Here is a 55,506-nt window from a genome sequence, read left to right as displayed (position 1 = left end):
CATCAGGTGCATCGAACGGCCCTTGTCGGGGCCCAGCTCGCGCCCCACCGCCTTGACCAGCGGCCGCATGGCCGGCGCCATCTCGTATTTGGCATGGAAGGCGCGCAGCACCTCGAGCACCTCCCAGTGCTCGGCGTCCAGCGCGATGCCCTCCTCTTCGGCCAGCGCCTCGGCCACCGCCGGCGACCACTGATCGAGATCGACCAGATAGCCTTCGGGATCGAGGCCGATGCTGTCATTGGAGACGGTAAGATAACGGTATACTTCTGTGCTTGCCATGCTCAGTACCAGCTCAGAGTGTGTTCGGCTTCCTCGGTCAGCTGGACGAAGCCGTCGACGTCGACCACCTGCACCGAGGCGTCACAGCGGCCCAGCAGCCCGCGCGCCTCGAGATCCTCACGCAGCGCATAGAGGCGCCCCGGAATCGCCTCGAAGTGGCGTACCAGCTGCGGCAGTCCGCCCTGCACGCCGTCCTCGATCAGCAGCAGGCGATCCTCGGGACCCATGGCGGCCAGCGCCTGCTCGTGCACGCGGTAGCTGGCCGGCGAGCGGTTCACGATATGGAGTTTCATGGTATCGGGCTCCCGACCAGGCTAGAAAGTGAGCACGCGCGGGTGCTTTCGGACCGCCTCGGCGATCGCCCCGGCCTCCAGCGCACGGGGCGCGAGCATCAGCTCGTCGGCATCGAGACCGAAGCGCGAAAGCGCCTCGGCCTCGACCCACAGCGTCTCGATATCATACATCTCCAGCATCTCGAGCGTGGGCGCGGTGCCCTTCTGACCCAGCGCCCCGGCCGTCTGGTCCTCGACCAGGGCCGTGACGCCCTCGCCCATGAACAGCAGCGAGACCTCGGTGCCGAAGGCGGCGGCCACCAGGGCGACGTCCAGGCCCTCGCGCAGCCAGCTGCTGCCGTGGGGCGCATGACGCAGGATCACCAGCAGATCGCCGGCGAGCGGTTCGTGTTCGTCACTCATGTCGCTATCTTCCTCAGGGCCCGAAGGTCACCAGCCGGTCGCAGCGCTGGCTCAGGTCGACCAGCTGGCCGACGCCGGTCAGCTCGAAGGGCGCCTCGACGCTGTGCCCCGCCTTGCCATGGCGGGCCGCCTCGCGCTCGTCCATCAGGCCGCGACGCAGCGCCGCGGCGATGCACACCTGGAGCGCCACGCCCTGTTCTTCATGCAACGCCACCCAGCCGTCGGCCAGATGCGGCTCGTCCTGGGGCGGCGCCGACAGGCGCGCGGCGTTGTAGACCCCGTCGTGGTAGAAGAACACCGCCTCCAGGCGGTGTCCTCGCGCCAGCAGCGCCCGGGCGAATCGCAGCGCCGAGTGGCTGGCCTGATCGCTGTAGGGAGACCCCATCAGCAGGATCGCGTAGCGCATATCATCCTCTCAGAAACAGGCTGGCCCCGCCGAAGCGGGGCCAGCAATTCTCGCATCGCCGCGGCTGGCGTCAATCCTGGCTCATGATGCCGAGCAGGGACAGCAGGCTGATGAAGAGATTGTAGATCGACACGTAGAGGGTGATGGTGGCGAGAATGTAGTTGGTCTCGCCGGCCCGGTGCACGATCTCGCTGGTCTGGTAGAGGATGGTCGCGGAGGCGAACAGCACGAAGCCGGCGGACACCATCAGCGACAGCGCCGGAATCTGGAAGAACAGCCCGGCCAGCATGGCCAGCACCAGCACGATGGCGCCAGCCATCAGGAAGTTGGCCAGGAAGCTGAAGTCCTTGCGCGTGACCAGCGCCACGGCCGAGAGGCCGAAGAAGGTCAGGCCGGTCAGGCCCAGCGCGGTCATGATCAGCTGGGCACCGTTGGGCAGTGTCAGGTAGGCACTGAGGATCGGCCCCAGGGTGAAGCCCATGAAGCCGGTAAAGGCGAAGGTCGCCAGCAGGCCCATGGCGGAGTTGGCGGTCTTGTGGACCAGGAACATCAGGCCATAGGCGCCGATGAAGAAGACCAGAATGTTCATCTGCTGAATGCCGAGGGCCATGGCGGCCCCGGCCGTGACGGCGGAGAACAGCAGGGTCATCGCCAGCAGGCCATAGGTGTTGCGCAGGACCTTGTTGGCGCTGACGGCACTCGTCTGTTGCGTCGTCGTTCGCATGTCTTGGTAAGCCATCGATCCAAAGCTCCGTGTGGTTGATCTTGGCGATATCCAACAGGATGCCGCCTGCACGGCAGTGACGCAAGTTTCGACCCGACACGCTTGTCACCCTGTGGAGACACGAACGAGGCTTTCGCGACCCACCACAAAACGAAAAAGGGGACCAGCCTAAGCTGGTCCCCTTTAAGAAGAAGGTGGCGGAGGGACAGGGATTCGAACCCTGGGTAGGCTCTCACCTACGCCGGTTTTCAAGACCGGTGCATTCAACCGCTCTGCCATCCCTCCGGCTCACGGCGCATATACTACCAATCTTTCTGTTTTGGTCAAGAGTTTCATGCGATCAATGTGTTATCGCATTCCCCGGAGACGCCAAGCGGCATGATCGGCGCGGCCCCGGGGTTCAGCTCTCGCTCGTCGTTCGCCTGTTCCAGTGGCGCTTGATCGTGGCGATGCTCAGCCCGGAGCGCGCCGCTGCGGCCGACTGACTGAGCCCATCCGCCTTGAGCGCCTGCACCTTCTCGGTAGTCGCGACGGCCACGGGGCGCCCGAGCGCCTTGCCCCGACGCCTGGCCCGCGCCAGCCCTTCTCGGGTGCGCTCGGCGATGCGCTGACGCTCGAAGTCGGCGAAGGCCTCGAACACCCGGAAGACCAGCCGCCCCTCATCGCTCGCCAGGTCGGGCACCGGCAGATCGAGCGACACCACCCGAACGCCGGCCTCGGAGAGGCGGGCCACGTTTCGCTGCAGGTCGATGCCGTCCCGCCCGAGCCGATCCAGCGCCAGCACCACCAGGGTGTCGCCGGGCTCCAGCTTGTGTTCGACCAGGGTACGGAAGGCCGGTCGTTCCATCGCCGGAACGGCGCCGCTCACGGACTCGCTGATCGCGCGATAGGACGCGATTCGGTAGTTGGCGGCCTCCATGGTCGCGAGCTGATCGTCGAGTGTCGGCTCGGCGACACCGACCCGGCAATAGGCGAAGGTTCTTCCCATGTGATGGCTCTCTCGAAGACTGCTGGCATCCCAGCGCGATGCATCAGATCACGCCAATGATTCAAATATCCCTTATTTAGTGATACTAGCAATAAGCGGAAATATTGGCATCATCAAATCGACATTCACCTTTTTTGACACCATTTGGCAAGCATGCCCGATGAGCGCGCGGTCACGCCAATCAGGCCGCCAGAGGGCAGAACGCATGGATACGGAGAAGGGGCGGCCAATGCCGCCCCTTCTCTCGTCTTGCCTACCACTTTGCTCAGCGCGCCTCGACTAGCGCCTGGCGATGATCCAGACCGCGTGGACGATGCCGGGGATGTAGCCCAGCAGGGTCAGCAGGATATTGATCCAGAAATGCAGGCCGAAGCCGACCTGGAGAAAGACCCCCACCGGGGGAAGCAGAATCGCCAACAGAATGCGTATCAGGTCCATCAGAATGCTCCTTGTGTCGATCACCGTGCATCATCGCCGCGTCGCGACCACGCATGCCTCATGAAAAAACGTTCAATTTCCCGCGCGAGCGGTCGATAGGGACATCACCCCTGACAACTCACCAACGCATGGGAGACAGCTTGTCGTTCCTCACCGAGTATGGCATCTGGATCGCCAGCGCCGCATCACTGATCGGCGCTATCGTGATCTGGAGAATCGCCAAGGCCAAAGAATCATCAGATACCCCTTGACCCTCCTGCCGGCCGCCGACGGTTCACGTCCTCGGCGGCCGGCGCTCGATCCCGCCGTCAGTAAAGCCTCAGCCCCACCCGCGTCACCCGGTTGCCGTCCATCTCGTTGACGACCCAGTGGATGCCATGCCAATCGACGTCATCGCCCACCACCGGATGCCCGCCGACGCGCAGCGAGATGAAGTCGGCCAGCGTCATGTCGTGCTCACCGGGGCTCAGCGTCAGGCCATAGGCATCGGCGATATCGCCCAGCCGCGCGTCGCCGTTGAAGTTGAAGGCGCCGAAGAAGGCGCGTTCGCGCTTGAGCGTGGCGTCACCGTTGAACAGCCGATTGAGCGCCGGCAGATCGTCGCCGCGGCCGATCACGCACAGCACGTCGCCACGGCTCAGTCGCGTGCTGCCCTTGGGATGCAGCATGGTGCCGTCGCGAAACAGCGAGGCGATCATCGCGCCGGAGGGGAAGCGCAGCAGCCGAATCGGCACGTCCTCGAGATCGATGCTCTCCACGCGATAGACGAACATCTCGTAGTCGTTGGCGGGCTGGATCCCCAGCGGGCCGCGCCGCTTGGGCGTCACGCTGGGCGGCAGCTCGACCTTGAGGCGTTTCGCCATCCACGGCAGCGAACCGCCCTGGATCAACAGCGACAGCAGCACCACCGCGAAGGCGACGTTGAAGTAGAGCGAGGCATTCTCGACCCCGCCGATGACCGGAAAGATCGCCAGCACGATCGGCACCGCCCCGCGCAGCCCGACCCAGGCGATGAAGCCCACCTCACGCCAGCGAAAGCGGAAGAACGGCTTGATGGCGATCAGCACCGCCAGCGGGCGAGCGACGAAGATCAAGGCCAGGGCCACGCCCGCGGCGGGCAGCGCGTAGGTCATCATCTCGCTGGGATTGACCAGCAGGCCCAGCACCAGGAACAGGCCGATCTGGCTGAGCCAGGCCAGGCCGTCGTGCACCGGCAGGATGAAGTTGAGGTGGCGCCCGGGGCGATTGCCGATCATCAGGCCGGTCAGATAGATGGCCAGGAAGCCGCTGCCGCCCAGCGCGCTGGTCGCCCCGAACACGCAGAAGCCGAGCGCCAGCGCCAGCAATGAATAGAGCCCGGGGGCCAGATCCACCCAGCTGATCAGCCGCGCGATCAGCCAGCCGGCCCCCAGGCCCAGCGCGATGCCGACGCCGAACTGCTGCAGGAAGAACAGGGTCGTGTCGAGCCAGCCGCCGATGTCGCCGACCAGCACTTCCACCAGCATCAGGGTGAGGAAGATCGCCATCGGATCGTTGGTGCCCGACTCGATCTCCAGCGTCGCCCCGACCCGCTCGTTGAGGTTGATGCCGCGCCCGCCCAGCATCGAGAACACCGCCGCGGCGTCGGTGGAACCCACGATGGCGCCCACCAGCAGCCCCTGCACCAGGCTGAGCCCGAACACCCACATGGCGATCAGGCCGACCAGCGCGCTGGTCACGAACACCCCGATGGTCGCCAGCGACAGCGCCGGCTTGAAGCCGACGCGGAAGGTCTTCAGCCGGGTACGCAGGCCGCCGTCGAGCAGGATCATCGCCAGCGCCAGATGGCCGATCAGGAAGGCCAGCGGGTAGTCGTCGAAGGCGATGCCGAGCACGCCCTCCTCGCCCGCCAGCATGCCGAGCCCCAGGAACAGCAGCAGCAGGGGCACGCCCACCAGCGTGGACAGCCGGCTGGCCAGCACGCTCAGCGCGATCAGAAAACCGCTGAGCAGAAAGAGGGTGTTGATCGTGTCCATGGCGTCCTGCCTCAGAAAGTTATCCCAGTATCTCACGGCCCACGAGGCGCCGCGACGCCCGGCGCCACGTTGACGGCCAAGCTGGTCAGGCGGGACCCGACGCCGATAGACTAGGCGCGTCTTTCCCCTTGCCCGGGGCTCTCATCGCCCTTTCCCGGGCATCGCTGGAGCCGTTGACATGCTGTCATTCATTCGCCGCCCGGCCCGATCGCACGCCTGGGGCATGCTGGTCCTGGCGCTCGGCCTGCCCGCGCTGCCCCCGCTCGGCCACGCCGCCCCGGAGGCGCCAGAAGGCGGCTATCCGCCGCTCGGCACCGAGGTCATGGTCCCCGACCTGGGGCTGACCGGGCCGCCGGCCACCGCCGAGGATCCGCTGGCCGCCTTCGAGGACGGCCCAAGCGGGCCGACCGTGGACACGCCCACGCGCCCCACCGCCCCGGCCGTGGCCGTAGGCCCCGCCGAGCCCATCGCCCCGCCGCCGGTGACGCATCTCTCGCTGATGCTCGACTGGTACCCGAGCCCGCGGCACGCCGCGCTGTTCGTGGCCCGCCGGCTCGACCTGTTCGCCGAGCGCGGCCTGGACGTCGACATCCAGACCCCAGCCGACCCCGACGTGCCGATCAAGCTGCTGGTGACCTCGCGGGTCGACCTGGCGCTGACGCGCCAGCCGCTGCTGCACCTGATGGTCGATCAGGGCAAGCCGCTGATCCGGGTGGCCACCCTGGTCGGCCTGCCGCTCGCCTCGCTGGTGCTCGACGACAGCATCGACATCGCCTCGCTGTCCGGCAAGCGCATCGGCCACGCCGATCAGGACGCCGATACCGTGCTGCTGGCCAGCCTGCTGCATCAGCAGGAGCTGTCACGCGATGACCTGGACAGCCCCGCCCTGCACTTCCGCCTGGAGCAGGCCATGCGCGAGGAGCGCGTGGATGGCGTGATCGGCGCCGTGCGTTATCTGCTGCCGCGCGCGCTGGCCGACGACGGCATCTCGACCGCGACCTACACCAGCGAAGACATGGGCGTGCCGCGCTACGACGGCCTGATCCTGGTCGCCAACCGAGACCACCTGGCCCAGCAGCGGGACGCCATCGTCCGGCTGGTGGGCGCGCTGGAAGAAGCCACCGCCTGGATCGTCGAGCATCCGGACGAGAGCTGGGCGCTGCTGGCCCAGGCCGAGCCCGCGCTGGACACGCCGACCAACCGCGCCGCCTGGCCCGAGGCCATGGCGCGCCTGAGCCTGACACCCTCGGCCCTGCACGACGGCCGCTACGCCGGCTTCGAGCGCTTCCTGGCCGACCGTCACCTGGTCTCGAGCGTGACCCCGGTCGATCGCCTGGCGGTCGACCTCGAGCGCTGACGCGACGCCGGCCCGGCCCGGCGTCGGCGTCAGCGTCGGCGTCAGTCGGGCTGGCGGGCCAGGAAGTCGTTGACCGTCGCCTGAAACTCCTCGGGCCGCTCGGCGTGCAGCCAGTGACCCGCGTCCAGGGTCTCGAGCTCGGCGTTCGGCAGCACCTCGCGCAGTGCCGGCAGCATGGCATCGGTCACGTAGGGTGAGCGGCTGCCGCGCACCACCAGGGTCGGCCCTTCGAAGGCGCCCTCACCGTCCGGTTCGCCGCTGATCGAGGCATAGTCCTCGGCGATCTGGTCCAGTCCGACTCGCACCGTCATGCCGTCCTCGCCACGCACCAGGTTGGTGGCCAGGAACAGCCGCGTGGTGCGTTCGTCGATGAAATCCGCCATCAGCGCATCGGCCTCGCGACGGCCGGCAGGCCGCTCGTCGCGCACGCGCCGCAGCGCACCGAGCTCGCTGTCGTGGCCGTGGCCGTAGGCCTGGGGGGCGACATCGGCGACGATCAGCGACGCCAGCCGCTCGGGCGCCAGCCGCGCCAGGGTGATCGCCACCTTGCCGCCCATGGAGTGCCCCAGCACGTGCGCCTTCGGCACCTCCAGGCGATCCAGCAGCGCCAGCACGTCGCGCGCCATGTCGGCGTAGCCCATGCCGGGGGCGTGCGGCGAGCGGCCGTGGTTGCGCAGGTCCACCGCAATCACCCGATGCAGCTCCTGCCATTTCTTGATGTGCGAGCGCCAGTTGTCGGCGCTGCCCAGCAGGCCGTGGATGACCACCAGCGGCGTGCCGTCGCCGCCGGTATCGACATGATGGAGGGCGAGGGTCATGGGAAACTCCTTGAGGATTTAGCGGGCCTGCTCCGGGGCCAGGTCGCGCTCACCGGTGAAGGCCACCAGCCGGCGCGTCAGCCAGCCCAGCAGCACGCCGTAGAGCGGCAGGAAGAAGGCCAGGCTGATGCCCAGCTTGATGCCGTAGTCCACCCAGGCGATCTCCGGCCAGTGGGCGGCCATGAAGGCATCGGGGCCATGATGGAAGGCGATCGAGAAGAAGGCGAAGGTGTCGGCCAGGTTGCCGAACAGCGTCGACAGCGCCGGCGCCACCCACCAGGCCTTGAGCCGGCGCAGGCGGTCGAAGACGGTGACGTCGAGCAGCTGGCCGATCACATAGGCCATGAAACTGGCCAGCGCGATGCGCGCCACGAACAGGTTCCACTCGCCCAGCGCCTCGAACCCGGCGAAGCCGCCGCGGGGAAACACCACCGAGACGACGTAGGAAATCACCAGCGCCGGAAACATCACCCGCAGGATGATGGCCCGGGCCGGCTCCTTGCCGAACAGCCGCACGGTCAGGTCGGTGGCCAGAAAGATGAAGGGAAAGCTGAACGCCCCCCAGGTGGTATGCAGCCCGAACAGGCTGAAGGGCAGCTGCACCAGGTAGTTGCTGGCGGTGATGACGAGGATATGGAAGGCGACCAGCCACATCAGGCAGCGGCGGGTCTGGGCGGCGGTAAGCGCGAACATCGGACACCTTTTTGGCGGGAGGGGTGAGGGAACCCTCATCGAATGACAGCCGGCACCCCGGCGAACGGTCGCGAATTATACGCGCCCGCCTGCCGGGGGCCAAACCCGCCGCCGTGCCCGCCGCCCTACTGCTGGTGCGCCTTGTCGGCACTGCCCAGCGAGCGTGCCACCATCGCCTCGTGCACATCATCGAGGCTGGCCGGGTCGTCGATGGTCGAGGGCACCCCGTAGGCCTCGCCGTCGGCGATATGGCGCAGCAGCTTGCGCAGGATCTTGCCGGAGCGGGTCTTGGGCAGACGCTCCACCACCAGCACCTGCTTGAGGCAGGCCACCGGGCCGATCATCTCGCGCACCCGCTCGACCAGCTCGCGCTCCAGGGTCGCCTCATCGCCGTCGAAACCGTCCTTGGGAATCACCAGCCCCACCGGCACCTGACCCTTGAGCGCATCGTGAATGCCTATCACCGTGCACTCGGCCACCGCCGGATGGCCGCCCACCACCTCCTCCATCTCGCCGGTGGAGAGCCGGTGGCCGGCCACGTTGATGACGTCGTCGGTGCGACCCATGATGAACAGGTAGCCGTCCTCGTCCAGATAGCCCGCATCGCCGGTCAGGTAATAGCCGGGAAAGGCCGCCATGTAGGCGGCGTGGAAGCGCGCCGGATCGCGCCAGATGCCGGTCAGGCAGCCCGGCGGCAGCGGCTGCCTGATCATCACGCTGCCCTGCTCCAGGGCCGGCGCGTCGTGGCCGCCACGATCGAGGATGCGCACGTCGAAGCCCGGCACCGGCACCGTGGCCGACCCTGCCTTGGCCGGCATCGGTTCGAGCCCCAGCAGGTTGGCGGCGATCGGCCAGCCGGTCTCGGTCTGCCACCAGTGGTCGACCACCGGCACGTCCAGCATTCCCTTCAGCCAGTGGAAGGTCGGCGGGTCCAGCCGCTCCCCGGCCAGGAACAGCGCCTTGAGGCACGAGATATCGTATTCCCTCAGGAGACGTCCCTCCGGGTCCTCCTTCTTGATCGCCCGGAAGGCGGTCGGTGCGGTGAAGAAGGCCTTGACCCGATACTCGTCGATCAGCCGCCAGAAGGCTCCGGCATCCGGCGTGCGCACCGGCTTGCCTTCATAGACGACCGTGGTGCAGCCTCGCAGCAGCGGCGCGTAGACGATATAGGAATGCCCCACGACCCAGCCCACGTCAGAGGCCGAGAAGAACACCTCGCCCGGCGCCATGTCGTAGATCGCTTCCATCGAATAGTGCAGCGCCACGCCATAGCCGCCGGTGTCGCGCACCACGCCCTTGGGCTTGCCGGTGGTGCCGGAGGTGTAGAGCACGTAGAGCGGATCGGTGGCCGTGACCGGCACGCACTCGGCCGGCGCCGCCGCGGCCTCCAGCGTCGCCCAGTCATGCACGCCCTCGCCGAGCTCGGCCGGACACTGCTCGCGCTGCAGGATCACGCAGGCCTCGGGCCGGTGGGCACTCTGCGCCAGGGCGGCCTGGACGATCGGCTGATAGGGCAGTACCCGGTCGACCTCGATGCCGCAGGAGGCCGCGATCACCACCCTGGGTTCGGCGTCCTCGATGCGCACGGCCAGCTCGTGGGGCGCGAAGCCGCCGAACACCACCGAGTGCACGGCCCCCAGCCGGGCACAGGCCAGCATGGCGATCGCCGCCTCCGGCACCATCGGCAGATAGATGACCACGCGGTCGCCCTTCCCGACCCCGAGCTCGCGCAGCGCCCCGGCGAAGCGCGCCACCCGGTCGCGCAGCTCGGCATAGGTGTAGCGCCGTTTGCCGCCGCTGACCGGCGAGTCCCACAGCAGCGCGGCCTGCTCGCCGCGTCCCTGCTCGATGTGGTGGTCGAGGGCCGCATGGCAGAGGTTGAGCTCGCCGTCGCCGTACCAGCGGGCGTGACCCTGATCGTCGTACTCGAGGATGCACGTGGGCGGGGTGACCCAGGGCAGGCGCTCGGCCTGCTCGGCCCAGAAGGCCTCGGGGTGTTCGATGGAACGCTGATATTCGCTGCGGTAGGTGGACATGGGACGCCTGCCTGTTCAATGGATATCGCCACAATTGTTGACACCCTAGAACAGGGAAACGCCAAAAACCTCATACGAAGGGTGAATCTTCGACAAATGGACCACGCACCGCGCCACGTTGTCGACAAAAACCACAGAAAGTGGCCGCCATGCCCGTGGGGATCGCCACACTGAACTATTATTGAGTAATGACTGAATCAGAAAAGGCGGGCAGTGCCGTACACGATGGCACGGCGCCCCACGACGAACCCCGGGGGCTTGCCAGCGGCAAGGAAGGGGCACCGACTGCCCCCTGACAGACAGCACGAGGGGTGACACACCATGAGCACTACCGAAGGCCAGGCGGCGAGCCTGCTAGAGGGCGGAGATGGCGTCATCGACCGCGCCAGCGCCCTGCTCAAGGCGATGGCCAACGACAACCGACTGCGCATCCTGTGCCTGCTGGACGGCCAGGAGCTGTCGGTCACCGAGCTCAACCAGCAGCTGGCACTGAGCCAGTCCGCCCTGTCGCAGCACCTCGCCATCCTGCGGCGCGAGCACCTCGTCAGCACCCGCCGCGCCTCGCAGACCATCTACTATTCGCTCAACGGCGACAGAGCGAGGACCCTGCTCGCGGCCCTCGCCCGGATGGCGCTCTAACCGAGCCGCGCGGCTCAGCGCTTCTGCCAGCCGCGCGCCTCCAGACTCTCGACGACGCGTTCGACACCGCGTTCCACGCCGTGCGAGACCGACATCCCCAGGCGCTCCGGCAAAGACTGGCGTCGCTCCAGGCGCAACGACACCACCCGGGCCTCGCCCATACGCTCGACGAGATAGGCCTCGCTGGTGCCGATCTCGTCGGCCAGCCCGCGGGACAGCGCCTGCTGACCGTACCAGCTCTCGCCGGTGGCCACCGCCTCGATGTCCAGGCCCGGGCGACGCTCGGCCACGTAATGCTTGAACAGCCCGTGTACGTTTTCGAGATCTTCCAGGAATTTCTCGCGCCCTTCCTCGGTGTTCTCGCCGAACACCGTCAGGGTGCGCTTGTAGCGACCCGCGGTCAGCACCTCCACGTCGACGTCGTGCCGCTTGAGCAGCCGATGCAGGTTGGGCACCTGGGCGACCACGCCGATCGAGCCCAGCACCGCGAAGGGCGCGACCCGCAGCCGGTCGGCGCAGCAGGCCATCAGATAGCCACCGCTGGCCGCCACCTTGTCGACGCACACCGTGGTGGATAGCCCCGCCTGGCGCAGGCGGTCGAGTTCGGCGGCGGCGTGGCCGTAGGCGTGCACCAGCCCGCCCGGCGACTCCAGGCGCACCACCACCTCGTCCTTCTCGCCGGCCACGTCCAGCACCGCCGAGACCTCCTCGGCGAAGCGCCCGGTGGCGCTGGCTTTCAGGTCGCCGTGGAAGTCCAGCACCCAGACCGTGCCGGCGGCTTCGGCCTCCTCATCGTCCTTGCGCTTGCCGCGCGCCTTGTCGTCGCGCCGAAACGCCTTCTGCAGCCGCTTGCGCGTCCCGGGCTCGCTGGCGGCCAGCTGCAGCCGGCGCCTGCGCCGACGACGGTGGCCGTTGAGCTCCTCGATCCGCAGCCGGACCTTTTCGCCCTCGCCGCCGCGTGCGCGCATCACCATCACCACGCCCAGGGTCACGATGACCACCACCGCCACCAGCTGGGCCAAGAACATGCCGAAATCCGTCAGCCACTCGTTCACCGCGTCTCTCCTTCCACCGTGTCTCTCCTTCGAGGTGTCAAACCGTCGTGGCGTCGATCGTCGCCGGGCAGGCCTTCATCCTGCCCAGCGGCGAAGGCCACGACAAGCCGGCCGACTTGATGGCACCGGCGCTTTTCCCTAATCTCGCGGGTCGATCTTTCACGTCTCCGGAGACCCCCGATGCCCGACAGCACCCTCGACAAGCTCCACGCCCGCTTCGACCCCGAGGCCGCCCGCGGCATGGACGAGGTGTTCCAGTTCCACTTCAGCGACAAGGGGGACTATCACCTGATCGTCCGCGACGGCGAGCTGGACGTGCGGGAAGGCGTTCACGAGGAGCCGTCGGTCAGCCTCAGCCTCAGCAGCGAGACCCTCAGGGGCGTGATGAGCGGCGAGATCAGCGGCATGAGCGCCGTGATGAGCGGCCGGCTCAAGGCCACCGGCAACGTCATGCTGGCCACCAAGCTCGGCAGCCTGTTTCCCCGCCGCGGCTGATTCGCCCTGACGATCGGTATTCCAACCGACATCCCAAGTGACTTCCCAAGCAGCTCCCCAAGTGCCCCAAGTGACCTATCTGGCGCCGACCTCGGCCAGGTGCGTCTCGATCAGCGCCCGCGAGATCGAATACGGCGGCGGCAGCTGGGGCAGCCGGCGCGGCGAGAACCAGGCGGCATCGCTGATCTCGTGACCGTCGATGCGAATGCGCCGGCTGGCCGCCTCGGCGAAGTAGCCGAGCATCAGCGAGTGCGGGAAGGGCCAGGCCTGGCTCTGGAAGTAGCGCAGCCGCCCCACGGTCAGCCCCACCTCCTCGAACACCTCGCGGCGCACCGCCTCCTCGGCGGATTCGCCCGGCTCGATGAAGCCCGCCAGCGTCGAGTAGCGCCCCGGCGGGAAGCGCGGGCTGCGCGCCAGCAGCAGCGACTCGCCGTGGGTCACCAGGGTGATGATGCACGGCGAGATGCGCGGATAGTTGCGATGGCCGCAGCGCTCGCAGTGCATGGCGAACTCGTGGTCGAGCCGCGAGGCCGGCGCGCCGCAGCTGCCGCAGAAACGGTGGTGACGCAGCCAGGCGCCGACCTGCAGCGCGGTGGAGAGCAGCGCGAACCAGGACTCCGGCAGCCGCGCCAGCCACTCGCGCCCCTCGATCCAGTCGTCGCCGGGCGCGTCTTCCACCGACAGCGCCACCGGTGCGTCGTGCCACCAGCACATCGGCTGCATGGCCGGCGTCCAGGGCTGCCAGGGCTGCAGCGGCCTCCCGTCCGGGCCCGGCGCGATGCGCCCGCGGGCCAGGCGAATCACCTGCCCGGCGGTTTCCTCATGGGGCAGCTCACGACGCAGCATCAGTTCGCCTCACGCCCGGGCCAGCCCTCCAGGGTGTCCCAGCGGCACTCGCCGCCGGCCTGACGCACGGTCGCCAGCTTGTCGCGATGGGCCTGCCATTCGGCCTCGTCCGGCGCCTGGACCGTCAGGCTGCCCGGCGTGAGCGACACGCGACGGATATTCAGCCCGCCGCCGGCCGCGGACTCGTCGCCGTCACCGGCATTGGCGTCCAGCGACAGCGCAGTCTGGCCGCCGGTCATCGCCAGGTAGACGTCGGCCAGGATCTCGGCGTCCAGCAGGGCGCCGTGCAGTACCCGGTGGCCGTTCTCGATGTCGTAGCGCTTGCACAGCGCATCGAGGTTGTTGCGCTGGCCGGGGTGCTTTTCCCGCGCCATCTGCAGGGTGTCGAGGATGCGGCAGTGATCGGCCACCGGCCCCAGGCGCGGCTCGCCGCGGGCCTGGTTCAGCATGCCGATTTCGTGGTCGATGAAGCCCACGTCGAAGGGCGCGTTGTGGATCACCAGCTCCGCGCCCTCGATGAAGGCCCAGAAGTCGTCGGCGATCTCGGCGAACAGCGGCTCGTCGGCGACCCGCTCGTCGGTGATGCCGTGTACCGCCACCGCCTCGGCGTCGATGCTGCGCTGCGGGTTGATGAACTGGTGATAGGTATTGCCTGTCAGCCGGCGATTGACCATCTCCACGGCGCCGATCTCGATCAGGCGATGGCCGTCGCGGGGGTCGATGCCGGTGGTCTCGGTATCCAGGATGATCTGGCGCATGGGACGTTACCTGTGGGTGATCGACGTTATAGGGGCGAGCATCAGGCCTTGGCCTGCATCTCGTCGATGGCCTGGTTGGCCAGGCTGTCAGCGCGCTCGTTGCCGGGGTGGCCGCTGTGGCCCTTGACCCAGTGCCACTCGACGCGGTGTCGCTGCGCTTCCTCGTGGAGTGCGCGCCACAGCTCGGCGTTCTTGACCGGCTGTTTGGAAGCGGTCTTCCAGCCGCGCTTGATCCAGCCGTGGATCCACTCGGTGATGCCGCGACGCAGGTATTCGGAGTCGGTCCACAGCTCGACGCGACACGGCCGGGTCAGCGCCTTCAGCGCCATGATGGCGGCCATCAGCTCCATGCGGTTGTTGGTGGTCTTCGGCTCGGCGCCCTTGAGCGGCTTCTCGTGGGGGCCGCTGCACAGAAGCGCACCCCAGCCGCCGGGGCCGGGATTCCCGCGGCAGGCGCCGTCGGTATAGATCGTCACGTCGGGCAACGCCCCGGACGGTGGTTGGTCTGTCACCCTTGATTACCTTCGTCGGTGGCGGACCGGCCGGACACGTTGCCCAGCGCCGAGCCGGCCAGCGGCGTCGGAAAGACCACCCGGCCGCGCCCAGGCTGGACCAGCTGCGACCGGCGCCGCGCATGAATCATGTAGCTGTCGCCCAGCGGCAGGTTGTGCCGGCGCCCGAAGGTCTCCAGCCGGGCGTTGCGGGCCAGGCCGCCGGGCAGGCGAAAGCCGCAGTAGTCTACCCGCTGGGCCTCGAAGTCGACAAACGCCAGCCAGTCGGCAAGCCGCCCGGGGGTGCGCCAGCGACCGCAACCGGGCAGCTCGCGACGCCGCCCCGGCAAGCAGCGTCGCCAGCCGCTGGGGCCGAACGGGTGCCAGCCGAACAGGATCAGGTGGCCGTCATCGGCGGTCACCCGGGCCGCCTCCTGCAACAGGTGGTGCGGATCGGGGGCGATCTCGAGCAGGTGATGCACCACCACCAGGCTCAGGCAGCCGTCGGGCAGCGGCAGGGCATCCAGGGGACATACCAGGGTGGCGTCGTCGGAGGCCAGTTCCCGGGTCGGCGCCCAGCGCAGCGCGTGGCGCACCGGACACATGTCGGCCAGGCCCGATGCCAGACCCAGCTCCAGCCCGTGGGGACCGAACCAGCGCTCGCAGAGCGGCCCCAGGCAGGCGCGCTGGGCCTGCCACACGCCCTGCCCGGCGGCGCCCGCCCAGTAGCGGCGCCCTTCGCGCACCCGCCGCGCCATGTGCATCGCATCCTGCGAATTTGACATGATCCGTTGATCTCTCCAGAGTACTCGATTTTGCAAAGACTCGATTCAAGGCGCCCACGGCTCGGACGATCCCAGGCCAAGGCGCGAGGACCCCTGAGCCCATGTTGAGCGTGACACCGATCCCCGCCTTTCGCGACAACTATATCTGGATGCTGCGGCAGGACACGAGCCCCGAGGTCTGTGTGGTGGATCCCGGCGATGCGACTCCGGTGATCGAGACCCTGGAGCGCGAGGGCCTGACCCTCGGCAGCATTCTCGTCACCCACCATCATCCGGATCACGTCGGTGGCCTGCCCGAGCTGATCCAGCGCTATGCGCCGCGAGTGATCGGTCCGCACAATCCCGGCATCGACGGCATCGACGAGCGTGTCGGCGCCGGCGACGAGGTGCGTGTGATCGGGCGCCTGTTCGAAGTCATCGAGGTCCCAGGCCATACCCTGGATCACATCGCCTTCTTCACCGCCGGCATACCGCCGCTGCTGTTCTGCGGCGACACCCTGTTCAGTGCCGGCTGTGGACGTCTGTTCGAAGGAACCCCGGAACAGATGCACGCCTCGCTGGCACGCCTCACAGCGCTGCCCGAGGACACTCTGGTGTTCGCGGCCCATGAATACACCCTGGCGAACCTCGCCTTCGCCAAGGCCGCCGACCCCGACAACCCCGATATCGACGCCGCCGAGCAGGAGTGCCGGCGGGCCCGGGAGCTCGAGCGCCCCACCCTGCCCAGCACCCTCGGGCGGGAACGGCGCATCAACCCTTTCCTGCGCTGCGACGACGCCGGCGTGCGCCGCGCGGCCGCCTCGCATGGCGACACCACCGACACGGTGACGACCTTCGCCACCCTGCGCGCCTGGAAAGACGACTTCTGAGACCCACCCGGCAACTCGCGTTGCCTGCCATGTCACGGCCGGCAACGCCCGCCCCGGAGGCCCCTGCATGACCTATCACACATCGCGCCGACGACTCCTCGGATTCGCCAGCACGATCGCCATGACCGGCGCCCTGATCGCCGGCGCCTACTCCAAGGCCTCGACCCTGCCCGCCGGGCAGCTGGGCGCCGATACGCCGAGCTTCGCCCCGGTCCATCGCGGCGAGCCGGCCGGCCGCCGCACCTTCTGGAGCCATCTGCAGCTGCAGCCGGCCGATGCCTGGTCGCGCCTGCGCGAGTCCTTCCAGTGGCAGGGCCAATGGCAGCACGGCGCCGGCCAGGCCCGCGTCCAGCACTGGATCGACGAATACAGCGCCAAGCCGCACAACGTCGCCGAGATCGCCGAGCGCGCCCGGCCCTGGCTGGCCTGGATCCTCGAACGCGTCGAGGAACGCGGCCTGCCCGGCGAGCTGGCGCTGGTGCCCTTCGTCGAAAGCTCCTTCGACCCCACGGCCCGCAGCCACTTCGGCGCCGCCGGCCTGTGGCAGATCATGCCGCGTACCGGCGACGCCCTGGGGCTCAACCGCTCGCGCAGCTGGGACGGCCGCCTCGACGTGGTGCGCTCGACCGACGCTGCGCTGGACTACATCGAGTACCAGGCCAAGCAGTGGTACCAGGGTGACATCGAGCTGTCGCTGGCCGCCTACAATGCCGGCGCCGGCACCGTGAATCGCGCCAAGCGCCGCGCCCTGGCCAGGGGCCATCGCGGCAGCTACTGGGATCTCGACCTCCCCCGGGAGACCATGGACTACATCCCCAAGCTGCTGGCGATCTCCGCCATCATCGGCGATCCAGAGCGCTACGGCGTCACGCTGCCCGAGATCGAGGGCTCCCCAGCCTTCGAGCGCGTGCCGGTGACCCGCACCGTGCGCCTCGGCGAGGCGGCCAGGCTGGCCGGCGTGCCGACCGGCCAGCTGGCCGCCCTCAACCCGGGCCTGCGTGGCGACATCGCCCGCCCCGGGCAGGTCCGCGAGCTGCTGGTACCCGCCGAGGGCGCCGAGCCGCTGCTGGCGGCCCTGGATCGACCGACGCCGGCCGGCTCAGAGGTCCACGTCGTGCAGCGCGGCGACACCCTCTCGGCCATCGCCTCCGAGCACGCCGTGGCGGTCGCCGACCTGGCCCGCTGGAACGGTCTCGACAGCCCCAACGCTTTACAACCCGGCCAGCAGCTGACACTTTCCGGTAGATAATAGGGGGCCTCGCCCCCGCTCTGGTACAAGGATGCTGACCGATGCGATCGATCGTGCTGCTGACGGCGGCCCTGGGGGCGACGCCCGCCCTGGCCGCGGATCCGGCTGACGTGCCCACGCGCCACGCCCTGGCGCTCTACGGCGACCCGGCACTGCCGGCGAACTTCGACCACTTCCCTTACGTCAATCCCGATGCCCCCACGGGCGGCACCCTGACACGCGGCGCCAACGGCAGCTTCGACTCCACCAATCCGTTCATCGTCCAGGGCACCCCGGCTGCTGGCCTGAGCGCCATCTTCGACACCCTGATGGTGGCCAATCCCGACGAGCCCTTCACCATGTACGGCCTGCTGGCCGAGGGCGTGCGCCTCGACCCGGACCGCCAGTGGATCGAATTCGACCTCGATCCGGATGCCCGCTTCCACGACGGCGAACCGGTCACCGCGGAAGACGTGATCTTCAGCTTCGAGACCCTCACCGAGAAGGCCCAGCCGTTCTACGCCGCCTACTATGCCGACGTCAGCGACGTGCGGGCGGTCGACGAAGACACCGTGCACTTCGACCTCGCCGCCGGCGAGTCCCGCGAACTGCCGCTGATTCTCGGCCAGCTGCCGATCCTGCCGGCCCATTACTGGGAAGGCCGCGACTTCGAGCGCCCCACCCGTGACTCCCTGCTCGGCTCCGGCCCGTACCGCATCGCCGAGGTCGACCCCGGCCGACGCATCGTCTATCAGCGCGTCGACGACTACTGGGGCCGCAACCTGCCCGTGAATCGCGGCCGCCATAACATCGGCCGACTGGTCTATGACTACTACCGCGACCAGACCGTGGCGCTGGAGGCCTTCAAGGCCGGCAACCTCGACATGCGGATCGAGTCCAGCGCCCGCAACTGGGCCACCGCCTACGACTTCCCCGCCGCCGAAAACGGCTTCGTCACTCGCCTCGAGGTGCCCGACGGCCAGCCCGCCGGCATGCAGGCCTACGTCATGAACCTGCGCCGCGACAAGTTCCAGGACGTAAGGGTGCGCGAGGCGCTGAATCTGGCCTTCGACTTCGACTGGCTCAACCAGAACCTCTTCTACGGCGCCTATGAGCGCACCCACAGCTACTTCGAGAACTCCGAGATGGCCGCCGAGGGCCCGCCGAGTGACGCCGAGCTTTCCCTGCTTGAACCGTATCGCGACGCGCTTCCCGAGCGCGTGTTCGACGCCTCGCTGCCCATCGAGCAGCCGCGGGACATGCGCGCCCGCCTGCGCAAGGCGCTGAGCCTGCTGCACGACGCCGGCTATGAAAACACCGACGACGGCACCCTGGTCAACGCCGAGACCGGCCGGCCGTTGACGCTCGAGGTGCTGCTCTACGACACCCAGTTCGAGCGCGTGGTGCAGCCGCTGCTGCGCAACCTCTCGCGGCTCGGCGTGAAGGGCGACATCCGCATCGTCGACGTCAATCAGTATCTCAACCGGCTGCGCGACTTCGACTTCGACATGGTGGTGGGCGGCTTTCCGCAGTCCGCCAATCCGGGCAACGAGCAGCGCGAGTTCTGGGGCAGCGAGTACGCCGACGCGCCCCAGAGCCGCAACCTGATCGGGCTGGCCGACCCGGCGATCGACGCCCTGGTCGACGATCTGATCGCCGCCGACACCCGCGAGGCGCTGGATACCGCCGCCCGGGCCCTCGACCGCGTGCTGCGCTGGGGCTTCTACGTCATCCCGCAGTGGCACCTGGACAGCACCCGCATCGCGCTGTGGGACAAGTTCGGCTGGAAGGAGCCGTTCCCCGAGTACAATCTCGACCTCGACGCCTGGTGGGTCGACCCCGAGCGCGGCGCCGAGATCGAGGCACGCCAGCGGAATCGCTGAGTGGGTGTGAGGGGAGGATGGAGTGAGGGGTGAGGAGTGATGTGTGAGCCGCGCCAGCGATGGGGCATATTCCTCCTCACGCCTTACACCACTCCCCTCACCTTTTTCTCCCGTGCGACATCCGGACACTCATAGCTAAGGACACGCCGTGGCCGCCTATGTCTTGCGCCGCATCCTGCTGATGATCCCCACCCTGCTGGGGATCATGCTGCTCAACTTCCTGATCGTGCAGGCCGCTCCTGGCGGCCCCATCGACCAGATGCTGGCCCGCTTCGAGGGCCTGTCGACCCAGGCCAGCACCCGCCTCGAGGGCGGCGGCGGCGACAGCGCCGGCGGTGGTGGCGAATCCCGCGGCGCCCGCGGCGTGCCGCAGCAATACATCGACCGCCTCGAGACCCAGTTCGGCTTCGACGAGCCGGCCTACCAGCGCTTCCTCGACATGCTCGTCGACTACGCTACCTTCGACCTGGGCGAGAGCTTCTTCCGCGGCGAGCCGGTCACCAAGCTGATGCTCGAGCGGCTGCCGGTGTCGATCTCACTGGGCCTGTGGACCACGCTGCTGGTCTATCTGATCTCGATCCCGCTGGGCATCCGCAAGGCGCTGCGTCACGGATCGCGCTTCGACGTCTGGAGCTCGGGCCTGGTGATCGTCGGCTACGCCATCCCGGGCTTTTTGTTCGCGATACTCTTGATCGTGCTGTTCGCCGGCGGCAGCTACTGGGACGTGTTCCCGCTGCGCGGCCTGACCTCGCCGGACTTCGGCGAGCTCTCCGCCTGGGGCAAGGTCAAGGACTACTTCTGGCACATCAGCCTGCCGGTGCTGGCGTCGGCGATCGGCAGCTTCGCCACCCTGACCATGCTGACCAAGAACAGCTTCCTCGACGAGATCCACAAGCAGTACGTGCTGACCGCCCGCGCCAAGGGCGCCAGCGACCGCCGCGTGCTCTACGGCCACGTGTTCCGCAACGCCATGCTGATCATCATCGCCGGGCTGCCCTCGGCGCTGGTGGCGATCTTCTTCACCGGCTCGCTGCTGATCGAGGTGATCTTCTCGCTCAACGGTCTGGGCCTGCTGGGCTTCGAGGCGGTGATGCAGCGCGACTATCCGGTGATCTTCGGCACCCTGTATCTCTACACCCTGATCGGGCTGATCCTGAAGCTGGTCTCGGATCTGACCTACGTGTGGGTCGATCCCCGCATCGACTTCGAGACCCGGGAGTCCTGAGCATGGCACTGAGCGAGCGTTTCTCCCCCATCACCCGCCGCCGGCTGGCGGTGTTCCGCGGCAATCCCCGCGCGCGCCTGTCGCTGTGGCTGTTCATGGCGCTGTTCGTGGTCAGCCTCGGCGCCGAGCTGGTGGCCAACGACCGGCCGCTGCTGGTGAGCTACCAGGGCCAGTGGTACGCGCCGCTGATCGTCGACTACCCGGACAGCGAGTTCGGCGGCTTCCTGCCCACCCCGGCCGACTATCGCGACCCCTATACCCGCGAGGCGATCGAGGCCGACGGCTGGATGCTGTGGCCGCCGATCCCGTTCTCCTACGACACCCTCGATCAGGAACTCGACCATCCGGCGCCCTCGCCGCCCGATGCCCGCCACTGGCTGGGCACCGACGATCAGGGCCGCGACGTGCTGGCCCGGGTGATCTACGGCTTCCGCCTGTCGGTGGTGTTCGCCCTGGTGCTGACCGCCGGCTCGCTGGCCCTGGGCGTGATCATCGGCGGCGTGCAGGGCTACTTCGGCGGCAAGGTGGACCTGATCGGCCAGCGCCTGATCGAGATCTGGTCCGGCCTGCCGGTGCTGTTCCTGCTGATCATCCTGGCCAGCCTGGTCGAGCCCAACCTGTGGTGGCTGCTCGGCATCATGCTGCTGTTCTCCTGGCTGGGGCTGGTCGACGTGGTGCGCGCCGAGTTCCTGCGCGCCCGCAACCTGGAATACGTGCGCGCCGCCAAGGCCATGGGCCTACCGTCACGGATCATCATGCGCCGCCACGTGCTGCCCAACGCCATGGTCGCCACCCTGACCTTCATCCCGTTCCTGTTCACCGGCGCCATCACCACCCTCACCGCCCTGGACTTCCTCGGCTTCGGCCTGCCGCCTGGCTCGCCGTCGCTGGGCGAGCTGGTGGCCCAGGGCAAGAACAACCTGCAGGCGCCGTGGCTCGGCATCACCGCCTTCCTGACCCTGGCGGTGATGCTGTCGCTGCTGGTGTTCATCGGCGAGGGGCTGCGTGACGCCTTCGATCCGCGCCACATCCAGCACGCCCGCGGCCGGACCGAGCCGGCCGACAGCGAGCGCCAGACCGCCACCGGGAGCGCCAGATGAGCGACGAGCCCCTGCTTCGCCTCGAGAACCTGACCATCGCCTTCGACGACGCGCCGGTGGTCGAGGGGCTGTCGCTGGAGGTGCGCCGCGGCGAGACCCTGGCGCTGGTCGGCGAGTCCGGCTCCGGCAAGTCGGTGTCGGCGCTCGGCGCCCTGGGCCTGCTGCCGCCCGGGACCCACGTCAGCGGCGCGCGTCGGTTCGGCGACACCGACCTCACGCGGCTCTCGACCCGCGACTGGCGGGCGCTGCGTGGCGGCCGGGTCGGCTTCGTGTTCCAGGAGCCGATGACCTCGCTCAATCCGCTGCACACCGTGGCCCGCCAGATCGGCGAGACCCTGCGCCTGCACCAGGGCCTGCGGGGGGCGGCCGCACGCCGGCGTGCCCGCGAGCTGCTCGAGCAGGTCCGGCTGCCCCGCGCCGAGGAGCTGCTCGACGCCTGGCCCCACCAGCTCTCCGGCGGCCAGCGCCAGCGGGTGATGATCGCCATGGCCATCGCCAACAACCCCAGGCTGCTGATCGCCGACGAGCCGACCACCGCGCTGGACGTCACCGTGCAGCAGGAGATCCTGGCGCTGCTGGCCGAGCTGCGCGATGCCCACGGCATGGGCATGCTGTTCATCACCCACGACCTCAACCTGGTGCGCCGCCACGCCGACCGTGTCTGCGTCATGCGCCACGGCCGGATGCAGGAGACCGGCCCGGTGTCGCGGGTGTTCGAGGCCCCCGAGAGCGCCTATACCCGGGAGCTGCTGGCCGCCGATCCCACCGGGCGCCCCGAGCCGGTCGGCGATCGGACGCCGCTGCTTCAGGCGCGCGGGCTGGGCATCCGCTTCCAGCGGCCGAAGAAGCTGTTCAGCCGCCGCCCGCCGGCCTTCGAGGCGGTCAAGCCGCTGGACCTCGCGGTCGCGCCGGGCGAGACGCTGGGTATCGTCGGCGAATCCGGCTCCGGCAAGACCACCCTGGCGCTGGCGCTGCTGCGCCTGCAGCAGAGCCACGGCGAGATCGAATTCGACGGCGAGCGTCTCGACACCCTGCACGGCGAGGCCCTGCGCCGCCAGCGGCGGCGGCTGCAGGTGGTGTTCCAGGACCCCTACGGCTCGCTGTCGCCGCGCATGCCGGTGGCCGATATCGTCAGCGAGGGGCTGCGCTTCCACCATCCCGAGCTGGACGACGCCGAGGTCGACCGCCGCGTGCGCGACACCCTGCGCGAGGTCGGCCTGCCCGAGGAATGCGGCGCCCGCTACCCGCACGAGTTCTCCGGCGGCCAGCGCCAGCGCATCGCCGTGGCCCGGGCGGTCATTCTCGAACCGTCGCTGCTGGTGCTCGACGAGCCAACCTCGGCGCTCGACCGCACCGTGCAGAAGCAGCTGGTGACCCTGCTGCGCGAACTGCAGCGCAAGCGCGGGCTCAGCTACCTGTTCATCAGCCACGATCTGGCCGTGGTACGCGCCATGGCCCATCGCTTGCTGGTGCTGAAGGACGGCGAGGTCGTCGAACAGGGCGACTGTGAAGCCGTGCTGAGCCGGCCGACCACCGACTACACCCGCGCCCTGGTCGAGGCCGCCGGGCTGTCGTCAATACCGTCTTCAACGCCGCCGCCCTTCTCCGCCTGACGACTTTCGTGTTCCGGGCCGGACGACTGGCTGAGCGAGAAGAAAGATAACGGTATAAAATCGATGTGACAGGGGCCTTGAAACGCGCCCGGGCCACGATGCGTATCGTGGCCCGGGCGGTCGACAGGCGGCAGGGAGGCGCCGCTCAGAACAGCGCCACTTCCTCGGCGCTCAGCTCGCGCCATTCCCCCGGCGCCAGCTCGGGATCCAGCGTCAGCGCGCCGACCGATTCGCGGTGCAACGCCTCGACGTGGTTGCCGATGGCGGCGAACATGCGCCGCACCTGGTGGTAGCGGCCCTCGTGGACCGTCAGCCGCGCGTGCAGCGGGTCGAGGGGCTCCAGCTCGGCGGGCCGGGTCGGCGCCTCGTCGCCTTCGAGCTCGATGCCCTCGGCGAAGGCCGCCACCGCGCGCTCGGCCTCGGCGCCCTCCAGCGGCCGCGCCAGGGTCGCCAGATAGACCTTGGCACAGCCGCGCTTCGGCGAGGTCACCCGATGCGACCACTGGCCATCGTCGCTGAGCAGCAGCAGGCCGGTGGTCTCCACGTCGAGGCGCCCCACCGTCTGCAGCCGCTCTGCCTTGGGCAGGTCGATCAGATCCATCGCGCGCGGATAGAGGCCGCGTCGCGCCGTGCACTCCACGCCCTCGGGCTTGTGCAGCATCACGTAGCGCAGCCCGACCCGCTCGAGCCGCTGGCCGTTCCAGGTGACGCGGTCGTCGGCCGCGAGATGGCGCGCGGCCTTCTTCTCGCGCTCGCCGTTGACCTCGACCTCGCCGCGCAGCAGCGCGCGCTTGGCCAGGCTGCGAGTCATCTCGGTGCTCTCGGAGAGAAATCGATCCAGTCGCATCAGGCACCCACCCCGTCGGCCAGGCCGAAGTGGTCGGCGTCTCGCCAGGCCGGAAACTTCTCGCGGAAGGCCTGCAGCTCGTCCAGCGACAGGGTGCCGGTCTTGACGAAGGCCACATCGCGGGGCTCGTCGATCAGCGGCTCGCCCTTGGCATCCACCAGCATCGAATCGCCAGCGTAGGGCAGGCCCTTGGCGTCCTCGCCGACGCGGTTGACGCCGATCACCGGGCACAGGTTCTCGACCGCCCGGGCCTGCAGCAGCACCCGCCAGGGATGGCGACGCGGCGCCGGCCAGTTGGCCACGCACAGCAGGGCATCGTATTCGAAGTGCTCGCCCTCGGCGGGCTGCTGGCGCAGCCACACCGGGAAGCGCAGGTCGTAGCAGACGCTGAGCAGGATGCGGAAGCCCTTGAGCTCGACGATCACCCGCTCGTGCCCCATGGCATAGCGCTCGTGCTCGCCGGCCATGCGGAACAGGTGGCGCTTGTCGTAGTGCACCAGGCTGCCGTCGGGACGCGCCCAGATCAGGCGATTGTAGCAGTCCCCGTCTTCCACCACCGCCACGCTGCCGGTCACCACGCAGCCGCGCTTCACCGCCTGGTCGCGCAGCCAGGTCACGGTGGCGCTCTCGGCCATGGGCTCGGCCATCTCGCGGGAATTCATGGTGAAGCCGGTGGCGAACATCTCCGGCAGCACGATCAGGTCCGTGTCATCGCCGTCGAGCTCGCCCAGCGAGGCCCCCAGCATCCGGCAGTTCGCCTCGGGATCTTCCCAGCGCAGGTCGGCCTGCACCAGGGTCGTTCTGAGTTCGCTCATCGAGGACTCCCTTCGTGGATCGGACAGCCCCCATAGCCTAAACGAGAGCGCCCGACGACGCAGCCGTCACGCAACGGTCCGGCCCATGATAGGCTGTCGCTTTATTGATTAGGAAAGTAAAGATGTCAGCGACAGACCGCGATAACGGGGCCGCCCAGGGAGTGGGCTATGGCCTCGCCGCCTATCTGATGTGGGGCTGTTTCCCGCTGTTCTTCGCCCTCTTCGACGATGTGCCCGCCTACGAGATCCTGGTGCATCGGGTGCTGTGGTCGTGCGTGTTCCTGGCCGGGATGGCGACCGTGCTGCGCCGCTGGCAGCCGGTGCGCGCGGCGCTGTCCCGGCCGCGCCGCCTGGGCCGGGTACTGGCCTGTGCGGTGCTGATCGCCGCCAACTGGGGGCTGTACATCTACGCCGTGGAGACTCATCGGGTGCTGCAGGCGAGCCTCGGCTACTATCTCACGCCGCTGATCAACATCGCGCTGGGCATGCTGGTGCTGCGCGAACGCATGAGCCGGGTGCAGGGCCTGGCGGTGGGCCTGGCCGCCGCGGGCATCGCGCTGCAGGTGGTGCTGCTGGGCACCCTGCCCTGGATCAGCCTGGTGCTGGCGCTGAGCTTCGGCACCTACGGGCTGCTGCGCAAGCAGGTGCCCCTGGACGGCCTCTCGGGGCTGCTGGTCGAGACCCTGCTGCTGCTGCCGCTGGGCCTGGTGGCGCTGGGTGCGCTCGGTCAGGCCGGGCTGTCGCACTTCCTCGGTGACTCACGCACCACGCTGCTGCTGGTGGCCTGCGGAGTGGTGACCGCCCTGCCGCTGCTGGCCTTCGCCGGCGCCGCGCGCCGCCTGCGCCTGTCCACTCTGGGCTTTCTGATGTATCTCAACCCCAGCATGCAGTTCCTGATCGCGCTGTTCGTGTTCGGCGAGCCGCTGGAACCGACCCAGCTCGCCACCTTCGTGCTGATCTGGATCGGCCTCGCGCTCTACAGCGTGTCGGCCTGGCAACGGCGCGCGCCCTCAGCGGCCCGTTCCTGAGGGGCAGCACTGGCCATAGCGCGTCAGGAACGCCTCGGATTCGCAGGGCCGCCCCAGGTAATAGCCCTGCAGCAGCTGCACCTCCAGCGACGTCAGCCAGCTCAGCTGGGCCTCGGTCTCCACCCCCTCGGCGACGATTTCCAGGCCCAGCTGGTAACAGAATTGCACCATCGCCTCGTAGGCCTCGACCGCCCGCGCATGCCGACCGGCCGCCTCGAGCAGCTCTCGGTCGAGCTTGACCGCATCGAACGGTAGCCGCTGCAGCAGCCGAAAGGCGGTATAGCCGGTGCCGAAATCGTCCAGCGAGAGACGCACCCCGAGGCGACGCAGCTCGATCATCGCCGCCTCCAGGCGCGGCAGCTCGCCGAAATCGGCGTGCTCGGTGATTTCGATCTCGAGACACGCCGCCGGCAGCGCGTGGCGCATGAGGGCGGCCCCCAGCGACGCCGCGAAGCCGTCATCCTCGAAGGTCGCCAGACCGACGTTGATCGACAGCCGGAAGTCGTCGTCCAGGACCCGGCGATGACGACCGAGCCAGGCGATGGCCTCGTCCGCGACCCAATGATCCAGCCGTCGCGTCAGCCCCAGACTCTCGGCCACCGGCAGGAACTCGCCCGGGGAGATCTCGCCGAACTCGGGATGTCGCCAGCGCAGCAGCACCTCGGCCCCCTTGAGGCGGTGCCCTCGAGGCTCGACCTGGGGCTGGAAGACCAGCCGCCACTGCGACTCCGGCGCCTCGATCATGGCCTCGAGCGCCTCGGCCAGATGCCGGAAGCGGGTCGCCGAGACGGGCTTGCGCGACGTCACGCGCCGCAGGGGCTGCTGCCAGCCCTGCTGTTCGAGCTGTCCCACGCCCTCGTCCAGGGCATCGCGGCACTGGGCGATATCGGTGCCGCGACCGTCCAGCAGCAGCAGGCTGGCGTGCCAGCTCAGCCGCTGGCCGCCATCGGGCACCCGCCGGCTCAGACGTGCCAGGACGCTATCGACGTACGTCTCGACGTCCTCGGCCCGGGCGGCGGCGGGCGCCCAGCCCAGCAGGTTCATGCCCGTCCCGGCGTAAAGCCGCCAGTCGTCGGGCAGCGCCTCGCGAACGGCCGGCAGCTGCTCGCGCAGCATCGACTGGGCCGCGGTCAGCCCGAAGCGCTCACGCGCCTCGCGCAGCTGGGGCGAGGCGAGCTCGAACAGGCAGCCCGCTCGCACCGGGGCATCGGCCTCCCATAGCTGCTGGCTGGGCAGGCCACTGGCCTGATCGATCATCAGCCGACGCTGGCGCCGCGCCATCCGACGGCGTGACCAGCCCATGACCAGCAGCCCGCAGGTCATCGCGCCGCCGCCACCGACGCCGGCCCACAGCAGCATCGAGCGCTGCCCCTCCACCTGCTGCATGGCATCGTTCACACCGACCCATTCGATGGAGGCCGCCAGCGGGGCCGGCACCCGAGCATGCCAACGGGCATCGAGCACCTGGCGCCCGCCGCTGACCACCTGACGTGCCGGCTGATGGGCAAAGGCCGGGCTCAGCAGCGTCTCGATGGCCAGGGTCGCCACGCGCCGGGTATCCAGCAGCACCCCACCGGCACAGCCAAGCTCGAGCTGATACGGCAGATGGCAGAACACCGGCACGCCCGCCGCATCCAGCTCGTCGAGCCAACCGCGACGCGCCGGATTCAGGTCGCCGTTTCCCGTGGTCTGGCCCTCGACCACGTACACCCGGGTATCGTCCGGCAGCGTCTTCAGCGCATCGCGCACCGTGGCGGGCGTCCAGTGCCACAGCACGTCGGCCAGCCGCCCGGATGGAGACGCCTCCAGGCGCGATACGAAGGCTCGGGTCAGGTCGCGCCCGACCGGCGTGTCGTCCCCCAGCACCAGCCAGGACGGCGGCCCGCCGAACGCCTGCGAGAGAAACGCCAGCGACGACTCGGCCACTTCGGTGGTATCGATGCGCTTGATGCCGGCGGCTCGGGCGCGGCGCTGAAGCGCCGGATCGTTGATGCCGATCGCTACCACCCGCGACGACTGGCGCCAGGCCGCCGGGTGGGTCATGTAGAAGCGCAGCGCGGCATCGTCGATCAGCAGCAGGCGATCGCTCGGCGCCACCGCGTGGCGCCCCTCGAGCCGCGCCTGCTGCAGCGAAAACGCCTGCTCCGTGCCGAGGCGACGTGCATCCAGGTAGTCGACGTCAAGCGCCGGCACGCCCAGGCGCTTGGCGGCCTCGTCGAGGCGCGCCAGCAGCTCGTCGGCCCACAGGTTACCGCGGTGATAGGAGGCAATCACCTGGATGCGCGATACCTCGGCGTCCGACGGGGGATCCTCGGCCGCGCTCGCCGTCGCGGCCGACAGCGGCGCCGTGGCGATCACGAGCCCCGCCAGGCGGCGCCTTAGCACGATCTTGAGCTGCTGTCTCCGACCTCGTACCCGCATCTGGGAATTCGACTCGTTAAGTTTCGGATCCCATATGAGCCCTTTGCCATGCCGGTCGTCAACCGCCAGTCAGCGCGTTGGACAACGACGTCTCGTCGCGCGGCGCTCGCCGTTTCGCTACGCTCGCTTCATGAGCCCGTCTTCCTCCACCGAGGCGCCGCTGCTGCTGGTCGGCGCCGGGCATGCCAATCTGCACCTGATCGACCAGCGACATCGCCTGCCCATGCCGCGCGTCGTGCTGCTCGATCCCGGCGGCTTCTGGTATTCCGGCATGGCCGGCGGCGTGCTGGGCGGCCAGTACGCGCCCGCCGCGGATCGCCTCGATCCCATGGCGCTGGCCCACCGCCGCGGCGTCGAGGCCCTGCGCGGTCGGCTGACGGGCCTCGATCTCGAGCGTCACGAGGCGCAGCTGGACGACGGCCGTCGCCTGGCGGTGTCGGCCGTCTCGCTCAATCTCGGCTCGACGGTGATCCCGCCGCCCGCCCATCCCGAGGGCCCAAGCGTGTGGGCGGTCAAGCCGATTCCCCGACTGGTGGCACTGCGACGGCGACTGGAGCGCGACTTCGCGGCGGGAAAGCGTCCTCGCCTGCTGGTGGCCGGCGGCGGCGCCAGCGGCGTCGAGGTGGCCTGCCAGCTGCGCGCCCTGGCCGACCGCCATGGCCTCGACCCGACCATTCGCCTGCTGACCCGGGCGCCGGAGCTGCTACCCGGCGCCCCTCGGGGCGCGGTGCGCTGGCTGCACCGCCGCCTCGTCCGGCGTCGCATCGAGGTCGCGACCGGCCTCGCGCTGGTCGGCCACCTGCCGGGCGGCGTCATGGCGACCCCGCCCGGGCAGCCGCCGGGGGAAGACAACGCGCGCTTCTTCGCCGCCGACCACGTGATTCACGCCGTGGGACTCACCCCGCCGCCGGTGATCGAGCGGCTCGGCCTGCCGACGATTGCCGGCCGCGGCCTGACAGTCACCGACTGCCTGCAGAGCCCGGCGGCGTCATGGGTATTCGCCGCCGGCGACTGCGCCGCCCTCCTCGAGCACGAACTGCCACGGCTCGGCGTCTACGGCGTGCGACAGGCGCCGGTGCTGCGGAACAACCTGGCCGCCTGGTGGCAGGGCGAGGCACTGCGCCCCTATCGGCCCCAGCGCCGGGCGCTGTCGATCCTCGACCTGGGCCACGGCCAGGCGCTGGCGATTCGCGGCGGTGCCTGGTGGGGCGGACGCCTGGCCTGGCATTGGAAACGCCATCTCGACACGCGCTTCCTGGCCGGCTATCGCGGCTGAGCGCGCCCGAAGCGGATTCTCGGCGGCCGCCTCGATCGGGTATCATGACCGGCCATCACAGGGAACGGCAGCACCATGGACAGCACGCCCCGACAGAACCTCGGCATCAGCGCCTACCGCTGGCTCAAGCAGGACATCATCCGCGGCCTCTATCCGCCCGGGGAGAAGCTGCTGATGAGCCGGCTGAAGGAACGCTACGACCTCGGCATCGGCCCGCTGCGCGAGGCGCTGTCACAGCTGGTGGCCGAACGGCTGGTGGTGGCGATCAGCCAGCGCGGCTACCGGGTCGCGCCGATGTCGCGCGAGGAGCTGGCCGACCTCTACGACGCCCGCGCCCAGCTGGAAGGCCTGGTGCTGGAGCTGGCCATCGAGCGTGGCGACGACGCCTGGGAGGCCGACGTGCTGGCCAAGGCCCATACCCTGGCCAAGGTGATGGAGGTGCACAATGCCGAGGAGATGCTCGACGTCTGGGACAGCCGCCACAAGGCCTTCCACACCGCCATCGCCGCCGGCTGCGGCTCGCCGCATCTGATGCAGTTGCGCCAGAGCCTGTTCGACCAGGTCGAGCGCTACCGTCATCTGTGGCTGCAGGAGACGGTGTTCTCCGACGAGGCCCTGGAGCGCAAGCGCCAGGAGCACGCCGCCCTGGTCGACGCCATCCTGGCCCGCGACACCGAGCGCGCCCGGGCCATGATGCGCGAGCATCTGATGACGCCGGTGCCGATCATCGTCGACGTGATGGAGCGCCGCGGCTTGTCGTGAGCCGCGTGAGCCGCGGCGGGGTATCCGCCATCGAGGCCGAATTCGCAACGCCGATGTCGTTTTCCGTCATGGGCCTGTCATGGCCCGGTGAGAGACTCCGAGTATCCACTCAGGAGGATCCGCCATGCCCCTTCCGCATCTGCTGCACCTGACCCGCGACCAGTCGCTGCGCCTGGAGCGCCTCGCCGAGCGCTGCGGCCTGCCCCGACAGGAACTGCTCGAGCGCCTGGTGGCCGAAGGCCTCGCCAATCTGGAAAGCGAGCTGATGATCGAAGGTGCCGGTCTACGCCGCGCCGAGCGCAGCATCGACCAGCTGCTGCGCGAGAGCGGCCTGGGCGCCTGAGTCGGCGCCGGGGCGAGCACGTGGCAGGGCCGCCTAGGCCGGGCCGCGAAGGGCCAGCGTCACGCACGGCGCCATGAACCACTGCTGCTTCAGCCCGCGCTGCTCGTCGAGCAGCAGCGCGAGATACCCGCGCAGCGGATGGGTCTCGGGCAGCGTAGCGCGATGCCGCCGCAGCCACTCCCGATACGGCTCCTGGCTCGCCGGCACATGAGCGGCCGTGGCATGCTGCCGTAGCCACACCAGCGGCGGCAGCAGCAGCTCGGTCGCACCGCTTGCGAGCGCGATATCGAGCCCCTTGAGGTCGAAGTCGCCGGCGTAGGCATGCGGCCGGCCGGAAGCCGACCAGGCCCCGGCCAGCCGGGCGAAGCCGCCGCCGTAGTGGCGGTCGCCGCGATAGACCACCAGCGGCCTTTGATACGCCGACAACGCCGGGAGATGGGCCGTGAAGGCGTAGAAGCTGTCGAGGTTCTCGACCTGCACCAGCGCGTCGAAGGCGTCGAGCGTGATGGTACGCCAGTCGACATCCAGGCATTCCCTCACCCCGCTGGCGATGCCCGGACGGGATGCACCAGCCGGCAGGCTGACCAGTACCCGCGATTCCCGCGGCGCCTCGCGCACGCTCTTCGCTTCCTGCTGGCCATGCTCGGCCTGTTCGGCGGTGGTCAGCCCGCTCAGCTCGGCCACCAGCGGCGGCTGCCCCTGCACCTCGAGCTCGGCGTCGATGGCCTCCAGCAGCTCGCGATCGAGTCGCAGCCGGACACGATTCAGGCGCGCCCCGGGCTCGATGTCCCAGCCCCGGCACCAGGCGACGATCTCCGCCACCGCCTTGCCCCGCGTCTTGTCGACGTACGGCTCGAGGCGCAGCTTGCCGGCCGCGTCGCGCAGCACCCGCCGCGCCGACGCCGAGAGCGCCGTCATGCGCGCTCCGCACGCGCGGGAGCGAGCTGAAGGCTGACATCATGGATCAGCCGCACATCGTTGAAGGCGGCCGCCCGGCTCTCCCGCTGGCGCAGCCGGAAGGCGGCCTGCTCGCGGCGCGGCAGGCCCTGGAACTCGGCCAGCACCTGGAACAGCCAGATCTCCTCGCCCCAGTCGAGCTCGCCCGCCTCGAGGTACTCGAGCGCGCTCTGCGGCGCGCCGTCACCCTCGACCACCGACAGGTAGAAGCGCTCGACGTCTTCCCTCAGTGCCTGCTGGCGGGCGGCGACCAGTGAATCCTCGTGACGCTCGACGGCCACGGCGGCGGCGACGGGCTCCGGCGCCGCGGCGGGCCGCGGCAGGTCGTGCAGCAGCTCGGTGACGACCCGGGCATCCGGGGCATGATCGAGCGCCACCGCGCCGGCGGCGGTCAGCGGGGCGGCGCGGTTGACCAGCGCCGGCACCTCGCTGCGCCGGGCATAGTTGCCGGGCACGAAGCCGGGATGCTCGCGCAGGAAGGCCGCCATGCCGGCCACCAGGCGGCTGCGCGACTGCTGCTGGCGGAAGCGCGCCATCAGCTCGATCAGCCGCCGCTGCACCTCGCGCAGGCTGGTGTAGTGCTGGCTCAGGCGATGCTGGAGCTGGCTGACCAGCAGCTTGCGCAGCGCTCCGTCGGCGCCCACCAGATCGATCAGCTCGTCGAAGTCGATCAGCGCCAGGCCGTCGAGCAGTCGCACGATCTGCTTCTGCGCGCGGTCGTTCTCGCGGATCTTGTCGGCCAGCCGGCTGACGAAGCCGAAGTCACTGTTGAGGCGCCGCCACAGGCTGTCGATGGCGTCGGCGAAGCGGCCGTCGAGGTCGTCCACCGCCTGGCGCAGGCGCAGCAGCTGCTGTTCCTGACGCCAGTACTCGGCGCCGTCGCGGGCCTCGCGATAGCTCTGCACCAGGCCGCGCATCAGCTCCAGCGTCTCGGCCACATCGGCGTTGACGTGGCGGCGGGTCTCGTCGGCCAGCATCTCGGCGATCAGCTCGCGCACCTTGGGCGCGAGCTTGACGCCGGCCTGCTCGTCGGGCCGCCACAGGATGCGCGCCGACAGCAGTCGATTCAGCGCGGTGGTAGACAGGCCCTCCAGCGGCACCTCGTCGCGCACGTAGCCGGCCATCAGCGCCTCGGCGTGCTTGCCGAGCAGCGCCAGCCGCTCGGCGCCGGTGCCGAGCAGGCGGTTGTCCAGGGCATCCGAGTCGCTCGTACTCACAGCAGCCGCTCCTGGGCCTCCGGGGCCTGGTCGTCGACGGGCAGCTGCTCCTCGTCGCGGATGAAGCGCACCAGCTCGATCAGATAGTCGATCTTGGCGGTGGCAATGAAATAGTGGCGGTCGGCGTGGGGCTGACGCAGGTAGCCGCGCTCGCGCAGGCGCTTGAAGACTTGCTTGATCTGAGCGTCGAGCTGCTCGCTCTGGGAGCCGAAGAACGGATCGGTGGCCAGGCGCTCGAGGCGCTCGCGCAGCCCCTGGTTGTCCTCGCAGCGCGAGCTGAAGTCGGCCGGCTTGAGCACGTCGCCGGGCGACACCGGGCCGTCGCGGCCGAGCGCCTCCTGCACCAGCTGCAGCCATTCGAGCATCGGCAGCAGGCTGCCGACGGTCTCCGCCAGCTGACGGGAGAGCTGGTCGCGGGCGCCTTCGTCGAGCTGGCGCCAGGCCAGGAAATAGACGCTGCCCTCGTCGTTGGTCGCCAGGCGCCGGTTGAGCGGGCGCAGGTAGGCGTCGAGGCGCTCGCGGGTCGCCTCGTCCTGCAGGCGGCGGAAGGCCGCGTCGTCGCTGACCGCGCAGAGGAAATCGCCGGCCAGCAGGCGCTCGAGCAGCGGGCCCAGCTCGACCATGGACCGCTCCGTCATCGGACTCTCTGACATCATGTCCTCGCTCATGCCGATGCCTCCTGACGGTCGTTGTGGCGGTCCTGCAGGCGCTGGGCCAGGCGGCTCAGGCGCGGTTCGATGCGCTTGAGCCGGCGCTTGTCGGGCGCGGCCTCGTCGCGGTCGATCAGATAGCGGTGCTGGAACAGCATCAGCACGTCGGATTCCGGGTTGGGGAAGGCACCGACGATATGGATGCGGTTGTTGTCGCAGGCGTCGAACAGCTTCTCGACGTTGTGATACGCCAGGGTGCCGATCTCGTCGATGGGCCAGTGCACGGCCACCTCGGCCGGGCCGCGCAGCAGCCGGGTGAAGGCCAGCAGGAACTTGCACAGGATCAGGTAGGCCATGCCGTGGCTGGAGGACTCCAGCAGCTGGCGGTCGTTCTTGATCACCAGGTCGGCGCCGCCCTCGTTGAGGTGCAGCTCCAGGCGCAGCAGGCTCTCGACGCTGTACTGCTGGTCGCTGCGCAACAGCTCCACCACGTCGCCCAGGGCGTCGAGATAGTCGTCGTCCGGCAGCGTGCGGCCGCCGTCGCGCCACTCGCGGTAGCGCTGGGCGAAGCGCTTGAGCGGCTCCCAGAAGCCCAGCTCGTCGATGGTCGACTGGATCTTCACCTCGGCCTTGCCGATGCCCTCGAGTCTCAGGTCGTCGGCCACCTCGTCGGAGAGACGCCGGCTCTGGGCGTTGATGCGCCGGTTGAGGTCGCGGAACACGGTGAAGAACTTGTCGAGATCGTCGCCGAGATTGCGCCCTTCCTGCAGCAGCTGCTGCTGTTGCCCCTCGAGCAGCTGCAGCATGTCGGCGAGCACCGTCAGCAGGCGGCGCGGGCCGGGGTCCTCGAGCTTGGCGCGCTCGGCCTCCAGGGTGTCCTGGAAGTCGGCGCTGGCGCCCTTGATCAGGTCCGCCTCGATCCTCTCGCAGCCGCGGCGCAGCGCGTCGAGAGCGCGGGCGTGGTCGGCCAGCGCCTGGCGAGCGCGCTCGATGCGCTCGTCGACGTCCCCCGGCGCCTCGCCGCGGGGCTCGCTGGCCGGCGCCAGCGACAGCCCCTCCAGGGTGTCGAGCAGCGGCGCCAGGGTCTCGACCAGCGCCTGCGCGGCCTCGCGGCGGCGCTTGAGCTCGCCGACGGCGGCCCGATGCTCGGCCCGGTCGGCGTCGAAGGCGTCCTTGAGCGTCCTGCGCTCGCGTTCGGCGGCCTGCTGGGCCTGGCTCAGCTCCGCTTCCCGGGCCACCAGCCGCGGCTTGCGCTCGCCCCAGTAGAGGCGCATGAAGCGAGCGTAGGCGTCGAGCTCGTCGCGTCGCGCTTCGGTGTCGTGGATGCGCTGGCCCAGGTCCTCGATCTTCGCCCGGGTCTCGCGGACCTTGACCGGGTCGACGCCGCGGTCGGCCAGCTCGCGATCGAAGGCGGCCTCGAGCTCCTCACGCTGGCGGCGATGGTCGTCCCGGATCTCGCCGAGCTGGCGGCGATACTGCTCGATCTGGCGATCGACGCCGTCCAGCTGGCCCTGGTGATCGGCGGTAAGCTCCATGCGCTGGGCGCGGTGGGTCTCGTCCAGCGTCGCCAGCGCCTGATCGCGTTCCTCGCGCAGCGCCTGCTGCACCGCCTCCTGCTCCTCGAGGGCCTGACGTCGGCTCGACTGACGTTCCTGCTGGGCCTGCTGATGACGCAGCTGGCACTGGCTGCGGGCCTGCAGGGCGTAGTCCACCTCTTCCGCGGCGCGGCGCTTCTCGCCGCCCGCCCGCTCGAGACGCGCGTCGGCCTCCTGCACCCTGTCGTGACCGGCCTTGAGGGCCTTCTCGGCGTCCTGCTCCGCCGCCCGGGCATCGCCCAGCGCCTGTTCGGCCGCAGCGATCTCGGCCTGCAGGCCGGCCTCGTCCTGGGCATGGTCGGGCAGCGCGATGGCCGCCAGATCGAGGGCCAGGCCGTGGAGGTCGTCGCTGGCGTCATCGTTGAGCTGGGGGGCGAGGTCACGCCGTTCGAGCAGCGCCGGCGCCAGCACCTTGCCCAGGGTCTGCTCCCAGCCGGGACGGTGGTGGCGCAGGAAGTGGCGCAGGCTGCCCTGGGCCGGGTCGCGCTGTACCTCCAACGCCTCGAGACGGGCCTCGGCCCGGGCACGCTGCTGGCAGACCCGGTCGAGCTCGCGCTCGGCGTCATCGCGGGCGCGCCTGTGGCCGTCGAGCTCGCCGCGCAGGCCGTCGAGGGTGGCGGCAACGGCGTCCTGGGCGCTTCTGGCCTCGTCGACGCGCAGCTGGGCCCGCTCGGCCTCGCGAGCCTCGTCCTCGGTCTGGGTGCCGTGGGCGAGCTCGGCCTTGAGCTCGGAGAGGCGCGCGGTGAGCTGCTCGAGGCGCCCGCGGTAGTCGCCGTCCAGCGCCTGGCGGCGGGTCTGGTAGTCGGCGTCGAGGCGGCTCTCGGCCTCGCGCTGGCTCTCGCGGCGGGCGTCCTTCTCCTCGCCGAGGGCGTCGATCCGGGCCTGGAGCTCGTCGCGGCGACGCTCGAGCTGATCGCCGAGCTCCACCAGCCGCGCTTCCAGACGGGCCTTGCTTTCCTGCACCGCCTGCTGCATGAACTCGAGGTGGTCGCGCAGGCCCTGCTGCTGCTCGCGCCACTGGGGCAGCGCCTTCAGGTCCCGCTCCAGGCCGGGCATGTCGGCCTCCTCGAAGGCCTCGAAGCGGCGCTGGAGATCATCGAGCTCGGCACGGGTCTGCTCGAGCTCGCTGCCCATCTCGCTGAGGCGGTCGTTGACGTCCTGTCGCGCCTGCTCGTAGCCCTGCTCGCGGGCCTGGAAGTCGCGCTGGCGCTCGCCGATCTGCGCCTCCAGATCGGCCCGATCGCGCTCGGCGCTAGCGCGGTCGGCCTCGAGCTGGGGACGCAGCTGCCACAGGCCGGCCTCCAGGTCGGCGAGCTCGCGATCCTGGCGCTGCAGGTCCGAAAGGGCCTTCTGCAGCGGTTCGAGGCGCATCGACTGGCGCATGCGGGCGATCCACTCCCGCGCCTTGGTGTTACGGATGCGGGTCATCGGCAGCTCGACGCCGTCTTCCTCGAAGATCGCCGCCAGCATGGTCTTGAGGGTGTCCATCTTGCCCTCCTTGGCGTGCACCGCCGAGACCAGCTTCTCCATGTGGCGGATGCGTCGCCCGGCGCGCACCAGGCTGAAGCGGGCGGCGACCTGGCGCAGCTTCAGGCCCTCGCGACGGCCGCCGCCGCTGCCGTGCTGGGTGAAGTCGTTCTGGATCACCGCGCGGTATTCCGAGGTGGCGCCGAGCTTGTGCGACACCGGGGTGCCCTGGCGGCGCAGCCCCTGGTTCCACTGGGCGTAGTCGAGAGCGACCACGCCGCCCTCGGTCTCGACCAGATAGTCCTCTGGGCGATAGGGCGCGCCGACGAAGCGATACTCGACGCCGCCCTCGCCCTTGCGGGTGAGCACCGCCTGGCAGACGTCGCCTTCCTCGCGGCGATATTCGTAGACCAGGTAGCTGTTGCGATGCGGCAGGTAGAAGGCATCGAACTTGCGTCGGGTCTTGGGCACCACCCGGTTGGGCAGCTCCCCGTAGAAGACCGGCACCAGGCGCTGCAGGGTGGTCTTCCCCGAGGCGTTGGTGCCGCAGATGTTGGTGTGGCCATCGACATCCAGTTCGACCACCCCCTCGAGATGACCGTGGATCATCACGATGCGTAACAGCTGAGCCATGCGGCGTCCTTGATCTTTGCTGACAGTCGCGAGCGCCGGAACATATGGGGCGACGCCGAGGGCAAGCCTTCGCGAGGACGCGGTGAACCCGTCCCTGGGCGCTTCTTTTGACGTCCCTGGTCAAAAGAACCTCGCTCCGCCTTGCCCCCGGCCCCCGATGTCCTGCTAACAGAAGGCGCTCCAAGGCCGCCTATCTTGCCAGATCGCCGCGACAAGCTCATGGCATGAACAGGCGTTAGTCTCGGCCTCGACTCCAGGCCGCCACGTCGACAGGTCTTCGAGGGGCGCTGTGAACCCATCCCTGGGCGCTAACATTTGCCATCCCTGGCAAAAACCCCCTCTGCGACCTGTCCCCATGGCTTGTGCATGGTTCGGTTCGACGTCTCGGGCGTTACCTTTCTTACTCGGCCTGCTCTTTCATCGCGGCCAGGGCGGCGCGCGGGTCGCGGGGATAGAAGCGCTCCGGCTGGCGGGCCAGGTGGGCGAAGACGCGGGTATCCTTGTAGGGCATCTTCATGAAGCCCGAGACGCCGAGTCCCTCGATGCGCCCCACCGCGGCGAGGATGTCGTCCAGCCGGCGGCGGAATTCGGCCTCCCGGGACGGGTCGAGCAGCCGGTAGTGGCTATGGATCTTCAGGTGCTCGGGCAGCGCCTCGAAGATGATCATGCCGGTGTGGTGGATCTCGTTGAGCGCCTCCAGCGAGGCGATGATGGCCTCGGGCAGCACCAGGAACTCCTCCGGATCCGGGCCGTCCTCGAAGTAGCTGTGCAGCCGCGAGCGGTCCTCGAGCTCCGGCACCGCGCTGACCTCATAGGCCAGCCGCAGGTCGGGCGGGATCACGAAGGGGCGATCCGGCCCCTCGCGCTCCAGGTGCAGGGTATCGCGGGCGTTGAACAGGCAGCTCTTGAAGATGCCGCGGCGGTGGATGCCCCGGGCCAGGCTGACCATGTTGTTGACCGCGGCGATGAAGGCCGGCTTGAGCTCGGGGTCGTGCAGGTTCAGCGAGGAGTCGATGTAGACGCCGTCCGCCTCCCAGCGCACCGCCAGCCCGCCCACCACCGGGTACTTGCCGAGCCGGCTGACCGCGGCGAGGAAGGCCTTCTCGGTCTCGCCCATGCCCTGCATGAAGTTCTTGTAGTAGCGGTCGAGCTGCACGTCGTTGACGTCGTTCAGCGTCTCGCGGCCGCCCTCCTCACGCAGGAAGGCCTTGCGCGAGCTGTAGACCACGGTGTCGATCTCGCGGTCGGCGGCCCGGGCCCATACCGGCACCAGCGGCGCCTCGGGCGGGCTCGGCAGGTCGAGCATCACCAGCCGCGACAGGCGCGGCATCTCGCGCAGGAAGTGGTCGCCGGCCTTCATGCGAGTGCGTGGGTCGGGGTCGAGCATGCCGTCGAGCATGCGCGCGAACTCCCTGGGCAGGCCGAGCGAGGTGGCCGGCATGGCGCGGTGGCCGAAGCGACACGACTGGGCAGAGGCCAGCGCATAGAGGGTGCCGGCGGCGCCCTGCTCGTCGAAGCGCGGCGAAGACAGCGCGCCGTTGAGCTGGTCGTCGCCGATGAAATAGACGTCGCCCAGGCGGGCGTTGGTTTGCTGCAGGTTGTCCGACATCAGCTCCATGACGTTGGCCGAGACGAACTGCAGCTCGGCGTCGAGCTGGGCGAATACCGAGGAGCCCCAGTCGATCAGCGCCACGCTCTCGTCGCGCTCGTCGAACACCAGGTTGGAGGGCTTGATGTCGCCGTGGACGATGGGGCGGCCGGAGGGGCCGGACTCGCGGCGCAGGGCGCGCAGGATATCGGCCAGCTGGGCGGCGATGCGCATCACCCGCCGCGGCGACAACCGCCCCTCGCGCAGCGAGACCTCCTCCAGGTTCTCGCCGGGCGCGCGCTGCATCACCAGGATCGACTGGTGACGCACGCGCTGGAAGGCGATCAGCCGCGGCACCCGGGGATGGGCCACCTGCTCCAGCATGAAGGCCTCTTCCTCGAGGCGGTCCTGCAGCGACTGGGGCAGGTTGACCCGGGTGAACTTGAACACGTACTGCTCGCCGCCGACGGTGAGGCCGGCGAACACGAAGCCGTAGGCGCCCTTGCCGATCAGCTCGATCTCCCGATAGCCCAGCTGCTCGAGCTGGGCCTGGCACAGCGCCACCCACTCCCGCAGCTTGCGGGCGTCGTGATGGCTCAGCAGATAGACCGACTGGTCTTCCGGGATATAGAACTGCTGCAGCGGCTGGGTCATCGTTCCCCCGAGGCGATCCTCAGCTCAACTCGAGCAGCATGGTCTCCGGGTCCTCGAGATATCCCTTCCAGGCGTTGCAGAAGCGCGCGATGGTGCCGCCATCGAGCAGGCGGTGGTCGCCGGCCCAGGTCACGGTCATGATCGCCCGGCGGGTCACCTCGCCGGCCTCGTCGAAGCGCGGCAGCCACTGGCTCTTGCCGATGGCGACGATCGCCGCCTCCGGGGCGTTGATGATCGGCGCGGCGTAGGTGCCGCCCAGGGCGCCGATGTTGGAGATGCTGATGGTGCCGCCCTGCAGGTCCGCCTGGGCCACGCGCCCTTCCCGCGCCGCTGCGGTCAGCCGCTGGATCTCGCCGGCCACCCCCAGCAGGCTCAGGCCTTCCACGCCCTTGACGTTGGGCACCATCAGGCCGGCCCTGCCGTCCACCGCCATGCCGATGTTGCAGCACGGCAGGTAGTGGATCTCGTCGCCCGCCTCGTTGAGCCGGCTGTTGAGCAGCGGGTAGTCCCGGATCGCCAGCGCCATGGCCTTCATGAAGAACGGCATCAGGGTCAGCCTGATCTCCCGCGCCTCGGCCCGGGGCTTGAGCCGCTCGCGCAGCGCCAGCAGCTCGGTGACGTCGATCTCCTCGCCGTACTGGAAGTGCGGGATGGTCGAGGCCGCGGCCACCATCTGGCGGGCCATGGCCGCGCGCACGCCGCGCAGCGGCTCGACGCGAATGTCTTGTTGACCCTCACCTCGACGTTCGCCGGCTGCCGACGGCTCGGCGCCGGTCGTATGCCCGCCGTCGATCAGCGCCAGCACGTCCTCCTTGAGCACCCGGCCGTCCTTGCCGGAGCCGGGCACGTCCTCGAGACGCAGATCGTGCTCGCGCACCAGGCGGCGCACTGCGGGGCTGGCCGGAATCCGGCCATGGGGGCCCTGGCTCGAGGCGGCCCGATCGGGGCGCTCCTGCTCGGCGGAGCACACGGTGCTCGCCTGCGGCACCGGCGTCTCGACGCGGTTCGCTCCTGCGTCGTCGGCCTCCGGCGCCGATGCCTCGGCGCCTTCCGGCTCATCGTCCGCGGTCTCATAGGCGAACAGCGGCGCGTGTACCTTGGCGATCTCGCCCTTGGGCACGTGCAGCTTGGTGACGCGCCCGGCCTCGGGGGCGGTGATCTCGACCAGCGCCTTGTCGGTCATCACCTCGACCACCGGCTGGTCCTCCTCGATGGCGTCGCCTTCGGCGATCCGCCACTCGACGACTTCACACTCCACGATACCCTCGCCGATATCGGGCAGCTTGAACTCGGTCATCGTGCTTACTCCTGTCCTGGACTCAGTAGTGGACGCTCTCGCGGATGGCCTCGAAGACCTTGAGGTGATCCGGCAGGTACTCCTTCTCCAGCGTCAGCGGGAAGGGCGTGTCCAGGCCGGTCACGCGCAGGATCGGCGATTCCAGGTACAGGAAGCAGCGCTCCTGGAGGGTGGCGGCGATCTCGCCGGCGAAGCCGCCGGTCTGCGGCGCCTCGTGGGTCACCACCAGCCGGCCGGTCTTGAGCAGCGATTCCGCCACGGTGTCGGCGTCCCAGGGCAAGAGTGTGCGCAGGTCGATCACCTCGCAGGAGATGCCGTCCTTCTCGGCCAGCTCGACCGCCTTGTCGATGACCTCCATCTGGGCGCCCCAGCCCACCAGGGTGACGTCGCTGCCCTCCTTGGTGACCTCGGCCTCGCCCAGCGGCAGCTGGTAGTCTTCCTCCGGCACCTCGCCGGTGGACGCCCGATAGAGCCGCTTGGGCTCGAAGAAGATCACCGGGTCCGGGTCGCGGATGGCCGCCAGCAGCAGGCCCTTGGCCTCGTAGGGGTTGCGCGGCACCACGATCTTCAGCCCCGGCGTATGGGTGAAGTAGGCCTCCGGCGACTGGGAGTGATAGTGGCCGCCGGAGATGCCGCCGCCGTAGGGCGCGCGGATGGTCAGCCCGCCGACGTTGAACAGGTCGCCCGAGCGATAGCGGAACTTGGCGGTCTCGTTGACGATCTGGTCGAAGGCCGGAAAGATGTAGTCGGCGAACTGGATCTCCGCCACCGGCACCGAGCCCTGGGCGGCCAGGCCGTTGGCGAAGCCGACGATGCCCTGCTCCACCAGCGGCGTGTTGAAGCAGCGCGCCCGGCCGTAGCGTTCCTGCAGATGGCTGGTGGCACGGAAGACCCCGCCGAAGCCGCCCACGTCCTCGCCGAAGCACAGCACCTTCTCGTCCTCGGCCATGGCGATGTCCAGGGCGTTGTTGATCGCCTGCAGCAGATTCATGGTCGGCATCTCAGGACTCTCCCTCGTCGTCGGTGCGGCTCAGCTCGGGGTCGAGGAAGCGTGCGCCCTTCGGATAGGCCTCCGGATGGCGGCGGATATGCGCCTTGAGGGCATCGAGCTGCTGCTGCAGGGCCGGCGTGACCTCGGCGTAGACATCCGTCACCAGCGTATCGAGGGTCGGCGGCGGGCGCTTCTCGGCGCGCTTCATGGCTTCCAGCACCTCGCGGCGCAGCCGCTCCTGCAGCTCCTTCTCCTCGTCGTCGCTCCACCAACCCTGGTCGCTCATCCAGCGCTGCATGCGCAGGATCGGGTCCTTCTCGCGCCAGGCTTCCTCCTCCTTGCGCGAGCGATAGCCGGACGGGTCGTCCGAGGACGAATGCGCGGCCAGGCGATAGGTCATGGCCTCGATCAGCACCGGCTTGTTGTGCTCCACGGCGATGCGCCGGGCCTCCTGGGTGGCGCGGTGGACCGCCAGGATGTCGTTGCCGTCGACGCGGATCACGTGCATGCGATAGCCGAAGGCCCGCGGCGCCACGCCGTCGGCGGCGAACTGCTCGATGGCCGGCGTGGAGATGGCGTAGCCGTTGTTGCGGCAGAAGAAGATCACCGGCACCTCGTGCACCGCCGCCATGTTCAGGGCGGCATGGAAGTCGCCCTCGGAGGCGGCACCTTCGCCGAAGAACACCGTGGTGCACTGGCCCTCGCCGGCCAGCTTCTGGCCGTAGGCGTAGCCGGTGGCCTGGGGAATCTGGGTCGCCAGCGGCGAGGAGATGGTCATGTAGTGGAGCTTGCGCGACCCGTAGTGGATCGGCATCTGACGGCCCTTGCCGTAGTCGAGCTCGTTGCCGAACAGCTGATTCATGAACTCGTCGAAGGTGAAGCCGCGATAGACCAGCGCGCCCTGCTCGCGGTACTGGGCCATGATCATGTCGGCCTCGTCGAGCGCCGCGGTGGCGCCGATCACCGCGGCCTCCTCGCCGGTGCACTGCATATAAAAGCTGAGCCGGCCCTGGCGCTGGGCGGCCATCATGCGCTCGTCGAGCACCCGGGTGGCGATCATCGCCCGGTAGATGGCCCGGGCCTCGTCGCGCTCGAGGGTCGGGGCCTCGGCGCCCTCGCAGAGGGTGCCTTCCTGGGTCAGCACCCGGTAGGTGGGAATGCTGAACTCGTCACCGGCCAGGAACTCCGGCACGTGAATATCTCGCGTCGTGGTCATCGTCGTGATCCTTACCCCTTTTGGGGGCAGTGTTGTCGCTCTTGTGTCGGACCGCCAGGGGATCGCCCGGGCGTCGATCAACGCACGATTCTGACGTTAACGTAAACTGAAAACCTTCGATAGCACGACGAAAGTCACACGCCGGCGAGACCGCGTTCAAGCTGGGCCCAGGGCAAGCCTGCGCGGAGACGCGATAAATACATCCCTGTAGCTCCCGACGCCATCCATGGCGTAGGAGCTCCGCTTAGACTTGCCCTCGGCGCTGACTCCCAACGCCGGCACTTCAGCGCTCTCAGGCGGCGGCCGGCTGCAGTCGGGCGAAGACGCTGTCCACGGTCAGCGCCAGCAGCCCGATCAGCAGCGCGCCCTGCAGCACGTAGGCGGTGTTGCCGTTGACGATGCCGGAGATGATCGGGTCGCCCAGGTTGCTCGCCCCCACGGTGGCGCCGATGGCCGCGGTGGCGATATTGATGGTCACCGAGGTGCGGATGCCGGCCAGGATCACCGGCGCGGCCAGCGGCAGCTCCACCTGGCGCAGCAGCTGGCCGCCGGTCATGCCCATGCCGCGCGCCGCCTCGCGCACGCCGGGATCGACGCCCTCCAGCCCGGCCAGGGTGTTGCGCACGATCGGCAGCAGCCCGTAGAGCAGCAGCGCGACGATGATCGGCAGGGTGCCGAAGCCCAGCACCGGCACCGCCAGCGCCAGCACCGCCACCGGCGGGAAGGTCTGGCCGATCGAGGCCAGCTGGGCGACCAGCGGCAGGAAGTCGCGACCGGCGCAGCGCGTCACCGCCACTGCCGCCCCGACGCCAATGATCACCGCGGCCAGCGCCGCGACGGCCACCACCAGCAGATGACGGCCCAGCAGGGTCAGGAAATCGGCCCGGGCATAGATCACGCTGCGACTGTCCGGCTCGACCAGCCGGAACAGCCCCTCGAGCCAGGGCATGCCCACGCAGGCGGAGAGCAGCACCAGGCTCCAGGCCAGCGGCACCAGCCAGCGCGTCCCTCCCCGCGAGACCCGGCGACTCACCGCCTCACTCATGATGCTTCGCCCCCACCAGCTGGCGCAGCGACAGCTCGCCCACCGGCATGTCCTCGTCGTCGACCACGGCCAAGCGCTCGGCGTGGCGCCACAGCATCATCGACAGCGCCTCGCGCAGGGTGGCGTGGCGGGAGATCCGCTCCCGCGGCAGCAGCCGCGGGCTCAGCGGCATCATCCGCTCGCCGACGGTCAGCAACGCCGCCTCCTTGAGGCCACGGTCCTCGCCGCCGAGCAGCGATTCGACGAAAGCGTCGGCGGGCTCGCGCAGCAGCTCAAGCGGATGGCCCTGCTGACGGATGCGGCCGCCGTCCATGACCACCAGCCGGTCGGCCAGCCGCAGCGCCTCGTCCATGTCGTGGGTGACGAAGACGATGGTCTTCTGCAGCCGCGCCTGCAGCTCGCGCAGCTCCTGCTGGAGCGTCTCGCGGGTGATCGGATCCAGCGCCCCGAAGGGCTCGTCCATCAGCAGGATATCGGGGTCGGCGGCCAGCGCCCGGGCCACGCCGACCCGCTGGGCCTGGCCACCGGAGAGCTGGCGCGGATACTTGCCGGCGAACTCGTCCATCGACAGGCCGAGCATCGCCATCAGTTCCTCGACCCGCTCGCGGATCCGTGCGGGAGGCCATTTCAGCAGCCGCGGCACCAGGCCGATGTTGCGCGCTACCGTCCAGTGCGGAAACAGCCCGGTGCTCTGGATCGCATAGCCCATGCGACGGCGCAGGGTCTCCTCGCGGAAGTCGCGGATCTGCTGGCCGTCGATGTGGATCTCGCCGTCGCTGTGCTCGATCAGGCGGTTGATCATGCGCAGCGTCGTCGACTTGCCGCACCCGGAGGTGCCCACCAGCACGCACAGCTCGCCGCGCTCGACGCGCAGCGAGATGTCGTCCACCGCGGCGGTCTCGCCGAAGCGCTTGGACACGCCGATGAGTTCGATCATGTGGCCTCTCCCTGGCGCGTGAGCTCGGTCAGGGCGCCCAGCAGGGCATCGGCGATCAGCGCCATGACCAGGATCGGCAGGGCGCCGAGCAGCACCATGTCCATGGCCGCCTGCCCCAGTCCCTGAAAGATGAAGGTGCCGAGGCCGCCGGCACCGATCAGCGCAGCCACGGCGGTCAGGCCGATGGCCTGCACGGTGGTGATGCGAACCCCCTCGAGGATCACCGGCGCGGCCAGCGGCAGACGCACCTGACGGAACACCTGGCCGCGGCTCATGCCCATGCCGCGGGCCGCGTCGATCACGCCGGGGTCGACCTCATCGAGGGCCACGAAGGTGTTGCGCACCATCGGCAGCAGGCTGTAGCCGACCAGCGCCAGCAGCGCCGGGGCGGCGCCGATGCCGCTCACGCCCAGGGCCGCCAGCCACTCGACGTGGGCGCCCAGCCAGGCCAGCGGCGCCAGCAGCAGGCCGAACAGCGCCAGGCTGGGAATGGTCTGCAGGAAGTTGAGCACCGCGAAGCCGAACGTCCGACAGCGCGCCCAGCGACGCATGGCCAGCGCCAGGACCACGCCGAGCACCAGGCTGATGCCGACGGCGGCGCCGACCAGCAGCAGATGCTCGGCGATGGCGGCGATGAAGCCGTCGCGGCGGGCCAGGAACTCCTGGCGCAGCGCCAGCGGCTCGAGGCCGAACGTCAGCCAGCCGACGAGGCTCACCAGCGGCACCAGCAGCAGCGACCAGCCCAGCGGCCGCGACAGCGACAACCGCGTGCGTAGCTCGATCAACGCCAGCAGCAGCAGGAACAGCCCCACCCAGCCCCCGGCGCCGACGCCCATGCGCGCCTGGGGCAGATCGGCGTCGACCAGCTGCGCCGCGGCCAGCGCCAGCCAGGCCGGCAGCGCAGCGAGCATCGCCACCACCAGGCCCAGGGCCCAGCGCAGCCGCTGCCGATCCGGGCGCCAGGCCAGCGCCAGCACGGCCAGCATCGGCACCAGGCCGATCACAAGGCCCGACCAGCCGGCCACGTCCCAGGCGGCGTGGCCCTGGCCGGGCACGATGCGATTGGGCGCCACGCTGACGGCATCGAGCCCGCACCAGGCGACCAGGGTCGCCATCAGCAGGCTCAGGAGCACGACGTTGGGGCGAGGCACGTTCCTGTTCCCTTTCTCCTCGTTCACCCCGCGGCTCATTCGTCCAGGGTGTCGAGGAAGTCACCGGCCACCTTGGCCGGGTCCAGGCCGTTGACGGCCACGTCGCCGTTGAGGCGCTGCAGGGTGTCGCGGTCCAGCGCCTCGAACACCGGCGCCAGCAGCGTCTCGATCTCGGGATGCGCCTCGAGCACCTCGGCGCGCACCACCGGCGCCGGCTGGTAGACCGGCTGCACCCCGAGGGTGTCGTCCAGCACCTGCAGGTCGAGGGCCTTGAGGCCACCGTCCGTGCCGTAGGTCATGGCGGCGTTGACGCCGCTGGTCTGCTGGGCGGCGGCGCGCATGGTGGCGGCGGTATTGCCGCCGGAGAGCACCAGCAGCTCGTTCTCGGAGAGCGTGAAGCCGTAGGCCTGCTGGAAGGCCGGCAGCGCCTGGGGCGATTCGACGAACTCGGCGCTCGCCGCCAGCTTGAAGTCGCCGCCATCGTTCAGGTAGCCGGCCAGGTCCTCGAGGCTCGTCAGCTCGTGCTCGCGGGCCAGGTCGCCGCGCACGCTGATCGCCCAGGTGTTGTTGGCCTCGGCGGGCGTCAGCCACACCAAGTCGTTCTGCTCGCGGTCTTTCTGCCTGACGGTTTCATAGGCCTGCTCGGCATCCTTCCATACCGGGCTGTCGGCCATGTCGAAGAAGAAGGCGCCGTTGCCGGTGTACTCCGGATAGAGATCGATCTCGCCGGCGGTCAGGGCGGTGCGCACGATGCTGGTGGCGCCCAGCTGCAGGCGGTTCTCCACCGCAATGCCGCCGGCCTCGAGGCGCTGCAGGATCAGTTGCCCGAGCACCGAGCCCTCGGTATCGATCTTGGAGGCGACCACCACCGGCCCTCCGGAGGCGTTCTGGGCCTGCGCCGCGCCCAGGGTCATCAGGGTGCCGGCCGCGATGGCGGCGAGACGTGTCAGTGCTGGCTGCATGGATACCACCCGCTTCCCGAATGAATGTATGCTGGAGTATAAGACCTGTATAGCTTCGCTGTCAGAGCGCCATCTCAACGCCCGGAGCGAGACCGCATGCCGCCATTTCGCGATGACATCCGCCCCTGGCGCCACCCGCTGGTACGCGACCTGGCCTGGCTGCTGCAGGCCCCGGACCTGCTCAGCCTCGACGCCCCCGGCCGCCCCGATCGTCACTGCCTGGGCCTGGCCAGCGATGCCGCCCTGGTCGACTACCTCGCCGCCCTGGACGCCGCCCCCGCCAAGCTGGAGCGCTACGTCGGCTCGGCCCTGGAAGCGCGCATGGGGCACTATCACGAGCGCCTGTGGCAGTTCCTGCTCGACACCGCGCCGAACACCCGGCTGCTCGCCCACAACCTGCCGGTGCTCCAGGAGCGCCGTACCCTGGGTGAGCTCGACCTGATCTACGCCGAAACGCCGGATCCCGTTCCGGTGCATCTCGAGGTGGCGATCAAGTATTACCTGGGGCTCCCCGAGGGCCCGGGCGCCGACGACGACCAGGCACGCTGGATCGGCCCCGGCGGCCTGGACAGCCTGGCGCTCAAGCGCCATCACCTGGAGCACCATCAGCTGCCGCTGGCCCAGCGCCCGGTGACGCGCCTGGCGCTGGCCGAACGGCTGGGCGCCCCGGTCACCCGGCTGCGCCAGCGCCTGGCGATGCCCGGCGTGCTGTTCTACCCCTGGCAGGCCGATCTGCCCGCCCCGCGGCACGCCGCGCCCGACCACCTGCGCGGCCACTGGTTCCACTGGCGTGACTGGCCACGCTGGCGCGCCAGCCTGCCCGACACGACCCGCGGGGCTTGGCTGTGCAAGCCCCATTGGCTAGCGCTGCCCCCCGAAGCGCAGCTGACCTCGCTGTCGAGCCTCGGCCATCGCCTGCGGCTGCACTTCGCCCAGGGCGGCGCGCCGGTGCAGCTGGGGCTGTGTCTGGGCAGTACCCCGTCCTCTCCCTGGTATCGCGTATTCGTCGTCGACGATGCCTGGCCGAATCGCGTCCCGCTGCCACCGGCCGTGACGCCGGCATGAAGCTCTAACGGCCTGGCCGACGTCGACTTTAGCCATGCGTTTGTAACCCAAATTTACAAACAGCGTTTCTGAACTATGATGTCGGTAAGGGCCCGCCCCATGGCCCCCAGACCGGCGACGGCGAGTCGCTTCTCTTGGTTCCATGCCGTTCGGAGGGATGCCACATGAACCAGGTACTGCGGTTGACCCACACTCCCGTTGAGCAACGTCCTCTTCCCCAGGCGCGCCCGATGCGCCGCGGCAAATGCCTCGAGCACCCTCTCCGAACCCGCGCCCGCCCCCATGGGCGAGTCGAGGTCGGCTGCCTCGCCCACGCACCGCACGAGGACCTCGGCCTCGGGGATCTCTCCAATGCCCAGCGCCGGCTCGATTTCTATGCGCGCTGGCACGGACTGACGGAGCCGCGACTGAAGATATGGAAGGCCTGCTGAGACCAATGGCTCGGGTAGCAAGGAGGGAGTTCCTCATGAACATGGGCGCACGGATCACCCCTGACTGGCATCACGTCCACGCCGACTGGTGGCAGGACAACCGCGGCAACGACATCCACCGCGTCGCCGTCGACGACGATACGCTCTATCACTGTCATCTCGCCGGCTCGACGCTGCCGTGGGATGCGGTCGCCGTCAGCCTGGACGAGGCCATGGCGCTGGTCGACGAGGTGCCGGACGCGGAACTGCACTGAGAACAGGCCCGCACCAACGCAAGACGCCCGGCACAGGCCGGGCGTCTTGATGCATCACGTAGCGGTCACGCCAGCTGAATCATGCACTTTGCGTAGCCGATCAGGTCATCGGCCATAGATACTTTCCCGCCGTTTGATGTCTTCCATCAGGACTCGACGTTTAATACCGAGGTCCCAGTACTCGCTGAATATGGCCAGCTCGAACTCGTCGGCCTCGGTGCCGGCACGCCACAGCGGCGCACCTTCCGAGACCACCTGATACTGCATGACGGTCGAGGCGTCTCGCAGATCCACGAGATCGACGTCCCGATCCAGCAGGCTGGCGAGGGTTCCCGCCAGCGCCCAGCGCTGGTCGGATGCCATGGCCAAAGGCAGGAGAACGGCCAGGTCGACGTCGCTGTCGTGTCGGGACATCTCGGTCGCCTGGCTGCCGAACAGATAGACGGCCTGAAGCGCTGGCAGCGCCTGGCGCAGCGATTCAACGCAGCGCTGGCATTCCTCCGGTCTCAGCGGCATGGCATGCCTCCCGTCAGCGAACCAGGGGCGACTCGCGAAGCACGCGCCGCCCACGCGGTTTGACGCAATCCGCCGTTACTCGCCCGGCGCCTCGAACACCCAGCCGGTGCCCTCGCGGCTGTCCTTGAGCACGATGCCCAGCGCGGCCAGCTCGTCGCGGATGCCGTCGGCGGTGGCGAAGTCGCGGGCCTTCTTGGCCTCGGCGCGCTCGGCGATCTTCGCCTCGATCTCGGCCTCGGTCAGCGGCAGCTCGCCGGCACCGGCGCCCTTGAGGAAGGCCGCGGGCGCCTGCTGCAGCAGGCCGAGCACGCCGCCCAGGCGCCTGAGCTCGGCGGCCAGGGCCGGCGCCTGCTCGGGGCTTTCCTTCTTGGCGCGATTGAGCTCGCGGGCCAGGTCGAACAGCACCGACACCGCCTCGGCGGTGTTGAAGTCGTCGTCCATGGCCGCGGTGAAGCGCTCGTCGAAGCGCGCATCGACCTCGCCTTCCTGCACCTCGACGCCGTCCAGGGCCAATCCGTCCAGAGCATTGTAGAAGCGCTCCAGCGACTTGCGGGCGTCGGCCAGCGACTCCGGCGCATAGTTGATCGGGCTGCGATAGTGGCTCGACACCAGCAGGTAGCGCACCACCTCGGCGTCGTGATGCTCGAGCACGTCGCGGATGGTGAAGAAGTTGCCCAGCGACTTGGACATCTTCTCCTGGTTCACGCGCACCGCCCCGGCGTGCATCCAGGTGTTGACGTAGGGCTTGCCGGTGGCGGCCTCGCTCTGGGCGATCTCGTTCTCGTGGTGCGGGAAGGTCAGGTCCGGCCCGCCGCCGTGGATGTCGAAGGTCTCGCCCAGGCAGCAGGTGGACATCGCCGAGCATTCGATGTGCCAGCCGGGACGCCCCTCGCCCCAGGGCGAGAGCCAGTTGACCTCGCCGGGCTTGGCGGCCTTCCACAGCACGAAGTCGAGCGGGTCTTCCTTGTGCTCATCGACGTCGACCCGGGCGCCGGAGCGCATGTCGTCCAGGTCGCGGTTGTTGAGCTTGCCGTAGCCCTCGAACTTGCGCACTCGATAATAGACGTCGCCGTTGTCCGCCGCATAGGCATAGCCCTTGTCGATCAGCGTCTGGATCATCGAGACGATCTCGTCGAGGTGCTGGGTCGCGCGCGGCTCGGCGTCCGGGCGCAGCACGCCGAGGCGGCCTTCGTCCTCGTGCATGGCATCGATCATGCGGTCGGTGAGCGCCTCGATGGTCTCGCCGTTCTCGTCCGCCCGCTTGAGGATCTTGTCGTCGATGTCGGTGATGTTGCGCACGTAGCTGACGTCGTAGCCGCGGGCCCGCAGGTAGCGGGTGATGACGTCGAAGGCCACCATCACCCGGGCGTGGCCCAGGTGGCAGAAGTCATAGACGGTCATGCCGCAGACGTACATGCGCACCTTGCCCGGCTCGATGGGCGTGAAGGTTTCCTTGCGACGCGTCAGGGTGTTGTAGATCTGCATGTCAGCCCTTCTTCTGTGCCTTGGCCCAGCCATCCTTGAGGCCCACGGTGCGGTTGAACACCAGCTTGCCGTCGCGGCAGGCGTGGCGGTCGGCGCAGAAGTAGCCGACCCGCTCGAACTGGAAGCGGCTCTCGGGCGTGGCGTCGGCCAGGCTCGGCTCGCCCATGGCCTGCACCACGGTCAGCGACTCGGGGTTCAAGTGCTCGAGGAAGTCGGCGTCCTTGTCCTTGTCCGGCTGCTCGACGGTGAACAGGTTGTCGTAGAGGCGCACCTCCATCGGCACCGCCTGAGCGGCGCTGACCCAGTGGATCACGCCCTTGACCTTGCGGCCCTCGGGATTCTTGCCGAGGGTGTCGAAGTCGACCGAGCAGCGCAGTTCGCTGACCTCGCCGGCCTCGTCCTTGATCACCTCGTCGCAGCGGATGACGTAGGAGTTGCGCAGCCGCACTTCCTTACCCGGCGCCAGGCGGAAGAACTTCTTCGGCGGCTCTTCCATGAAGTCGTCGCGGTCGATGTACAGCTCGCGGGAGAACGGGATCTCGCGCACGCCCATGTCCTCGCGGGCTGGGTGCCCGGCGACCTGGTAGGTCTCCGCGAAGTCCTCGGCGACGTTGGTCAGCACCACCTTGAGCGGCTTGAGCACGCACATGGCGCGCGGCGCGTTGTCCTCGAGGTCGGAGCGGATCGCGTGGTAGAGCATGGCGATATCGACCAGGCCGCCGTCGGCGCGGGTCACGCCGATCATCTCGCAGAACTTGCGGATCGAGGCTGGGGTGTAGCCGCGGCGACGCATGCCGGACAGGGTCGGCAGGCGCGGGTCGTCCCAGCCGTCGACGATGTTCTCGTCCACCAGCAGCTTGAGCTTGCGCTTGGAGGTCAGGGTGTAGTTCAGGTTCAGCCGCGCGAACTCGATCTGGCGCGGCTTGGCCGGCACCGGCAGGTTGTCCAGGAACCACTCGTACAGCGGGCGGTGATCCTCGAACTCCAGGGTGCAGACGGAGTGCGTCACGCCTTCCAGGGCATCGGACTGGCCGTGGGTGAAGTCGTAGGACGGATAGATCTTCCACTTGTCGCCGGTCTGGTGATGCGAAGCGTGGCGGATGCGATAGAGGATCGGGTCGCGCAGGTTGATGTTCGGCGCGGCCATGTCGATCTTGGCGCGCAGCACCTTCTCGCCCTCGGCGAACTCGCCGACGCGCATGCGCTCCAGCAGGTCGAGGTTCTCCTCGACGCTGCGCTCACGGTAGGGACTCGGCGTGCCGGGCTCGGTCAGGGTGCCGCGATACTCGCGCATCTCGTCCGGGGACAGATCGTCGACGTAGGCCTTGCCCTCGCGGATCAGGTGCTGGGCCCACTCGTAAAGGGTTTCGAAGTAGTCCGAGGCGAAGCGCACGTCGCCGGCCCACTCATAGCCCAGCCAGCTGACGTCTTCCTTGATGGCGTCGATATAGGCCTGCTCTTCCTTCGCCGGATTGGTGTCGTCGAAGCGCAGATGACAGTCGCCACCGAACTGCTCGGCGAGCCCGAAATTCAGACAGATCGATTTGGCATGGCCGATGTGCAGGAAGCCGTTGGGCTCCGGCGGGAAGCGGGTGACGATCTTCCCCTGTCGGCCGGCCTCGATCTCTTCGCTGATCTGGTTGCGAATGAAGTTCGGCGCGCTGGTGGTCTCGCTGGTCATGTTGATTGGGCAACCTCTGGTTGAACGCGGGCCTGTCGTCGCGACGCCGCGGGCCTGACCACGGCTTCGCGCATCGACGCAAAGCGGCTATTATAGCGCCACGTGCCCATATGGCGCCAAGGCATCCCGCTTCGAGAAGACAGGACATCGTGATGATCATCTTGCAGACCAATTTCGGCGATATTCATGTCGCCCTGAACCACGACCAGGCCCCGAAGACGGCTGCCAACTTCGAGCAGTACGTGCGTGACGGCTTCTACGACAACACCCTGTTCCACCGCGTCATCGACGGTTTCATGGTCCAGGGCGGCGGCTTCGATCTGGACTTCGAGCAGAAGCAGACCCGCGCGCCGATCGAGAACGAGGCCGACAACGGCCTGGCCAACACCCGCGGCACCCTGGCCATGGCTCGTACCCAGGACCCGCACTCCGCCAGCGCCCAGTTCTTCATCAACGTGGCCGACAACGACTTCCTCAACCATCGCGGCAAGAACCTGCAGGGCTGGGGCTACTGCGTGTTCGGCGAGGTCGTCGAGGGCATGGACGTGGTCGAGCGCATCAAGGGCGTGGCCACCACCCGCCGCGGCATGCACGCCGACGTGCCGGCCGAGGACGTGATCATCCAGCGCGCCTACGTGCAGGACGACGCCGAGGCCTGAGGCCCGGTCCCGTGAGTCCCGCGCCCTCGCCGTCCGGCGGGGGCGCTTTCCTTCATCCGCTGCCCGCGAGAGATGCCATGTCGACCCTGCTGATCTCCGATCTCCACCTGCATCCCGGCGCCCCGGCCATCACCGAGGGCTTCCTGAACTGGCTGGAGACCCGCGCCATCGGCGCCGAGGCGCTCTATATCCTCGGCGACTTCTTCGAGGCCTGGATCGGCGATGACCTGCTGGACCTCGGCGCCGCCGACCCCAGCGGCACCGCCACCCTCGCCGCGCGCATCGCCGAGGCCCTGAAGCGCCTCTCGGATGCCGGCACCGCCGTCTATCTGATGCACGGCAACCGCGACTTCCTGCTCGGGGAGCGGTTCGCCGAGGCCGCCGGCGCCACCCTGCTGCCCGACCCCAGTGTGGTCACGCTCGGCGACGAGCGGGTGCTACTGATGCACGGCGACAGCCTGTGCACCCTGGACGAGGCCTACATGGCCTTCCGCGCCAAGGCCCGCGACCCGCAGTGGCAGGCGCAGATCCTGGCGATGCCGATTCCCGAGCGAATCGCGCTGGCCAGGCAGCTGCGCGACCAGTCCGGTGAGGCCAACTCCAACAAGGCCGAGGACATCATGGACGTAACGCCGGAGGAAGTGGTCGCGGCCCTGCGCGAGCACGGCGTGACCACGATGATTCACGGTCACACCCACCGCCCCGCCGTCCACGAGGTCGACCTCGACGGCACGCCGGCGCGACGCTACGTGCTGGGCGACTGGCAGCCGGACCAGGGCTGGGAGATCGAAATCGCCGCCGGTCAAGCGCCGACGCTGCGCGACTTCCCGCTGCAGGGCTGAATCGCGCCCTCAGCATGCCTCGGGGTCAGACCCTTCAGCGCCCTTAGGATCTGCGATCCTAAGGGCGCTGAAGGGTCTGACCCCGTTTCGGCTGCGTGTTGGCTATTGGGTACAGCGCGCGAGCCCCGCCTCGAGCGCCTCGGCGTCCGGCATCTTTCCCGCCTCCGCGATCAGCTCCAGCCGCGAGTCGCGACGCCACTCGCTGGGCCTGAGCCCGCTCTCGCCATTTGCCCGATTCACCGCGTACCACCCGGTGTCCGTGTGCAGTACGCCCTTGACCCGCAGACCCGCCGGTAGAGCGTTCAACCAGGCTGAGATCGCCGCGGCGTCGAAGACATCATCGGAATGCCAGCGCCATCCCAGGCTCTCGTGGCCCAGCGCGGCGCCGCTCTCGCGCACCGGCACGCCGGCGCGCGGAGCACGGGCGTCAAGATCCAGCCGAGGCCCCGGGGCCTCGGCCTGGGCACGATGTGCCATCGGAGACGCCGGATCCCCAGACGCCCGATGCTGCCCGGCCTCGAGCAGTCGCTCGATCGGCAGCCGACCGTGCAGCACGTCCGCCACCCAGCGCTCGCCCGGCAGCGCCTTGGCCAGCCAGTCCCGCGCCGCATCGACCTGAGCGGCCTCGACGCGGTCGATCATGGTCAAGGCGACGCCGTCGGCCAGGCGCAGCTGATCGCGGAAGGTCTCGTGGCCACGTGCGCGAGGATCGTCCAGGCGTCGCGGATCGAGCAGCGCCACCACCTCGCGCAGCTCGAGCACCCCTCGGAAGGCCTCCCCACTCAACAGTGAGATCAGCCCCGCCGGATGACCGAGCCCCGAGGGCTCGATGATCAGGCGGTCGGGGCGATGGCGACGCAGCAGCTGGACCAGGCGGGTCTGCAGCACCGTCGACAGCTGGCAGCACAGGCAGCCGCCCGGCAGGGCCTGGATCGCCACGTCGTCACGCTCGGCGAACAGCGCCTGGTCGATGCCGACTCGGCCGAACTCGTTGATGAAGATGGCCCAGCGCTCGCCGGCCGGCTTGTGCGCGATCAGCTCCCGGATCAGCGTGCTCTTGCCGCTGCCCAGGAAGCCGGTGATCAGATGGACGGGGATATGGGAAAGCGGAGACGACATAGGGCGATGAGGTGAGAGGGATAAAGGATGTGCGGCCAAGCGGCCAAGCGGCCAAGCGGCCAAGCGGCCAAGCGGCCAAGCGGCCAAGCGGCCAAGCGGCCAAGCGGCCAAGCGGCCAAGCGGCCAAGCGGCCAAGCGGCCAAGCGGCCAAGCGGCCAAGCGGCCA

At 69.1% G+C, this 55,506-nt stretch carries 53 protein-coding genes and 1 tRNA gene (1 of these 54 running past the window's edge); 18 read left to right on the top strand and 36 right to left on the bottom strand.

Annotation, left to right across the window (positions count from 1 at the left end):
* The 9 genes from MYL53_RS03815 to MYL53_RS03775 all read right to left on the bottom strand — a co-directional run.
* Nucleotides 1-279: the 5' portion of a TusE/DsrC/DsvC family sulfur relay protein gene (locus MYL53_RS03815; RefSeq protein WP_247852089.1), read on the bottom strand. 75 nt of this gene lie to the left of the window's left edge; 279 of the gene's 354 nt are visible here — the first part of the coding sequence; the start codon lies at nt 277-279; the stop codon falls past the left edge of the window.
* Nucleotides 280-281: 2 nt separating this feature from the next.
* Entirely contained in the window at nt 282-572 is a 291-nt protein-coding gene (gene tusB / locus MYL53_RS03810; protein ID WP_247852088.1) for a sulfurtransferase complex subunit TusB, read from the bottom strand.
* A gap of 21 nt (nt 573-593) precedes the next feature.
* Nucleotides 594-974, bottom strand: coding sequence for a sulfurtransferase complex subunit TusC (gene tusC, locus MYL53_RS03805; protein ID WP_247852087.1), 381 nt, complete (start codon nt 972-974; stop codon nt 594-596).
* Nucleotides 975-987: 13 nt separating this feature from the next.
* The gene (tusD, locus tag MYL53_RS03800) at nt 988-1,380 is read right to left on the bottom strand and encodes a sulfurtransferase complex subunit TusD (RefSeq protein WP_247852086.1); all 393 of its coding nucleotides are present in this window, start codon (nt 1,378-1,380) and stop codon (nt 988-990) included.
* Nucleotides 1,381-1,450: 70 nt separating this feature from the next.
* The gene (locus MYL53_RS03795; RefSeq protein ID WP_247852085.1) at nt 1,451-2,119 is read right to left on the bottom strand and encodes a Bax inhibitor-1/YccA family protein; all 669 of its coding nucleotides are present in this window, start codon (nt 2,117-2,119) and stop codon (nt 1,451-1,453) included.
* Nucleotides 2,120-2,299: 180 nt separating this feature from the next.
* Nucleotides 2,300-2,389 (bottom strand) — tRNA-Ser (locus MYL53_RS03790).
* 115 nt (nt 2,390-2,504) lie between these two features.
* Nucleotides 2,505-3,092 (bottom strand): recombinase family protein, encoded by a 588-nt coding sequence (locus MYL53_RS03785; protein ID WP_247852084.1) that lies wholly within the window; start codon nt 3,090-3,092, stop codon nt 2,505-2,507.
* 279 nt (nt 3,093-3,371) lie between these two features.
* Nucleotides 3,372-3,530, bottom strand: coding sequence for a YqaE/Pmp3 family membrane protein (locus MYL53_RS03780; protein WP_247852083.1), 159 nt, complete (start codon nt 3,528-3,530; stop codon nt 3,372-3,374).
* A 308-nt stretch (nt 3,531-3,838) separates the two neighbouring features.
* Nucleotides 3,839-5,545 carry a potassium/proton antiporter gene (locus tag MYL53_RS03775; RefSeq protein ID WP_247852082.1) on the bottom strand — a complete coding sequence of 569 codons (1,707 nt, stop codon included), beginning with the start codon at nt 5,543-5,545 and terminating at the stop codon, nt 3,839-3,841.
* Between the two features lie 178 nt (nt 5,546-5,723).
* Here MYL53_RS03775 and MYL53_RS03770 point away from each other — a divergent pair, with 178 nt between their 5' ends.
* Complete coding sequence (locus MYL53_RS03770) at nt 5,724-6,902, top strand: ABC transporter substrate-binding protein (RefSeq protein WP_247852081.1); 1,179 nt, start codon at nt 5,724-5,726, stop codon at nt 6,900-6,902.
* Nucleotides 6,903-6,943: 41 nt separating this feature from the next.
* On the opposite strand, the gene MYL53_RS03765 is transcribed toward MYL53_RS03770, so the two are convergent.
* The 3 genes from MYL53_RS03765 to MYL53_RS03755 form a co-directional block, all read right to left on the bottom strand.
* Nucleotides 6,944-7,720 carry an alpha/beta fold hydrolase gene (locus MYL53_RS03765; RefSeq protein WP_247852080.1) on the bottom strand — a complete coding sequence of 259 codons (777 nt, stop codon included), beginning with the start codon at nt 7,718-7,720 and terminating at the stop codon, nt 6,944-6,946.
* An 18-nt stretch (nt 7,721-7,738) separates the two neighbouring features.
* Nucleotides 7,739-8,413: a 7-cyano-7-deazaguanine/7-aminomethyl-7-deazaguanine transporter gene (locus tag MYL53_RS03760; RefSeq protein ID WP_247852079.1), complete on the bottom strand. Its 675-nt coding sequence runs from the start codon at nt 8,411-8,413 to the stop codon at nt 7,739-7,741.
* A gap of 125 nt (nt 8,414-8,538) precedes the next feature.
* Entirely contained in the window at nt 8,539-10,449 is a 1,911-nt protein-coding gene (locus MYL53_RS03755; protein ID WP_247852078.1) for a propionyl-CoA synthetase, read from the bottom strand.
* 321 nt (nt 10,450-10,770) lie between these two features.
* Between MYL53_RS03755 and MYL53_RS03750 the strand changes: the two genes are divergently transcribed.
* Complete coding sequence (locus MYL53_RS03750) at nt 10,771-11,088, top strand: ArsR/SmtB family transcription factor (protein ID WP_247852077.1); 318 nt, start codon at nt 10,771-10,773, stop codon at nt 11,086-11,088.
* A gap of 14 nt (nt 11,089-11,102) precedes the next feature.
* Here MYL53_RS03750 and sohB read toward each other — a convergent pair whose 3' ends face one another.
* On the bottom strand, nt 11,103-12,143 hold the full coding sequence (gene sohB, locus MYL53_RS03745; protein WP_247852076.1) for a protease SohB: 1,041 nt from the start codon (nt 12,141-12,143) through the stop codon (nt 11,103-11,105).
* A 180-nt stretch (nt 12,144-12,323) separates the two neighbouring features.
* Here sohB and MYL53_RS03740 point away from each other — a divergent pair, with 180 nt between their 5' ends.
* Complete coding sequence (locus MYL53_RS03740) at nt 12,324-12,638, top strand: SCP2 sterol-binding domain-containing protein (RefSeq protein ID WP_247852075.1); 315 nt, start codon at nt 12,324-12,326, stop codon at nt 12,636-12,638.
* Nucleotides 12,639-12,713: 75 nt separating this feature from the next.
* Here the strand turns inward: MYL53_RS03740 and nudC are convergent, their stop codons facing one another.
* From nudC to MYL53_RS03720, 4 genes are read right to left on the bottom strand one after another with little or no spacing between them, the layout of a single operon-like run.
* Nucleotides 12,714-13,484, bottom strand: a complete 771-nt coding sequence (gene nudC, locus MYL53_RS03735) for an NAD(+) diphosphatase (protein WP_247852074.1) — start codon at nt 13,482-13,484, stop codon at nt 12,714-12,716.
* Nucleotides 13,484-14,242, bottom strand: coding sequence for a DNA polymerase III subunit epsilon (gene dnaQ, locus MYL53_RS03730; protein ID WP_247852073.1), 759 nt, complete (start codon nt 14,240-14,242; stop codon nt 13,484-13,486). Before dnaQ ends, nudC begins: the two co-directional genes overlap by 1 nt.
* A 41-nt stretch (nt 14,243-14,283) precedes the next feature.
* Nucleotides 14,284-14,727, bottom strand: coding sequence for a ribonuclease HI (rnhA, locus tag MYL53_RS03725; protein WP_282103410.1), 444 nt, complete (start codon nt 14,725-14,727; stop codon nt 14,284-14,286).
* 23 nt (nt 14,728-14,750) lie between these two features.
* On the bottom strand, nt 14,751-15,518 hold the full coding sequence (locus tag MYL53_RS03720; protein WP_247852071.1) for a methyltransferase domain-containing protein: 768 nt from the start codon (nt 15,516-15,518) through the stop codon (nt 14,751-14,753).
* A gap of 101 nt (nt 15,519-15,619) precedes the next feature.
* On the opposite strand from MYL53_RS03720, the gene gloB reads away from it, so the two are divergent.
* The 6 genes from gloB to MYL53_RS03690 all read left to right on the top strand — a co-directional run bounded on the left by gloB (nt 15,620) and on the right by MYL53_RS03690 (nt 23,436).
* Nucleotides 15,620-16,387 carry a hydroxyacylglutathione hydrolase gene (gene gloB, locus MYL53_RS03715; RefSeq protein WP_247852070.1) on the top strand — a complete coding sequence of 256 codons (768 nt, stop codon included), beginning with the start codon at nt 15,620-15,622 and terminating at the stop codon, nt 16,385-16,387.
* A gap of 67 nt (nt 16,388-16,454) precedes the next feature.
* Nucleotides 16,455-17,636, top strand: a complete 1,182-nt coding sequence (locus MYL53_RS03710; RefSeq protein ID WP_247852069.1) for a transglycosylase SLT domain-containing protein — start codon at nt 16,455-16,457, stop codon at nt 17,634-17,636.
* Nucleotides 17,637-17,677: 41 nt separating this feature from the next.
* Nucleotides 17,678-19,498, top strand: coding sequence for an extracellular solute-binding protein (locus tag MYL53_RS03705; RefSeq protein ID WP_247852068.1), 1,821 nt, complete (start codon nt 17,678-17,680; stop codon nt 19,496-19,498).
* A gap of 148 nt (nt 19,499-19,646) precedes the next feature.
* The gene (locus tag MYL53_RS03700; protein WP_247852067.1) at nt 19,647-20,723 is read left to right on the top strand and encodes a microcin C ABC transporter permease YejB; all 1,077 of its coding nucleotides are present in this window, start codon (nt 19,647-19,649) and stop codon (nt 20,721-20,723) included.
* A 2-nt stretch (nt 20,724-20,725) separates the two neighbouring features.
* Nucleotides 20,726-21,823 (top strand): ABC transporter permease, encoded by a 1,098-nt coding sequence (locus tag MYL53_RS03695; RefSeq protein ID WP_247852066.1) that lies wholly within the window; start codon nt 20,726-20,728, stop codon nt 21,821-21,823.
* Nucleotides 21,820-23,436 (top strand): ABC transporter ATP-binding protein, encoded by a 1,617-nt coding sequence (locus tag MYL53_RS03690; RefSeq protein ID WP_247852065.1) that lies wholly within the window; start codon nt 21,820-21,822, stop codon nt 23,434-23,436. Before MYL53_RS03695 ends, MYL53_RS03690 begins: the two co-directional genes overlap by 4 nt.
* A gap of 145 nt (nt 23,437-23,581) precedes the next feature.
* On the opposite strand, the gene MYL53_RS03685 is transcribed toward MYL53_RS03690, so the two are convergent.
* Both MYL53_RS03685 and MYL53_RS03680 read right to left on the bottom strand, forming a co-directional pair.
* Complete coding sequence (locus MYL53_RS03685; protein ID WP_247852064.1) at nt 23,582-24,283, bottom strand: pseudouridine synthase; 702 nt, start codon at nt 24,281-24,283, stop codon at nt 23,582-23,584.
* A complete protein-coding gene (locus tag MYL53_RS03680; protein ID WP_247852063.1) occupies nt 24,283-25,098 on the bottom strand; it encodes an amidohydrolase in 816 nt (271 codons plus the stop codon). Before MYL53_RS03680 ends, MYL53_RS03685 begins: the two co-directional genes overlap by 1 nt.
* Nucleotides 25,099-25,220: 122 nt before the next feature.
* Here MYL53_RS03680 and rarD point away from each other — a divergent pair, with 122 nt between their 5' ends.
* The gene (gene rarD / locus MYL53_RS03675; protein ID WP_247852062.1) at nt 25,221-26,126 is read left to right on the top strand and encodes an EamA family transporter RarD; all 906 of its coding nucleotides are present in this window, start codon (nt 25,221-25,223) and stop codon (nt 26,124-26,126) included.
* Here the strand turns inward: rarD and MYL53_RS03670 are convergent.
* A complete protein-coding gene (locus tag MYL53_RS03670; protein WP_247852061.1) occupies nt 26,109-28,547 on the bottom strand; it encodes an EAL domain-containing protein in 2,439 nt (812 codons plus the stop codon). The genes rarD and MYL53_RS03670 overlap by 18 nt on opposite strands.
* Before the next feature lie 130 nt (nt 28,548-28,677).
* Between MYL53_RS03670 and MYL53_RS03665 the strand changes: the two genes are divergently transcribed.
* The 3 genes from MYL53_RS03665 to MYL53_RS03655 all read left to right on the top strand — a co-directional run bounded on the left by MYL53_RS03665 (nt 28,678) and on the right by MYL53_RS03655 (nt 30,928).
* Nucleotides 28,678-29,823, top strand: a complete 1,146-nt coding sequence (locus MYL53_RS03665; RefSeq protein WP_247852060.1) for an NAD(P)/FAD-dependent oxidoreductase — start codon at nt 28,678-28,680, stop codon at nt 29,821-29,823.
* Nucleotides 29,824-29,898: 75 nt separating this feature from the next.
* Nucleotides 29,899-30,585 (top strand): DNA-binding transcriptional regulator CsiR, encoded by a 687-nt coding sequence (gene csiR, locus MYL53_RS03660; protein ID WP_247852059.1) that lies wholly within the window; start codon nt 29,899-29,901, stop codon nt 30,583-30,585.
* 124 nt (nt 30,586-30,709) lie between these two features.
* Nucleotides 30,710-30,928 (top strand): hypothetical protein, encoded by a 219-nt coding sequence (locus tag MYL53_RS03655; RefSeq protein ID WP_247852058.1) that lies wholly within the window; start codon nt 30,710-30,712, stop codon nt 30,926-30,928.
* A 33-nt stretch (nt 30,929-30,961) separates the two neighbouring features.
* On the opposite strand, the gene MYL53_RS03650 is transcribed toward MYL53_RS03655, so the two are convergent.
* From MYL53_RS03650 to osmF, 12 genes are all read right to left on the bottom strand, one after another.
* Nucleotides 30,962-31,846 carry a DUF7281 domain-containing protein gene (locus tag MYL53_RS03650; RefSeq protein WP_247852057.1) on the bottom strand — a complete coding sequence of 295 codons (885 nt, stop codon included), beginning with the start codon at nt 31,844-31,846 and terminating at the stop codon, nt 30,962-30,964.
* Nucleotides 31,843-33,102, bottom strand: coding sequence for a hypothetical protein (locus tag MYL53_RS03645; protein WP_247852056.1), 1,260 nt, complete (start codon nt 33,100-33,102; stop codon nt 31,843-31,845). Before MYL53_RS03645 ends, MYL53_RS03650 begins: the two co-directional genes overlap by 4 nt.
* Nucleotides 33,099-33,725: a condensin complex protein MksE gene (locus MYL53_RS03640; protein ID WP_345740353.1), complete on the bottom strand. Its 627-nt coding sequence runs from the start codon at nt 33,723-33,725 to the stop codon at nt 33,099-33,101. The genes MYL53_RS03645 and MYL53_RS03640 overlap by 4 nt, the downstream gene beginning before the upstream one ends.
* 41 nt (nt 33,726-33,766) lie before the next feature.
* Nucleotides 33,767-37,447 (bottom strand): ATP-binding protein, encoded by a 3,681-nt coding sequence (locus tag MYL53_RS03635; RefSeq protein ID WP_247852054.1) that lies wholly within the window; start codon nt 37,445-37,447, stop codon nt 33,767-33,769.
* Between the two features lie 400 nt (nt 37,448-37,847).
* Entirely contained in the window at nt 37,848-39,689 is a 1,842-nt protein-coding gene (locus MYL53_RS03630; protein WP_247852053.1) for a protein kinase domain-containing protein, read from the bottom strand.
* A gap of 19 nt (nt 39,690-39,708) precedes the next feature.
* Nucleotides 39,709-40,986 (bottom strand): 2-oxo acid dehydrogenase subunit E2, encoded by a 1,278-nt coding sequence (locus tag MYL53_RS03625; RefSeq protein WP_247852052.1) that lies wholly within the window; start codon nt 40,984-40,986, stop codon nt 39,709-39,711.
* 22 nt (nt 40,987-41,008) lie between these two features.
* On the bottom strand, nt 41,009-41,986 hold the full coding sequence (locus MYL53_RS03620) for an alpha-ketoacid dehydrogenase subunit beta (protein ID WP_247852051.1): 978 nt from the start codon (nt 41,984-41,986) through the stop codon (nt 41,009-41,011).
* Nucleotide 41,987: 1 nt separating this feature from the next.
* Nucleotides 41,988-43,193, bottom strand: coding sequence for a thiamine pyrophosphate-dependent dehydrogenase E1 component subunit alpha (locus tag MYL53_RS03615; protein ID WP_247852050.1), 1,206 nt, complete (start codon nt 43,191-43,193; stop codon nt 41,988-41,990).
* Nucleotides 43,194-43,485: 292 nt separating this feature from the next.
* Nucleotides 43,486-44,238, bottom strand: a complete 753-nt coding sequence (locus tag MYL53_RS03610) for an ABC transporter permease (RefSeq protein WP_247852049.1) — start codon at nt 44,236-44,238, stop codon at nt 43,486-43,488.
* The gene (locus MYL53_RS03605) at nt 44,231-45,175 is read right to left on the bottom strand and encodes an ABC transporter ATP-binding protein (protein ID WP_247852048.1); all 945 of its coding nucleotides are present in this window, start codon (nt 45,173-45,175) and stop codon (nt 44,231-44,233) included. Before MYL53_RS03605 ends, MYL53_RS03610 begins: the two co-directional genes overlap by 8 nt.
* The gene (locus MYL53_RS03600) at nt 45,172-46,365 is read right to left on the bottom strand and encodes an ABC transporter permease (RefSeq protein ID WP_247852047.1); all 1,194 of its coding nucleotides are present in this window, start codon (nt 46,363-46,365) and stop codon (nt 45,172-45,174) included. The genes MYL53_RS03605 and MYL53_RS03600 overlap by 4 nt, the downstream gene beginning before the upstream one ends.
* Nucleotides 46,362-47,288, bottom strand: a complete 927-nt coding sequence (gene osmF, locus MYL53_RS03595) for a glycine betaine ABC transporter substrate-binding protein OsmF (protein WP_282103364.1) — start codon at nt 47,286-47,288, stop codon at nt 46,362-46,364. Before osmF ends, MYL53_RS03600 begins: the two co-directional genes overlap by 4 nt.
* A gap of 96 nt (nt 47,289-47,384) precedes the next feature.
* Here osmF and MYL53_RS03590 point away from each other — a divergent pair, with 96 nt between their 5' ends.
* The 3 genes from MYL53_RS03590 (at nt 47,385) to MYL53_RS03580 (ending at nt 49,038) form a co-directional block, all read left to right on the top strand.
* Entirely contained in the window at nt 47,385-48,353 is a 969-nt protein-coding gene (locus MYL53_RS03590) for a DUF1853 family protein (RefSeq protein WP_247852046.1), read from the top strand.
* 164 nt (nt 48,354-48,517) lie between these two features.
* Nucleotides 48,518-48,784 carry a hypothetical protein gene (locus tag MYL53_RS03585; protein ID WP_247852045.1) on the top strand — a complete coding sequence of 89 codons (267 nt, stop codon included), beginning with the start codon at nt 48,518-48,520 and terminating at the stop codon, nt 48,782-48,784.
* A gap of 35 nt (nt 48,785-48,819) precedes the next feature.
* The gene (locus MYL53_RS03580) at nt 48,820-49,038 is read left to right on the top strand and encodes a hypothetical protein (protein WP_247852044.1); all 219 of its coding nucleotides are present in this window, start codon (nt 48,820-48,822) and stop codon (nt 49,036-49,038) included.
* 105 nt (nt 49,039-49,143) lie between these two features.
* Here MYL53_RS03580 and mntA read toward each other — a convergent pair whose 3' ends face one another.
* From mntA to MYL53_RS03565, 3 genes are all read right to left on the bottom strand, one after another.
* Nucleotides 49,144-49,554: a type VII toxin-antitoxin system MntA family adenylyltransferase antitoxin gene (gene mntA / locus MYL53_RS03575; protein WP_247852043.1), complete on the bottom strand. Its 411-nt coding sequence runs from the start codon at nt 49,552-49,554 to the stop codon at nt 49,144-49,146.
* 75 nt (nt 49,555-49,629) lie between these two features.
* Nucleotides 49,630-51,039, bottom strand: a complete 1,410-nt coding sequence (cysS, locus tag MYL53_RS03570; RefSeq protein WP_247852042.1) for a cysteine--tRNA ligase — start codon at nt 51,037-51,039, stop codon at nt 49,630-49,632.
* Nucleotide 51,040: 1 nt separating this feature from the next.
* Complete coding sequence (locus MYL53_RS03565; RefSeq protein WP_247852041.1) at nt 51,041-52,720, bottom strand: glutamine--tRNA ligase/YqeY domain fusion protein; 1,680 nt, start codon at nt 52,718-52,720, stop codon at nt 51,041-51,043.
* Between the two features lie 152 nt (nt 52,721-52,872).
* Here MYL53_RS03565 and MYL53_RS03560 point away from each other — a divergent pair, with 152 nt between their 5' ends.
* Both MYL53_RS03560 and MYL53_RS03555 read left to right on the top strand, forming a co-directional pair.
* Nucleotides 52,873-53,379 carry a peptidylprolyl isomerase gene (locus tag MYL53_RS03560; protein WP_247852040.1) on the top strand — a complete coding sequence of 169 codons (507 nt, stop codon included), beginning with the start codon at nt 52,873-52,875 and terminating at the stop codon, nt 53,377-53,379.
* Nucleotides 53,380-53,456: 77 nt separating this feature from the next.
* Nucleotides 53,457-54,221, top strand: coding sequence for a UDP-2,3-diacylglucosamine diphosphatase (locus tag MYL53_RS03555; RefSeq protein ID WP_247852039.1), 765 nt, complete (start codon nt 53,457-53,459; stop codon nt 54,219-54,221).
* A gap of 102 nt (nt 54,222-54,323) precedes the next feature.
* Here MYL53_RS03555 and MYL53_RS03550 read toward each other — a convergent pair whose 3' ends face one another.
* Nucleotides 54,324-55,340, bottom strand: a complete 1,017-nt coding sequence (locus tag MYL53_RS03550) for a CobW family GTP-binding protein (protein WP_247852038.1) — start codon at nt 55,338-55,340, stop codon at nt 54,324-54,326.
* Nucleotides 55,341-55,506: the final 166 nt, after the last annotated feature.

The sequence above is a fragment of the Halomonas getboli genome (assembly GCF_023094245.1).
Taxonomy (GTDB): domain Bacteria; phylum Pseudomonadota; class Gammaproteobacteria; order Pseudomonadales; family Halomonadaceae; genus Halomonas; species Halomonas getboli.
Note: the sequence above shows the minus strand (reverse complement) of the source record. Positions and strands in the feature narration are given on the sequence as shown.

Coding starts and splice junctions, on each gene's coding strand:
- tusB (WP_247852088.1), bottom strand. CDS start 572: ATGAAACTCCATATCGTGAACCGCTCGCCGGCCAGCTACCGCGTGCAC.
- tusC (WP_247852087.1), bottom strand. CDS start 974: ATGAGTGACGAACACGAACCGCTCGCCGGCGATCTGCTGGTGATCCTG.
- tusD (WP_247852086.1), bottom strand. CDS start 1,380: ATGCGCTACGCGATCCTGCTGATGGGGTCTCCCTACAGCGATCAGGCC.
- MYL53_RS03795 (WP_247852085.1), bottom strand. CDS start 2,119: ATGGCTTACCAAGACATGCGAACGACGACGCAACAGACGAGTGCCGTC.
- MYL53_RS03785 (WP_247852084.1), bottom strand. CDS start 3,092: ATGGGAAGAACCTTCGCCTATTGCCGGGTCGGTGTCGCCGAGCCGACA.
- MYL53_RS03780 (WP_247852083.1), bottom strand. CDS start 3,530: ATGGACCTGATACGCATTCTGTTGGCGATTCTGCTTCCCCCGGTGGGG.
- MYL53_RS03775 (WP_247852082.1), bottom strand. CDS start 5,545: ATGGACACGATCAACACCCTCTTTCTGCTCAGCGGTTTTCTGATCGCG.
- MYL53_RS03770 (WP_247852081.1), top strand. CDS start 5,724: ATGCTGTCATTCATTCGCCGCCCGGCCCGATCGCACGCCTGGGGCATG.
- MYL53_RS03765 (WP_247852080.1), bottom strand. CDS start 7,720: ATGACCCTCGCCCTCCATCATGTCGATACCGGCGGCGACGGCACGCCG.
- MYL53_RS03760 (WP_247852079.1), bottom strand. CDS start 8,413: ATGTTCGCGCTTACCGCCGCCCAGACCCGCCGCTGCCTGATGTGGCTG.
- MYL53_RS03755 (WP_247852078.1), bottom strand. CDS start 10,449: ATGTCCACCTACCGCAGCGAATATCAGCGTTCCATCGAACACCCCGAG.
- MYL53_RS03750 (WP_247852077.1), top strand. CDS start 10,771: ATGAGCACTACCGAAGGCCAGGCGGCGAGCCTGCTAGAGGGCGGAGAT.
- MYL53_RS03740 (WP_247852075.1), top strand. CDS start 12,324: ATGCCCGACAGCACCCTCGACAAGCTCCACGCCCGCTTCGACCCCGAG.
- nudC (WP_247852074.1), bottom strand. CDS start 13,484: ATGCTGCGTCGTGAGCTGCCCCATGAGGAAACCGCCGGGCAGGTGATT.
- dnaQ (WP_247852073.1), bottom strand. CDS start 14,242: ATGCGCCAGATCATCCTGGATACCGAGACCACCGGCATCGACCCCCGC.
- MYL53_RS03720 (WP_247852071.1), bottom strand. CDS start 15,518: ATGTCAAATTCGCAGGATGCGATGCACATGGCGCGGCGGGTGCGCGAA.
- gloB (WP_247852070.1), top strand. CDS start 15,620: ATGTTGAGCGTGACACCGATCCCCGCCTTTCGCGACAACTATATCTGG.
- MYL53_RS03710 (WP_247852069.1), top strand. CDS start 16,455: ATGACCTATCACACATCGCGCCGACGACTCCTCGGATTCGCCAGCACG.
- MYL53_RS03705 (WP_247852068.1), top strand. CDS start 17,678: ATGCGATCGATCGTGCTGCTGACGGCGGCCCTGGGGGCGACGCCCGCC.
- MYL53_RS03695 (WP_247852066.1), top strand. CDS start 20,726: ATGGCACTGAGCGAGCGTTTCTCCCCCATCACCCGCCGCCGGCTGGCG.
- MYL53_RS03690 (WP_247852065.1), top strand. CDS start 21,820: ATGAGCGACGAGCCCCTGCTTCGCCTCGAGAACCTGACCATCGCCTTC.
- MYL53_RS03685 (WP_247852064.1), bottom strand. CDS start 24,283: ATGCGACTGGATCGATTTCTCTCCGAGAGCACCGAGATGACTCGCAGC.
- MYL53_RS03680 (WP_247852063.1), bottom strand. CDS start 25,098: ATGAGCGAACTCAGAACGACCCTGGTGCAGGCCGACCTGCGCTGGGAA.
- rarD (WP_247852062.1), top strand. CDS start 25,221: ATGTCAGCGACAGACCGCGATAACGGGGCCGCCCAGGGAGTGGGCTAT.
- MYL53_RS03670 (WP_247852061.1), bottom strand. CDS start 28,547: ATGCGGGTACGAGGTCGGAGACAGCAGCTCAAGATCGTGCTAAGGCGC.
- MYL53_RS03665 (WP_247852060.1), top strand. CDS start 28,678: ATGAGCCCGTCTTCCTCCACCGAGGCGCCGCTGCTGCTGGTCGGCGCC.
- csiR (WP_247852059.1), top strand. CDS start 29,899: ATGGACAGCACGCCCCGACAGAACCTCGGCATCAGCGCCTACCGCTGG.
- MYL53_RS03655 (WP_247852058.1), top strand. CDS start 30,710: ATGCCCCTTCCGCATCTGCTGCACCTGACCCGCGACCAGTCGCTGCGC.
- MYL53_RS03650 (WP_247852057.1), bottom strand. CDS start 31,846: ATGACGGCGCTCTCGGCGTCGGCGCGGCGGGTGCTGCGCGACGCGGCC.
- MYL53_RS03640 (WP_345740353.1), bottom strand. CDS start 33,725: ATGGTCGAGCTGGGCCCGCTGCTCGAGCGCCTGCTGGCCGGCGATTTC.
- MYL53_RS03635 (WP_247852054.1), bottom strand. CDS start 37,447: ATGGCTCAGCTGTTACGCATCGTGATGATCCACGGTCATCTCGAGGGG.
- MYL53_RS03630 (WP_247852053.1), bottom strand. CDS start 39,689: ATGACCCAGCCGCTGCAGCAGTTCTATATCCCGGAAGACCAGTCGGTC.
- MYL53_RS03625 (WP_247852052.1), bottom strand. CDS start 40,986: ATGACCGAGTTCAAGCTGCCCGATATCGGCGAGGGTATCGTGGAGTGT.
- MYL53_RS03620 (WP_247852051.1), bottom strand. CDS start 41,986: ATGCCGACCATGAATCTGCTGCAGGCGATCAACAACGCCCTGGACATC.
- MYL53_RS03615 (WP_247852050.1), bottom strand. CDS start 43,193: ATGACCACGACGCGAGATATTCACGTGCCGGAGTTCCTGGCCGGTGAC.
- MYL53_RS03610 (WP_247852049.1), bottom strand. CDS start 44,238: ATGAGTGAGGCGGTGAGTCGCCGGGTCTCGCGGGGAGGGACGCGCTGG.
- MYL53_RS03605 (WP_247852048.1), bottom strand. CDS start 45,175: ATGATCGAACTCATCGGCGTGTCCAAGCGCTTCGGCGAGACCGCCGCG.
- MYL53_RS03600 (WP_247852047.1), bottom strand. CDS start 46,365: ATGAGCCGCGGGGTGAACGAGGAGAAAGGGAACAGGAACGTGCCTCGC.
- osmF (WP_282103364.1), bottom strand. CDS start 47,288: ATGCAGCCAGCACTGACACGTCTCGCCGCCATCGCGGCCGGCACCCTG.
- MYL53_RS03590 (WP_247852046.1), top strand. CDS start 47,385: ATGCCGCCATTTCGCGATGACATCCGCCCCTGGCGCCACCCGCTGGTA.
- MYL53_RS03585 (WP_247852045.1), top strand. CDS start 48,518: ATGAACCAGGTACTGCGGTTGACCCACACTCCCGTTGAGCAACGTCCT.
- MYL53_RS03580 (WP_247852044.1), top strand. CDS start 48,820: ATGAACATGGGCGCACGGATCACCCCTGACTGGCATCACGTCCACGCC.
- mntA (WP_247852043.1), bottom strand. CDS start 49,554: ATGCCGCTGAGACCGGAGGAATGCCAGCGCTGCGTTGAATCGCTGCGC.
- cysS (WP_247852042.1), bottom strand. CDS start 51,039: ATGCAGATCTACAACACCCTGACGCGTCGCAAGGAAACCTTCACGCCC.
- MYL53_RS03565 (WP_247852041.1), bottom strand. CDS start 52,720: ATGACCAGCGAGACCACCAGCGCGCCGAACTTCATTCGCAACCAGATC.
- MYL53_RS03560 (WP_247852040.1), top strand. CDS start 52,873: ATGATCATCTTGCAGACCAATTTCGGCGATATTCATGTCGCCCTGAAC.
- MYL53_RS03555 (WP_247852039.1), top strand. CDS start 53,457: ATGTCGACCCTGCTGATCTCCGATCTCCACCTGCATCCCGGCGCCCCG.
- MYL53_RS03550 (WP_247852038.1), bottom strand. CDS start 55,340: ATGTCGTCTCCGCTTTCCCATATCCCCGTCCATCTGATCACCGGCTTC.